This is a genomic window from Beijerinckiaceae bacterium, from assembly GCA_004564215.1.
Lineage (GTDB): Bacteria > Pseudomonadota > Alphaproteobacteria > Rhizobiales > Beijerinckiaceae > Methylocapsa.
In genome coordinates, this window is the sequence record CP024846.1 from 2,727,949 (window position 1) to 2,785,619 (window position 57,671).

43 protein-coding genes and 2 pseudogenes (2 of these 45 only partly in view) are annotated in these 57,671 nt (G+C 59.5%); 32 read left to right on the plus strand and 13 right to left on the minus strand.

Annotated features, from left to right (window positions below):
- A protein-coding gene (locus tag CU048_13020) for a hypothetical protein (GenBank protein QBR72036.1) crosses the window boundary here: on the plus strand, positions 1–606 show its end. It extends 1,431 nt beyond the left edge of the window; 606 of the gene's 2,037 nt are visible here — the last part of the coding sequence; its start codon lies beyond the left edge, outside the window; its stop codon occupies positions 604–606.
- 77 nt (positions 607–683) lie between these two features.
- Here CU048_13020 and CU048_13025 read toward each other — a convergent pair whose 3' ends face one another.
- The gene (locus CU048_13025; protein ID QBR72037.1) at positions 684–1,679 is read right to left on the minus strand and encodes a D-glycerate dehydrogenase; all 996 of its coding nucleotides are present in this window, start codon (positions 1,677–1,679) and stop codon (positions 684–686) included.
- Between the two features lie 314 nt (positions 1,680–1,993).
- On the opposite strand from CU048_13025, the gene CU048_13030 reads away from it, so the two are divergent.
- Complete coding sequence (locus tag CU048_13030) at positions 1,994–2,539, plus strand: hypothetical protein (GenBank protein ID QBR72038.1); 546 nt, start codon at positions 1,994–1,996, stop codon at positions 2,537–2,539.
- Between the two features lie 199 nt (positions 2,540–2,738).
- Here CU048_13030 and CU048_13035 read toward each other — a convergent pair whose 3' ends face one another.
- Positions 2,739–2,942, minus strand: coding sequence for a hypothetical protein (locus CU048_13035; protein ID QBR72923.1), 204 nt, complete (start codon positions 2,940–2,942; stop codon positions 2,739–2,741).
- Between the two features lie 380 nt (positions 2,943–3,322).
- On the opposite strand from CU048_13035, the gene CU048_13040 reads away from it, so the two are divergent.
- Both CU048_13040 and CU048_13045 read left to right on the plus strand, forming a co-directional pair.
- Positions 3,323–3,589 (plus strand): hypothetical protein, encoded by a 267-nt coding sequence (locus CU048_13040; protein QBR72039.1) that lies wholly within the window; start codon positions 3,323–3,325, stop codon positions 3,587–3,589.
- A gap of 203 nt (positions 3,590–3,792) precedes the next feature.
- Positions 3,793–4,776, plus strand: a complete 984-nt coding sequence (locus CU048_13045; protein ID QBR72924.1) for a 3-oxoacyl-ACP synthase — start codon at positions 3,793–3,795, stop codon at positions 4,774–4,776.
- Positions 4,777–4,975: 199 nt separating this feature from the next.
- Here CU048_13045 and CU048_13050 read toward each other — a convergent pair whose 3' ends face one another.
- A complete protein-coding gene (locus tag CU048_13050) occupies positions 4,976–5,848 on the minus strand; it encodes a serine protease (protein ID QBR72040.1) in 873 nt (290 codons plus the stop codon).
- 382 nt (positions 5,849–6,230) lie between these two features.
- Here CU048_13050 and CU048_13055 point away from each other — a divergent pair, with 382 nt between their 5' ends.
- The 10 genes and pseudogenes from CU048_13055 (at position 6,231) to CU048_13100 (ending at position 19,188) form a co-directional block, all read left to right on the plus strand.
- Positions 6,231–7,376, plus strand: coding sequence for a cell division protein ZapE (locus CU048_13055; GenBank protein QBR72925.1), 1,146 nt, complete (start codon positions 6,231–6,233; stop codon positions 7,374–7,376).
- 279 nt (positions 7,377–7,655) lie between these two features.
- Positions 7,656–8,621 (plus strand): malate dehydrogenase, encoded by a 966-nt coding sequence (gene mdh / locus CU048_13060; GenBank protein QBR72041.1) that lies wholly within the window; start codon positions 7,656–7,658, stop codon positions 8,619–8,621.
- A 245-nt stretch (positions 8,622–8,866) separates the two neighbouring features.
- A complete protein-coding gene (locus CU048_13065; GenBank protein ID QBR72042.1) occupies positions 8,867–10,063 on the plus strand; it encodes an ADP-forming succinate--CoA ligase subunit beta in 1,197 nt (398 codons plus the stop codon).
- A 4-nt stretch (positions 10,064–10,067) separates the two neighbouring features.
- Positions 10,068–10,952, plus strand: coding sequence for a succinate--CoA ligase subunit alpha (locus tag CU048_13070; GenBank protein QBR72043.1), 885 nt, complete (start codon positions 10,068–10,070; stop codon positions 10,950–10,952).
- A 296-nt stretch (positions 10,953–11,248) separates the two neighbouring features.
- Positions 11,249–14,257, plus strand: coding sequence for a 2-oxoglutarate dehydrogenase E1 component (gene sucA, locus CU048_13075; GenBank protein QBR72044.1), 3,009 nt, complete (start codon positions 11,249–11,251; stop codon positions 14,255–14,257).
- A gap of 69 nt (positions 14,258–14,326) precedes the next feature.
- A pseudogene (locus CU048_13080) lies at positions 14,327–15,570 on the plus strand (dihydrolipoyllysine-residue succinyltransferase).
- Positions 15,571–15,582: 12 nt separating this feature from the next.
- Positions 15,583–16,980 carry a dihydrolipoyl dehydrogenase gene (locus tag CU048_13085; GenBank protein ID QBR72045.1) on the plus strand — a complete coding sequence of 466 codons (1,398 nt, stop codon included), beginning with the start codon at positions 15,583–15,585 and terminating at the stop codon, positions 16,978–16,980.
- Positions 16,981–17,343: 363 nt separating this feature from the next.
- Positions 17,344–17,793 (plus strand): annotated as a pseudogene (locus tag CU048_13090) (hypothetical protein).
- 362 nt (positions 17,794–18,155) lie between these two features.
- Complete coding sequence (locus CU048_13095) at positions 18,156–18,452, plus strand: hypothetical protein (protein ID QBR72046.1); 297 nt, start codon at positions 18,156–18,158, stop codon at positions 18,450–18,452.
- 442 nt (positions 18,453–18,894) lie between these two features.
- Positions 18,895–19,188 carry a cytochrome C gene (locus CU048_13100; GenBank protein QBR72047.1) on the plus strand — a complete coding sequence of 98 codons (294 nt, stop codon included), beginning with the start codon at positions 18,895–18,897 and terminating at the stop codon, positions 19,186–19,188.
- A gap of 1,364 nt (positions 19,189–20,552) precedes the next feature.
- Here the strand turns inward: CU048_13100 and CU048_13105 are convergent.
- Together CU048_13105 and CU048_13110 are read right to left on the minus strand one after the other, a co-directional pair.
- The gene (locus CU048_13105; protein ID QBR72048.1) at positions 20,553–21,212 is read right to left on the minus strand and encodes an isoprenylcysteine carboxyl methyltransferase; all 660 of its coding nucleotides are present in this window, start codon (positions 21,210–21,212) and stop codon (positions 20,553–20,555) included.
- A gap of 60 nt (positions 21,213–21,272) precedes the next feature.
- Positions 21,273–21,500: a hypothetical protein gene (locus CU048_13110; GenBank protein ID QBR72049.1), complete on the minus strand. Its 228-nt coding sequence runs from the start codon at positions 21,498–21,500 to the stop codon at positions 21,273–21,275.
- Between the two features lie 574 nt (positions 21,501–22,074).
- Between CU048_13110 and CU048_13115 the strand changes: the two genes are divergently transcribed.
- The gene (locus CU048_13115; GenBank protein ID QBR72926.1) at positions 22,075–22,851 is read left to right on the plus strand and encodes a hypothetical protein; all 777 of its coding nucleotides are present in this window, start codon (positions 22,075–22,077) and stop codon (positions 22,849–22,851) included.
- A gap of 4 nt (positions 22,852–22,855) precedes the next feature.
- Here the strand turns inward: CU048_13115 and CU048_13120 are convergent, their stop codons facing one another.
- Complete coding sequence (locus tag CU048_13120; GenBank protein QBR72050.1) at positions 22,856–24,301, minus strand: XRE family transcriptional regulator; 1,446 nt, start codon at positions 24,299–24,301, stop codon at positions 22,856–22,858.
- 225 nt (positions 24,302–24,526) lie between these two features.
- Here CU048_13120 and CU048_13125 point away from each other — a divergent pair, with 225 nt between their 5' ends.
- The 4 genes from CU048_13125 to galU all read left to right on the plus strand — a co-directional run bounded on the left by CU048_13125 (position 24,527) and on the right by galU (position 28,002).
- Positions 24,527–26,158, plus strand: coding sequence for an isocitrate lyase (locus CU048_13125; GenBank protein ID QBR72051.1), 1,632 nt, complete (start codon positions 24,527–24,529; stop codon positions 26,156–26,158).
- Between the two features lie 166 nt (positions 26,159–26,324).
- Positions 26,325–26,552 (plus strand): hypothetical protein, encoded by a 228-nt coding sequence (locus CU048_13130; GenBank protein ID QBR72052.1) that lies wholly within the window; start codon positions 26,325–26,327, stop codon positions 26,550–26,552.
- Positions 26,549–26,827, plus strand: a complete 279-nt coding sequence (locus CU048_13135) for a type II toxin-antitoxin system RelE/ParE family toxin (GenBank protein QBR72053.1) — start codon at positions 26,549–26,551, stop codon at positions 26,825–26,827. The genes CU048_13130 and CU048_13135 overlap by 4 nt, the downstream gene beginning before the upstream one ends.
- Positions 26,828–27,114: 287 nt before the next feature.
- Positions 27,115–28,002, plus strand: a complete 888-nt coding sequence (galU, locus tag CU048_13140) for a UTP--glucose-1-phosphate uridylyltransferase (GenBank protein QBR72054.1) — start codon at positions 27,115–27,117, stop codon at positions 28,000–28,002.
- Positions 28,003–28,024: 22 nt separating this feature from the next.
- Here the strand turns inward: galU and CU048_13145 are convergent, their stop codons facing one another.
- The 3 genes from CU048_13145 to CU048_13155 form a co-directional block, all read right to left on the minus strand.
- A complete protein-coding gene (locus CU048_13145) occupies positions 28,025–29,140 on the minus strand; it encodes an alkene reductase (GenBank protein QBR72927.1) in 1,116 nt (371 codons plus the stop codon).
- A gap of 136 nt (positions 29,141–29,276) precedes the next feature.
- Positions 29,277–29,528: a hypothetical protein gene (locus CU048_13150; GenBank protein ID QBR72055.1), complete on the minus strand. Its 252-nt coding sequence runs from the start codon at positions 29,526–29,528 to the stop codon at positions 29,277–29,279.
- A 190-nt stretch (positions 29,529–29,718) separates the two neighbouring features.
- Positions 29,719–30,585 (minus strand): N-formylglutamate amidohydrolase, encoded by an 867-nt coding sequence (locus CU048_13155; GenBank protein ID QBR72928.1) that lies wholly within the window; start codon positions 30,583–30,585, stop codon positions 29,719–29,721.
- A 212-nt stretch (positions 30,586–30,797) separates the two neighbouring features.
- Here CU048_13155 and CU048_13160 point away from each other — a divergent pair, with 212 nt between their 5' ends.
- Positions 30,798–33,143, plus strand: a complete 2,346-nt coding sequence (locus CU048_13160) for an amino acid decarboxylase (protein QBR72056.1) — start codon at positions 30,798–30,800, stop codon at positions 33,141–33,143.
- A 28-nt stretch (positions 33,144–33,171) separates the two neighbouring features.
- On the opposite strand, the gene CU048_13165 is transcribed toward CU048_13160, so the two are convergent.
- From CU048_13165 to CU048_13175, 3 genes are all read right to left on the minus strand, one after another.
- Positions 33,172–33,360, minus strand: a complete 189-nt coding sequence (locus tag CU048_13165; protein QBR72057.1) for a hypothetical protein — start codon at positions 33,358–33,360, stop codon at positions 33,172–33,174.
- On the minus strand, positions 33,285–33,833 hold the full coding sequence (locus CU048_13170; GenBank protein QBR72058.1) for a GNAT family N-acetyltransferase: 549 nt from the start codon (positions 33,831–33,833) through the stop codon (positions 33,285–33,287). The genes CU048_13165 and CU048_13170 overlap by 76 nt, the downstream gene beginning before the upstream one ends.
- Before the next feature lie 112 nt (positions 33,834–33,945).
- Entirely contained in the window at positions 33,946–35,796 is a 1,851-nt protein-coding gene (locus tag CU048_13175; protein ID QBR72059.1) for a cell division protein FtsH, read from the minus strand.
- Positions 35,797–36,130: 334 nt separating this feature from the next.
- Between CU048_13175 and CU048_13180 the strand changes: the two genes are divergently transcribed.
- The 7 genes from CU048_13180 to CU048_13210 all read left to right on the plus strand — a co-directional run bounded on the left by CU048_13180 (position 36,131) and on the right by CU048_13210 (position 49,912).
- The gene (locus CU048_13180; GenBank protein QBR72060.1) at positions 36,131–38,638 is read left to right on the plus strand and encodes a glycogen phosphorylase; all 2,508 of its coding nucleotides are present in this window, start codon (positions 36,131–36,133) and stop codon (positions 38,636–38,638) included.
- 1 nt (position 38,639) lies between these two features.
- Positions 38,640–40,883 (plus strand): 1,4-alpha-glucan branching enzyme, encoded by a 2,244-nt coding sequence (locus CU048_13185; protein QBR72061.1) that lies wholly within the window; start codon positions 38,640–38,642, stop codon positions 40,881–40,883.
- Positions 40,884–40,947: 64 nt separating this feature from the next.
- The gene (gene glgC, locus CU048_13190) at positions 40,948–42,204 is read left to right on the plus strand and encodes a glucose-1-phosphate adenylyltransferase (protein ID QBR72062.1); all 1,257 of its coding nucleotides are present in this window, start codon (positions 40,948–40,950) and stop codon (positions 42,202–42,204) included.
- Positions 42,201–43,664 carry a glycogen synthase GlgA gene (locus CU048_13195; GenBank protein QBR72063.1) on the plus strand — a complete coding sequence of 488 codons (1,464 nt, stop codon included), beginning with the start codon at positions 42,201–42,203 and terminating at the stop codon, positions 43,662–43,664. Before glgC ends, CU048_13195 begins: the two co-directional genes overlap by 4 nt.
- A gap of 46 nt (positions 43,665–43,710) precedes the next feature.
- Positions 43,711–45,339 carry an alpha-D-glucose phosphate-specific phosphoglucomutase gene (locus CU048_13200; protein QBR72064.1) on the plus strand — a complete coding sequence of 543 codons (1,629 nt, stop codon included), beginning with the start codon at positions 43,711–43,713 and terminating at the stop codon, positions 45,337–45,339.
- 17 nt (positions 45,340–45,356) lie between these two features.
- Positions 45,357–49,652, plus strand: coding sequence for a 4-alpha-glucanotransferase (locus tag CU048_13205; protein QBR72065.1), 4,296 nt, complete (start codon positions 45,357–45,359; stop codon positions 49,650–49,652).
- Positions 49,653–49,720: 68 nt separating this feature from the next.
- Positions 49,721–49,912, plus strand: coding sequence for a CsbD family protein (locus tag CU048_13210; protein QBR72066.1), 192 nt, complete (start codon positions 49,721–49,723; stop codon positions 49,910–49,912).
- A 33-nt stretch (positions 49,913–49,945) separates the two neighbouring features.
- Here the strand turns inward: CU048_13210 and CU048_13215 are convergent, their stop codons facing one another.
- The gene (locus tag CU048_13215; protein QBR72067.1) at positions 49,946–50,152 is read right to left on the minus strand and encodes a hypothetical protein; all 207 of its coding nucleotides are present in this window, start codon (positions 50,150–50,152) and stop codon (positions 49,946–49,948) included.
- Between the two features lie 182 nt (positions 50,153–50,334).
- Here CU048_13215 and CU048_13220 point away from each other — a divergent pair, with 182 nt between their 5' ends.
- The 5 genes from CU048_13220 to CU048_13240 all read left to right on the plus strand — a co-directional run.
- Positions 50,335–51,492, plus strand: a complete 1,158-nt coding sequence (locus CU048_13220) for an efflux transporter periplasmic adaptor subunit (protein ID QBR72068.1) — start codon at positions 50,335–50,337, stop codon at positions 51,490–51,492.
- Positions 51,493–51,495: 3 nt separating this feature from the next.
- The gene (locus tag CU048_13225; GenBank protein QBR72069.1) at positions 51,496–54,615 is read left to right on the plus strand and encodes a multidrug efflux protein; all 3,120 of its coding nucleotides are present in this window, start codon (positions 51,496–51,498) and stop codon (positions 54,613–54,615) included.
- 61 nt (positions 54,616–54,676) lie between these two features.
- Positions 54,677–56,257, plus strand: coding sequence for a peptide chain release factor 3 (locus tag CU048_13230; protein QBR72070.1), 1,581 nt, complete (start codon positions 54,677–54,679; stop codon positions 56,255–56,257).
- A 170-nt stretch (positions 56,258–56,427) separates the two neighbouring features.
- Positions 56,428–56,856 carry a hypothetical protein gene (locus CU048_13235; protein ID QBR72929.1) on the plus strand — a complete coding sequence of 143 codons (429 nt, stop codon included), beginning with the start codon at positions 56,428–56,430 and terminating at the stop codon, positions 56,854–56,856.
- A gap of 167 nt (positions 56,857–57,023) precedes the next feature.
- Positions 57,024–57,671: the beginning of a S9 family peptidase gene (locus CU048_13240; GenBank protein QBR72071.1), read on the plus strand. 1,323 nt of this gene lie beyond the right edge of the window; 648 of the gene's 1,971 nt are visible here — the first part of the coding sequence; the start codon lies at positions 57,024–57,026; its stop codon lies beyond the right edge, outside the window.

Consider the following 57,671-nt stretch of genomic DNA (forward strand, 5'->3'; position numbering starts at 1 on the left):
GACGATCGCTGGGACATCATCAATTTTCTCGGCGCTTTCTCGGTCGGCTATCAGGCGCGCGTCATCGAACCCAAGATCAATCCCGGCCAGTACTGGCTCGCGCCCCCGGATTTCCAAGTGACCGACGAAAAGGGCGAAACCAAGCTTTTGAGCGAATACCGGCTCAAGTCCGCGCTCCTCCTGGTCCTGTTTTCTTGTACGCAGGATTTGGCGCAAGACACCGCGAGGCTCGAGCAGCTCTTATCGGCGCGGCAACGGCTGGCTGATCTCGGTGCCCGGATCGTTTTGATCGCACCGGGCGCCGCCTGTGACCCGTTGCGTAACCTCGCCACCGGCAAGATTCTGATCGCGGATCGCGACACGGCGGACGTCGCCGCCACTTATGGGCTGTTGACCCGCTCGTTTCACAACCGCCAGCAGGATGTGGTCCGGGTTCCAGAAACGCACGCGGAATTCCTGATCGATCGGTCGGGCTATATTCGTGCGCGCTGGCTTCCCGTTGAGGACCAAAGCTGGAGCGATTTGCGGGTTATCGAAAGTCAGCTTGAGCTGCTGGCGCGCGAACCGCCGGCGCCCCCGCCGCCTGGCCCTCACGACATCCACTGATCCGCCACCGGGCCTTCACGCCAACGGTCGCGCGCCGACCGTTGGGGACTGCCTACACGGATCGGCTGGCCCCATGATCACAGCATGGCCGGCAGGACTCGATCAGGCGGGCGATGACCGTCCATGAAGGTCTTGATGTTGATGATGACCTTCTCGCCCATATCGACCCGGCCCTCAGCGGTCGCCGATCCCATGTGCGGCAACAGTGTCACCTTGCCGGCGTTGGCGAGCTTGATGAGCTTTTGCGAAACGGCCGGTTCATGTTCGAAAACGTCAAGGCCCGCGCCGGCCACTTCGCCCGCCTCGATCATCCGCGTCAGTGTGTTTTCATCGATGATTTCACCGCGCGCCGTATTGATGACGATCGCATGCGGACGCAGATATTTGAGGCGCCGCGCCGAAAGCAAATGATAGGTCGCGGGCGTATGGGGGCAATTGATCGAGACGATGTCCATACGGGCAAGCATCTGATCGAGCGATTCCCAATAGGTTGCTTCGAGAGCTTCCGCGATCGAGGCGGCGACCGGGCGGCGATTGTGATAATGGATCTGCATGCCGAAGCTCCTGGCCCGGCGGGCGACCGCCTGACCGATACGTCCCATGCCGACGATACCCAGTCGCTTGCCGGTGATTCGCTGTCCCAGCATCCAGGTTGGCGCCCAGCCCGCCCACTCGCCTGAAGGGATAATCCTTGCGCCCTCGACGATCCTTCGCGCCACGGCGAGGATCAAGGCAATCGTCATGTCGGCGGTATCCTCGGTCAGGACACCCGGCGTATTGGTCACGGTAACTCCGCGTGCCAAAGCCGCCGTGACGTCGATATTGTCGACGCCATTGCCAAAATTGGCGATGAGCTTCAATTGCTCGCCCGCCTGTCCGATCAACTCGGCATCGATTCGGTCGGTGACGGTCGGCACGATGACGTCGGCGAGGCTCAATGCCTCGGAGAGGGCGCTGCGCGACATTGGCTTGTCGTCGATATTCAGCCGCGTTTCGAAAAGCTCGCACATGCGGGTTTCCACAACGTCTGGCAGTTTGCGGGTGACGACAACGAGCGGCTTTTTTCGGCCCATTCTTTTCCCTGTCCTTTGGCTTGCCGGGCACGATCCTCAAATGACCAGATCGCAGGAAGGCGTCGGACTTCGCCAAATCCGATCGCATTTCGGCAGATTATCGGTCCGCCACGGCGGGCTTTGCCAATTCGGTCTTCACTTGGCGTTAACGAGGCCCAGGACACAAGAGGGGCAGGCCCGTTCATCGCTTACGGCCTCTGTAGCAGATGGCCGGTCAAAGACAAGAATGCTGGCTGCGCGGACTGATCAAGGTCCGCCGCGGACCCGCAGCATGAGTGCGCCCACGTGGCAATGAGCAGAAGATGGTGGTAGGGATGCGCAAGATAGCGCCATCTTGGGGTAAAGCGTTGCGGTGTTTCGGGTTGCTCGCAGCCACGAGCTTTTTGGTCTTGGTCGTGGGGAACATCGCCAGCGCGGACCAAAACGGATCTGCGAGCGGCCTACCGATTCCGCGCTATGTCAGCCTGAAGTCGGACCGCGTCAATCTGCGCGAGGGTCCCTCGAAGGATCATCGCACCCTGTGGATTTACCAGCGCGCCGGATTGCCGGTCGAGATTACCGCCGAATTTGAAATCTGGCGCAAGGTCCGCGATTCGGAAGGTGCCGAAGGCTGGGTCCTGCATTCGCTGCTTTCGGGGCGCCGCACGGCCCTGGTCGCACCCTGGAAGAAGGGCGTTGATTCGACTCTCTACAGCAAAGCGAGTCCCAAATCCGCGCCGGTGGCTAATTTGCAGTCCAATGTGCTTGCCAGCGTGCGCGGCTGCGACGGCGCCTGGTGCCATATCTCGGGCGAAGGCTTCGACGGCTATATTCAGCAATCGAGTCTTTGGGGCGTCTACCCGAATGAAAAGATCGAGTGACAGCGTAGGCCCCATCAATAAGGCCGCATTTGCGTCCATCGGAATGTGACCATCCGGCCCGCTCGGGAGGCCGCGTCACCGTTTATCCAGGGGTCTCAGGGCGAGGGGGGATGCCTGGAGAACAAGTCTCCTCCAGGTTTGCTATGGGGTCCGACCAAGTCGATGGCAGGGACCACCGAAGTGTCACGTTCAAGCTTGCTCAGGCGTCCTTGCCGTGACCCGTCAGCCGAGTCCAGCCGTCCTGAACAGTAGCTGAAAGCGCTTTTACGCCCTGATTGACGACTTCCCAATTGACCACTGGACGATCAGTGGATCCTTCGGCTCCGCTTGTGTTCCGCATCGAATCATAAACATAGGCCGCGCCGATCGTGAGCAAAATTCCAACGATGATCCCGAAAAACATGCGCATTCAAGCCCCTTCTTGCCGATGACAATTTCCCCTATGCCCCTGCATACACTAGCTTTTATTTTCCTCTTGGGTCAAGCGCGCGCGCCCCGCCGATAGGTCCTTCGAGCCGCGAACTCACCGGTAAATTATCGGGTGATTCGTCCCGCGAACGGCGGCAGGGAACGGAACCGTGATTGAGGCGTTCCTTTTGGACCGCTGCGGGAACGCACCGGATGAAGGACTTGAAGCGCCGAGGGCAAAAGACCGAGCTTCACTCGTGCGAGATGAATACGACTGAACCAGGCAATCGTCAGATTGAATGGACACCTCGGTGTTTGTCTTGCGCCATTCTTGAGCGCCAATGACGTTGGGAAAAAGCGATGGGTGATGCAACTATGGAGCGCGAAATCCGAACTTCCGCCGAGCTTCAGGAAGTCTGTCTTCGCACGCTAAAGCAGTGTCCCGGGTTTGAACAGGTCAATGAGATTCTCATCCAGCCGCGCGAAAATGCAGAAGGCTGTGCGAACTGGACCTTGGCGGCAGTGCGGCCGCGCGTCGACAATAGCTCGCTGCGTGCTGCGCGCGAAACGATTGGATTATTGCAGCAGACCTATCAGCTCGACGCGGAAGAGGCTTCCGTACGCATGAAGCGTCGAATCTGAGTCCGCTTCCCACGGTCCGCCTTCCGGGGCGCTTAACACGTTGCCTGCCTTTATTGCAAAATATTAATCACATTTGATGGCTGCCTCGACCTTCTTGGTGAAAGTCGGGTTGAGGCGGCTGGCGAAGTGCGCAGATTGGGCTTATCCCATTGTAAGGGCCACGCACTATGTGGCCCGTTGCCGTGGCGAAAGGGGCCCGGGTTTTGATATATTCCCATGTTCTCGGGACGGGTGCCTACGCACCGAAGCGCATACTGACCAACCAAGATCTCGAACGATTGGTCGATACCACCGATGCCTGGATCAGTGCGCGCACGGGCATCAAGCAGCGCCGGATTGCCGCCGAAGGTGAAGTGACTTCCGATATGGCGGTGGTCGCCGCGCGGCACGCTTTGGCAATGGCTGAAACCAAGGCCGAAGACCTCGACATGATCATCGTCGCCACGGTCTCCGCCGACATGCCATTGCCGTCCTGCGCGGTGATTGTGCAAGCCAAGCTTGGCGCGACGCGGGCGTTCGCCTTCGATGTGGCCGCGGCTTGCGCGGGCTCGCTTTATGCCATGAGCATCGCCGATCAATTCATTCAGAGCGGCAAGGCAAAGCGGGTGCTGATTATCGGCGCCGAGCTATTGAGCCGTCTCGTCGATTGGACCGACCGAAATACCTGTGTGCTGTTCGGCGACGCGGCGGGTGCGATGGTGATCGGCCCGACACCGCATCCGGGGCGCGGACTTCTCTCGACGCATCTTCATTCCGACGGAACCGCGGCGGGGATCTTGTCGATCCCGGGCGGGGGCAGCAAATATCCGCAATCCGCCGAAGTGCTCGAATCCAACATGCACAAGATCACAATGAACGGGCGTGAGATTTATAAGTTCGCGGTCCGCGTCCTGCCTCCCGCGATTTTGGAAGCGCTCAGTGCGAACGGCCTGACCGTCGATGACGTCAGCCATATCGTGTCGCATCAGGCCAATGCCCGAATCGTGGAATCGGTTCTGGAAAGGCTCGGCATTCCCCTTGAGAAATGTTGGTTGAATCTCGATCGCTATGGCAATACGTCGAGCGCATCGCTGCCGATTTCGCTCGATGAAGCAAACCGTGCCGGCCGTCTCAAGCCCGGAGATCTGATTGCCATGATGGCGATCGGCGCCGGAATGACATGGGGCAGCGCCCTGATGCGCTGGTAAAGCGACGCTATCGCGGTAGCTAAAATCACTTCGCGCAGAAGACGAGCCTGGCACCGACCGGCGATTGTTGCCGAAGCTAGAGCATGTTCCGAAAAAGTTGACCGACTTTTTCGATCAGAACATGCTTCCACTCGTTGAACTTGAGCGTTTCCTTTCGATCAGATGATTCCATCTGATCGGGAAGCGCTCTAGCCGCCCATTATTGGGTGGCCGCAACCTTGCTGCCGGCGGCGGCGACGACGGCTTTCTTGAAGGCGCCTTCGATCGTCACAGCAAAATTATAATGGGTGCTGGAGAAGGGCGCCGAACGAAACGGCTTATTGCTGCGCCAGCCGACCAGAATGGCGCCGATCGTCGGCCTGTTCGACTCCGTCACGACCGCGCCGCCGGAGGCTCCGTCTCCCGTTTCGCAATCGAAGGAAAACTCTCGGGTGCCTTCTTCGCCAACCGATAATTGATCGTGGAGGCGGCATTTTTCCATCGAAAGCCTGCGTCCTTCGCCCCAGTCGATATGACCGCGCGCGACAAACTCGACGGGCATGTTGGGGGCTTCGGTGTCGGCGAGATTATAGGGCGTGACTCCATCGATCGGACGCGCCAGTCGGGCGACAGCCCAATCATGCACGGCGGCGATCGCGTAGGGGTTGGTGCTGCCGGCGGTGATCGATGCGGAGTCGATCGGCACCCGGACCTGCTTGCCCCGCGTTTCGATCGAAAAGAAACAAGTCTTGGCTCTCGGCGTGCCTCTTTCGTCGAAAAATACATGCGCGGCTGTCGTCACGAGATCATTGGCGAGGGTCAGCTGGCCGGCGCCATGGGCGTCGCCACACTCGATGAGGCCGGACGCTGCAAAGCGGGTGCGAAGTTCCGTGGCGTCAAGCTTTTGCTGGGCCGCAAAGTCCTCGACGCTGCGGCGGCTGTTTTTGCCGAACACGACCACAGGCACGATCTTGGGCGAGGTGGCTTGCGACAAGGCCGTTTTAAAGAGCGGAACAGCCGAGGCTTGAGCAGAAATCCCGACAAGGAAAACGCAAACGGCGGCTGCACATAGTCCACCCTTATGAAACTTCATGTCTTGTCCCCTCGATTCTGCGCTGCACCAGTTTAGGGTCGAGCACAGCATTAGATCAAGCTGAACCGGTATAGTATTTTGCCATTGCGAAAACAAAAAGGCAGCTTTCTGATCTGACAAGCTCTTGTTGGCAAGGTTGACCTTTGCCGCGAAATTCCGTTTGATCCTTAGGACAATACGGCGAAAGCGTGGTGCGAGGCTTACGCGAAACCGCTAAGCTGTTCGCGGCATCATGCCGCTACTTGCCGCATTGCGGCGACATTAAGATAGTGCAAGTGCCAAGTTTGGTTGTTGAGAGTTCCCTGCCGAGCCGCGGGCTATGAGCGCCGGCCTTGTTTTCGAGTTGCCGGTGTCGAATTCGCTGCTTGATGTTTATTCCGGAATGGTGAGCGAAGGTCACCTGGAGCGCGACGCCGATCAGGACCGCGTCTTACAGCTGCTGGAAAAGCTGCGGCTCGCCCTCGCCGACTTCAATCCGCCGCGCAGCTCCGGGGGCGCTCTTGGCTGGCTCAGAAGCTCCAACCGCAACGAACCTTCCACGCGGGGCTTGTACATTTGGGGCAGTGCCGGGCGTGGCAAAACCACGCTGATGGATCTTTTCTACGACGCCGTCCAAATCGAGCAAAAATCGCGGGTCCATTTTCATGCTTTCATGGCCAATGTTCACGCCTTCATATTTGCGTGGCGCCAGGCTCGGCAAAAAGGCTCCGTGAAAGGAGACGACCCGATCGCGGCGGCGGCCGATGCAATCGTCCAGAAAACATGGCTTCTTTGTTTCGACGAGTTCAACGTCACAGATATCGTCGACGCCATGATTTTGGGCCGTCTTTTCGAGGCGCTGTTCGCGCGGGGTATCGTTGTTGTGGCGACGTCGAACGTAAAGCCAGACGAGCTTTATCAGGATGGGCTCAATCGGGTTTTGTTTTTGCCATTCATCGATCTGATCAAAGCCCGGATGGAGATTATCCATCTCGACGCTCGGGGCGACTTTCGGCTCGAAAAGCTGCGCAAGAACGCGGTCTATTTTGTTCCCGCCGATGCGCGCGCGGCGACCGCGATGACGAGAGCCTTCGAGGCCCTGACGGGGGCGGAGCACGGAGCGCCGGCGACTCTCAAAGTGCTCGGCCGCCCGGTCCTGGTGCCCGAGGCGCGGACCAATGTGGCACGGTTCTCATTCGCGGATCTGTGCCAGGTGCCGCTGGGCGCGGCGGATTTTCTTGCGATCGCCCATGAATTCCATACAGTGCTCCTCGACAAAATCCCGATCATTGAGGCGGCGCGACGTGACGAAGCCAAGCGCTTCATTACACTGATTGATACGTTTTATGACCGTCATGTGAAACTCATCGCTTCCGCGCAGGCGGAACCGGCCGAACTTTATGCGGGTACCGAGGGACATGTGGCATTCGAATTCAAGCGGACCGCATCGCGTCTGATGGAAATGCGCTCGGTGGACTATCTAGCCCTTCCCCATGGCCCCGTCTCGTCTCGCGGATCGGGAGATGCGAGCGGCCTTGTCGAAACTTAAAACTGCATTGATGCACCGCGTCAGCCTAAATCGGTTGCATAATGGGCTGTCATCACGGAATTTACGGCTTGGCGCGCGCCGGCGATGAACGTAGGTTCACGGCTAAAGATCCAGCTGTTAGTATGAATTGGACGGCTCGAAATCGCAGGGCCCAATCCTTGCTTCGACCGTTCCAGCTCCTGCCTCCCCGCTTCGACAGGATTGATAATCTTCTGGTTTCTTCAGGCATTCTTCATTTAGAGCTTTCGCGGTCATGCGAGAGAGAAGGACGGACAAGAAATGGCGCGCAGTAAGATCGCATTGATCGGAGCCGGACAGATCGGCGGAACCCTGGCTCACCTCGCGGCGCTCAAGGAACTTGGCGATATAGTGCTGTTTGATATTGCGGAAGGGACGCCCCAAGGAAAGGCGCTCGATCTTGCTCAATCCGGTCCGGTCAATGGTTTCAACGCGGCTTTGCGCGGTGCCAACACCTATGAGGCCATCGCCGGCGCCGACGTCGTCATCGTGACGGCCGGCGTGCCGCGCAAACCGGGGATGAGCCGCGACGATCTGCTCGGCATCAATCTCAAGGTGATGGAAGCGGTCGGCGATGGGATCAAGCAATATGCGCCGAATGCGTTTGTGATCTGCATTACCAATCCGCTCGATGCGATGGTCTGGGCCCTTCAAAAGGCCTCCAGCCTTTCAGCCTCCAAAATCGTCGGCATGGCCGGCGTCCTCGATTCGGCAAGGTTCCGGCATTTTCTTTCGGAAGAATTCAAAATCTCTGTTGAAGACATCACGGCGTTCGTACTGGGTGGGCATGGCGACGATATGGTGCCCTCGTTGCGTTACTCGACTGTTGCGGGGATTCCCTTGCCGGACCTTGTCAAAATGGGTTGGACGACACAGGAGCGGCTCGACGCGATCGTTGACCGGACCCGCAAGGGTGGCGGTGAGATCGTCGCGCTTCTCAAGACCGGGTCGGCATTTTATGCCCCCGCGGCGTCGGCAATTGCGATGGCCGACTCCTATCTGAAGGACAAGCGACGGGTGTTTCCTTGCGCGGCAAAGCTCAATGGCGAATATGGTGTCGATGGGCTTTATATCGGGGTGCCGGTCGTCATCGGTGCCAATGGGGTCGAGAAAATCGTCGAGGTCACACTCGATCCAACTGAAAAGCTTATGTTTGAAAAATCGGTGGGCTCTGTGCGAGGCTTGGTCGATGCCTGCAAGACGATCAACCCCGCCCTCGCGAATTGATTTTCAAGGAGCAATGATCCCGGAACTGTCTTGGCTCGGTGCCTTCCCTATTGGCCGCAGACGGCGAAATGAGGCGGCAAGCCAATGGCCAACCGGGGCTGGCAAATTCATGCGGCGCGCCGTTCGAAACGAGGGGATTTGGCGAGAGGCCGAATTCCCCTCTTTGCCTTCGCGCATTTTCTGGCAGTGAACCGGGCCGAACTGGCGTGGAACCTGCTTGGGGTCGCAGCTAAGAAGAGATCCTGATGAATATTCATGAGTACCAGGCTAAGGCAGTCCTCAAGGAATTCGGCGTGCCCGTCTCGCGCGGGATCGCGGTGCTGCGCGTCGCTGACGCGAAGGCCGCGGCTCAGGAACTTGGCGGCCCAGCATGGGTGGTGAAGTCGCAGATCCATGCAGGCGGGCGTGGCAAAGGCAAGTTCAAGGAGCCGGAGGCGGGCAGCAAGGGCGGGGTGAGACTCGCCAAATCCCTGGCAGAAGTCGAAACCTTCGTTGCCGAAATGTTCGGCAGAACGCTGGTCACCGTACAAACGGGTCCGGCGGGCAAGCAGGTCAACCGGATCTATCTTGAGGACGCCGCCCAGATCGTCAAGGAGTTCTATGTCTCCCTGCTGGTCGATCGGGCGACGAGCCGGGTGGCTTTCGTTGTTTCGACCGAAGGCGGCATGGAAATCGAGGAAGTCGCACATCATAAGCCGGACAGGATCACCAGTTTTTCCGTCGATCCGGCAACCGGCATCATGCCTCACCATGGCCGGACCGTCGCCAAGGCGCTGGGTCTTTCGGACGAGCTTGCCAAACAGGCGGAAAAGCTGACCGCGCAGCTCTATACGGCCTTCGTCGCCAAGGACATGGCGATGCTCGAGATTAACCCGCTCATCGTCTCGACGGAGGGGCAGCTCAAATGTCTTGACGCCAAAATCTCGTTTGATTCCAATGCGCTATACCGTCATCCAGATATCGTCGCACTACGTGATGAAACCGAAGAAAATGCCAAGGAGATCGAGGCGTCGAAGCATGATCTGAACTATATCGCCCTGTCGGGGACCATCGGCTGTATGGTCAATGGCGCCGGACTCGCCATGGCCACGATGGACATCATCAAGCTTTACGGCGCGGAGCCGGCGAATTTCCTGGATGTCGGCGGCGGGGCCAGCAAGGACAAGGTCACCGAAGCTTTCAAAATCATCAGTTCCGACAAGCAGGTGAAAGGCATTTTGGTGAACATCTTCGGCGGCATCATGAAATGCGACGTGATCGCGGAGGGGGTCATTGCCGCTGTGAAAGAGGTTGGCCTCGAAGTGCCGCTGGTCGTCCGCCTCGAAGGAACGAATGTCGATCTCGGCAAGAAAATCATCGCCCAATCCGGGCTCAATGTTATCTCCGCGGATGACCTCGACGCCGCCGCCCAGAAAATCGTCGCGGCCACCCGAAAGGCGTGAATCTATGTCGATCCTGATCAACAAGGACACCAAGGTCATTTGTCAGGGCTTTACCGGCAAGAATGGCACTTTCCATTCCGAGCAGGCGATCGCCTATGGCACCTGGATGGTCGGCGGTACATCGCCGGGGAAGGGTGGCGCCACCCATCTTGGCCTGCCGGTCTATGATACGGTTGCCGAGGCGCGCGAAGCGACCGGCGCCGACGCCAGTGTCGTTTACGTTCCGCCTCCGGGCGCCGCCGACGCGATCTGTGAATCGATCGACGCCGAAGTGCCGCTGATCGTTTGCATCACCGAGGGCGTGCCGGTTGCGGACATGATCAAGGTCAAACGGGCTCTGTCAGGGTCGAAGTCCCGGCTTATCGGGCCCAATTGCCCGGGGGTCATGACCGCCGGCGAATGCAAGATAGGCATCATGCCCGGCAATATCTTCAAGGCGGGCTCGGTTGGGATTGTATCGCGTTCGGGAACCTTGACCTACGAGGCTGTGTTTCAGACGACCCGCGAGGGTCTTGGTCAGACGACCGCGGTCGGCATCGGCGGGGATCCGGTCAAGGGAACCGAATTCATCGATATGCTGGAAATGTTTCTCGCCGATGATGCGACCCAGTCGATCGTCATGATTGGGGAGATCGGCGGTTCGGCCGAGGAAGACGCGGCGCAATTCATCGCCGACGAGGCCAAGCGTGGCCGGAAGAAGCCGATTGTCGGCTTTATAGCCGGGCGCACCGCGCCGCCCGGCCGGCGCATGGGCCACGCCGGCGCAATCATCGCCGGGGGCAAAGGCGGCGCCGAAGACAAGATCGCGGCGATGGAGGCGGCCGGGATCCGCGTCTCGGAGTCGCCAGCCAGGCTTGGCAAGACCCTCGCGGAGGTGCTCCGGGGATGAAACGGACTTGAGAAAAGCGGTCGGCGTCCGCATGTAAAGGTCAGGGTCCGACGAACGGCTTCATGCGCAAGCGCGGCTATTGAGGCGAATCAATGCGTCGCGGTTCTCTTACGGGAACAACGCGGACTTCGAAATTGAGAAGAAATAAACCAGTTTCAAATGAATTGAGCAGATAGCCCCGGTTAATTGACCGACTGCCTCCGTAAATTGCCGAGGTGACGAACGTCCGGTCCAGCCCCATGTGCTGATCCATGGCCGCCAGGGGGTTTTTGAACTTGGGCTCGAAGGAGACACGAATGGCGCGCCAGGATACGAATGGAAATGCAAACGGGTCCGGCGGTTCGGCGAGCGGCCGGTCGGCGCCGAACACGGCTTTGGCGCTGACCTCGTTCCTTTATGGCGGCAATGCCGCTTATGTCGAACAGCTTCAGGATCTCTATCGGCGTGATCCAGCTTCGCTGGACCCCTCTTGGCGCGAATTCTTCGCCAAGATGGGCGATGACGAGAGAGCCATCGAAAAAACCGTGCAAGGACCGCTTTGGAAACAGGTGGGTCAAGCGCTTGGTCCCCGGGACGAATTGGTTTCCGCGCTTGACGGCAATTGGGCGGAGACGCAAGCCTTGGTCGGCGCCAAGCTCAAGGCGAGGGCCGGAACGGAGGGCCTCGTCTCGGCGGACGAGATACTTCGTGCCACGCGCGATTCGGTGCGGGCCTTGATGATGATCCGCGCCTATCGCATGCGCGGGCATCTTCATGCCAATCTCGATCCGCTCGGACTTGAGCCGCCGAAGGATCACGAGGAACTGCATCCCGCGGCTTATGGGTTCACCGAAGCCGACTACACCCGCAAGATTTTGATCGATGGCGTTCTCGGGCTTGAGTTTGCAACCATTCCAGAGATGCTGAAAATTCTGCGCCGAACCTATTGCGACAATATCGGCTTCGAGTTCATGCATATTTCCGATCCGGCCGAAAAGGGCTGGATGCAGCAGCGGATCGAAGGCCCCGGCAAGGAAATCAGCTTCACCAAGGAGGGCAAGCGCGCCATCCTCAACAAGCTTGCGGAAGCCGAGGGATTCGAGAAATTTCTCGATATCAAATACACCGGCACCAAACGCTTCGGACTCGACGGGGCCGAAGCCATGGTCCCGGCGCTTGAGCAGATCATCAAACGGGGCGGCGCCTTGGGGGTCCAGGACATCGTGCTCGGAATGGCCCATCGTGGCCGCCTCAACGTGCTGTCCCAAGTGATGGGCAAGCCGCATCGGGCGATCTTCAACGAATTCAAGGGCGGCTCGTTTACGCCCGATGACGTTGAGGGTTCCGGCGACGTCAAATATCATCTTGGCGCTTCGGCCGACCGCGATTTCGACAACAACAAGGTTCATCTTTCGCTGACCGCGAATCCCTCGCATCTCGAGATCGTCGATCCTGTGGTGCTCGGCAAGGTCCGCGCCAAGCAGGACCAATTGCACGATGTGGTCGAGCGCACCAAGGTTCTGCCTTTGCTGATTCATGGAGACGCCGCTTTCGCGGGGCAGGGCGTGATCGCCGAATGTTTTGGCTTGTCCGGCCTCAAGGGCTACCGGACCGGCGGATCGATCCATTTCATCATCAATAATCAGATCGGCTTCACCACGTCGCCGCGCCATTCGCGCTCGTCGCCCTATCCGTCGGACACCGCCAAAATGATCGAGGCGCCGATCATTCACGTCAACGGCGACGATCCGGAAGCGGTTGTCTATGCCGCGAAGATCGCGATCGAATTCCGGCAAAAATTTCATAAGCCGGTGGTGATCGACATGTTCTGTTATCGCCGCTTCGGCCACAACGAAGGCGATGAGCCGGCATTCACCCAGCCGCTCATGTACAAGAAAATCCGCGCGCATAAGACAACGCTGCAAATCTATGCCGAAAAACTTATTGCGGAAGAAGTTCTGACCGAGGGCGAGGTTTTGCGCCTGCAGGCCAATTGGCATCATCATTTGGAAACGGCGTTCCAGGCGAGCGTGTCCTTCAAGCCCAACAAGGCCGATTGGCTTGATGGCCGCTGGGCGGGTCTCAAACCCGCGCAGCCCGGCGTCGAAGACGCCCGCCGCGGCCGCACCGGCGTCGAGCGCGCGCGGCTGATCGAGATCGGCAATCGCCTCACCACGGTTCCGCCAGGGTTCGAACCTCATCGCACCATCCGCCGTTTGCTCGACAATCGGCGCAAGATGATCGAAACGGGTGGGGGCATCGACTGGGCGATGGCGGAGGGGCTTGCCTTCGCGGCTCTGGTCGACGAGGGCTATCCGGTCCGACTTTCCGGCCAGGACAGCGAGCGCGGAACCTTTTCGCAGCGCCACGCGGTGCTGATCGATCAGGAGACCGAAGAACGCTACGTCCCCTTGAACAACATCCGCGACGAGCAGGCGCATTTCGAAGTCATCAATTCGATGCTGTCCGAGGAGGCCGTGCTTGGTTTCGAATATGGGTATTCGCTGTCCGAGCCCAACGCCCTGACGGTTTGGGAAGCCCAATTCGGCGATTTCGCCAACGGCGCACAGGTGCTGTTCGACCAGTTCATTTCGTCTGGCGAACGCAAATGGCTGCGCATGTCAGGTCTCGTCTGCCTGCTGCCGCATGGCTATGAGGGCCAGGGGCCCGAACATTCCTCCGCCCGGCTCGAGCGCTATCTGCAATTATGCGCCGAGGATAATATGCAGGTCGCCAACTGCACGACGCCGGCCAATTATTTCCATATTTTGCGGCGCCAGTTGAAACGCGACATTCGCAAGCCACTCATTCTGATGACGCCCAAATCACTGTTGCGGCACAAGCGCGCCGTCTCGAAGCTCGATCAGTTTGTGAACGGCTCGTCCTTCCATCGTATTTTGACGGACGATGCGGATGGCGTCGGGGATGGCGCCACCAGCCTCGTCGAGGACGCCAAGATTCGCCGCGTGGTTCTATGCTCGGGGAAAGTCTATTACGATCTCTACGAGGAACGCGAGAAGCGGGGCGTCAACGACATCTATCTCATCCGCGTGGAACAGCTCTATCCTTTCCCGCTCAAGGCGCTCGTCAACGCTTTATCGCGCTTCAAGCAAGCCGAGGTCGTCTGGTGCCAGGAAGAACCGAAGAACATGGGCGGGTGGAACTTCGTCGATCCCTATATCGAATGGGTGCTTGGCCAGGCTGGCGGCAAGGCGAAGCGCCCACTCTATGTCGGAAGGCCGGCGGCGGCTTCCACCGCAACCGGCCTGATGTCGAAGCATTTGGCCCAACTCAAAACCTTCATGGACGAAGTGTTTACCGTATGAATGGCGTGACCTTCGGCGCAACGAAATTAACCTCTTGTAAAAAAGCCGCAGGGCTTTGGGCGGGACAAAATGGCATCTGAAATCCGCGTGCCAACCTTGGGCGAATCGGTCACCGAAGCGACCGTTGGGCGATGGTTCAAGAACGCGGGCGACGAGGTTTATGCGGATGAACCCATCGTCGAACTGGAAACCGACAAAGTCACGCTCGAAGTCAATGCCCCGGCCTCCGGCGTGCTGAACGAGATCACCGCCAAGGATGGCGAGACGGTGAGCGTCGGCGCGCTCCTCGGACGCATCGGCGACGGCGAGGGCAAATCCGCCGCGCCCGCCAAGGCCGAAGCGAAGCCAACGCCGCCCCCTCCGCGCCGGCGGCGCCCGTCGCTGCCGCTGCGGCAAAACCCGCCCCAACACAGCCTGCGATGCCCGCGTCACCCGCGGCGGCCAAAATTGCCGCCGATCACGGGGTCGATACCCTGGTCATGGAGGGCTCCGGCAAGCGCGGTCAGGTCCTCAAGGGCGATGTTCTCGATTATATCGCGAAGCCGCCTGCGCCGGCTCCGGCCGCGCCTCTAGCCCCGCCGTTGGCCCGCGTGCCGGCTCCAGCCTCGGACGCCGATCGCGAGGAACGCGTTCCCATGACGCGGCTGCGCCAGACCATCGCGCGCCGCCTCAAGGATGCGCAAAATACGGCCGCCATGCTGACGACCTTCAACGAGGTCGACATGACCGAGGTGATGGCCTTGCGCGGCCGCTACAAGGATGCCTTCGAGAAGAAGCATGGCGTGAAACTCGGCTTCATGGGTTTCTTCGTCAAGGCGTGCGTGGCCGCCTTGAAGGAAATTCCCTCCGTCAATGCCGAGATCGACGGGGCCGATATAATTTACAAGAATTATTATCACCTCGGCGTCGCCGTCGGCACCGACAAGGGCCTGGTCGTGCCTGTCGTGCGCGATTGCGACAAGATGAGTCTCGCCGATGTCGAAAAGTCGATCACCGATGTAGGCAAGCGTGCCCGCGCCGGCCAGCTCAAAATCGAAGAGATGCAGGGCGGAACTTTCACCATCACCAACGGCGGGGTCTATGGCTCGCTGATGTCGACGCCGATTTTGAACGCGCCGCAGTCGGGCATCCTGGGCATGCACAAAATCCAGGAGCGGCCGGTGGCCATCGACGGCAAAATAGAGATCCGGCCGATGATGTATCTCGCGCTCACCTATGACCACCGCATTGTCGACGGCAAGGAGGCGGTGACCTTCCTCGTTCGCATCAAGGAGGCGCTGGACGATCCGGCGCGGCTCGTGCTTGACCTCTAATTTCGAGACCACATGTCCTACGATCTGATCGTCATTGGAACCGGCCCTGGGGGCTATGTTTGCGCGATCCGCGCCGCGCAGCTCGGCCTCAAAGTCGGAGTCGTTGAAAAGCGCGAGACGCATGGCGGGACGTGTCTCAACATCGGCTGCATTCCCTCGAAGGCGCTGCTCCATGCGTCGGATAAATTCGCCGAAGTGGAGCATGATCTCGCCGCCTTCGGCGTTATCACGGGCAAGCCGCAGCTCGATCTGCCGGCGATGATGAAGCACAAGGACGAGACGGTCGCTGCCAATGTCAACGGCGTCGGCTTCCTGTTCAAGAAGCACAAGATCGACTCCTTTATCGGCCACGGGGTCATCGTGGCTCCAGGTGAGATTGTCGTGAAGGCGGCGGACGGGTCAGCCCAAAAGCTTGAGACCAGGAACATCGTTATCGCCACCGGCTCCGATGTAGCGCAGCTTCCGGGCGTCGAGATCGACGAAAAAGCCATTGTGTCGTCGACTGGTGCGCTTTCGCTTGAACAAGTGCCGGCAAAACTTCTCGTTGTCGGCGCCGGTGTGATCGGTCTCGAACTCGGCTCGGTCTGGAGCCGTCTCGGCGCCGAAGTGACCGTCGTCGAATATTTGGACCGCATTTTGCCGGGCATGGATGGCGAAGTCGCCAAGCAATTTCAGCGCATGCTGGAGAAACAGGGCTTTCGCTTCCATCTCGGCCATAAGGTCGTGAAGGTCGATAAACAGAAGGCGGGCTTGGAAGTCAGCATCGAGCCGTCGAAGGGGGGCGAGGCCGCCGTCATGCCGGCCGATGTCGTGCTGGTGGCGATCGGCCGGCGCCCCGTGACCGAAGGCCTGGGCTTGGAAGCGCTTGGCGTCGCGCTGGATCGTGGGCGGGTCGTGATCGACGATCGTTTCGCGACCAATGTCGCCGGGATTTATGCGATCGGCGATGTCGTGCGCGGCCCCATGCTGGCCCACAAGGCCGAAGACGAAGGGATTGCGGTGGCCGAAATCATCGCCGGCCAGCATGGCCATGTGAATTACGAGGCCATCCCCTCGGTCGTCTACACCATGCCGGAAGTGGCGAGTGTCGGCGCGACGGAGGAAGAACTCAAAGCCAAGGGCATTGCCTATAAGGTCGGCAAATTTCCATTCACCGCCAATGGGCGGGCGCGGGCGATGCGGAAGATGGAAGGCTTTGTGAAAATCCTTGCCGATGCAACGTCGGACCGGGTGCTCGGCGTGCACATCATTGGCGCGGGGGCGGGCGAACTCATCGCCGAAGCGACCCTGCTGATGGAGTTCGGTGGCTCGGCGGAGGACTTGGCCCGCACCTGCCACGCTCATCCGACCATGTCGGAAGCAGTCAAGGAAGCTGCGCTCGCGGTGGATAAAAGAGCGATCCATATTTGAGATCGGTGAGACATCGGTCCACACGATTGTCCGATTTCGCGGGCGGTTCGTACCAAAATGTTTCACGTGAAACATTTTGGTACGATTGATAAATACGATAATCATGCGTTCGCACGGCGTGGCGATCGTCCTTTGGATGGGTCTTTGGTCACGGATAACACCGGAGCCAGCTGCCGACGATCTCTAAAATGGCGCGATACACCATGGATAGGAAATCACGATTTGCGATTAGGCGGTATGATAGCTTGGACGCCATGAAGGCCGACGAATACGCCTATTGGCAGCAACGGCCCGGCCATGAACGGCTTGCCGCTGTCTCCGAGATAACCAGCGAGGCCTACGGCCTGAAAGATTTGCGCCTCGATGTACCAAGACTTCAAAGAACTCTTGTCCATCTTAAACGATAACAAGGTCAAATATCTTGTCGTGGGCGGCTATGCCGTTTCCTTTCATGCCCAACCTCGGGCGACCAAGGATTTGGACATCCTGATCAAGCCCGACGCCGAAAATGCGGCGGCGGTTTATGCGGCGTTGACTAAGTTTGGTGCTCCGCTCGAAGGACTGGGGCCGGACGATTTTATCGAACGAGGCAAATTTTTCCGTTTAGGAACGCCACCGGTCATGGTGGATATTCTGCCGGAAATCAGCGGCGTCGATTTTGACGGTGCATGGCAACGGCGGGTTGAGGTGACGGTTGACGCCGAGACCGGCCTACAGGCGCTATTTATTTCCGAAGCCGATTTGATTTCCGCGAAACTCGCGGCCGGGCGACCCCAAGATCTTGCCGACGTGGACGCGCTTCAGAGGGCCAAGGGAAGCACCAGGGGCGGCAGCGAACAGAAGCGCGGGAAGGCGGCAAAAAAAACCACTCCAAAGCGCTGACTTTCGCCCGCGGGTCGGCGGAGGATCTTGCCCGCACCTGCCACGCCCATCCGACCATGTCGGAAGCGGTGAAGGAAGCCGCGATGGTGGTGGACAAAAGGGCGATCCATATTTGAGGCGCCGCCTTGATCGGTGAGGCGTCACGCGCTTTGTCTGATTTCGCGGGCGGTTCGTACCAAAATGTTTCACGTGAAACATTTTGGTATGATTGACGCGGTATTATGACTCAAACATACGAAGCAACAGCCAAAATCTGGGCGGATTACTCGTCATTTGAAGGAGACTTAAGAGCCATGATCGGGAGGTTGCTCTGGCAAGGCTTCAAAGGTCTCTGCTATGCGGCGCTGGTCGCAATTGCTGGGTCCCTCGCAATCTGCGTCATCCTCTTGCTCAGCGGCCTATGTTCGCGGATCGATGAGGGAGCGGCTGAATGTAAGACGCCTGCCCTGAACGGTATCGCTTATACGTTCGGGATGATCCCTGTGCTTAGCAGTTTCACCGTGGTGCCGTTTGTCCTGGCGATTTGCGGGCTCGTCTTTCTCGTCGGCCACTTGATTCGCCGACGGCACGGGTCGGAAAATCGTGGCTAGCGCTGCTAGCTGATTTAAAACAATGCTGACTTTTACTTAAGCCAAACGGCCAGATTTGGGGTGCTCGAAATGGAGCTCAAATTGAAGGGACAGTTGAGCGCGCTCTGGTAAGATTTTGCCGCTAAAAAAATACTGTTCCATGCTGTTGAGCTCCGGTCTAAGAGCCTGTTTCAAAAACCTCCCCCTCATCCTGAGGAGCCCACAAAGTGGGCGTCTCGAAGGATGCGCCGCGCAGGCCCTGAGGCGCCTTCGTCCTTCGAGACGCTTGCTTCGTAAGCTCCTCAGGATGAGGGCTTAGGTTCCGGCCGAAGGGCGCGATCCCAAAAACTCACACATCCTTAAACGTAAACGGCGATATAGTGCACTTTCAGCGATGGGACGACATCAAATCACTTGAGGGGAGAGCGTGCCGATAAAACATTCCGGTCATCCTTGGCGCCGCATGACGCTCGCGATCTTCTTCGCCGCCATCTCCCTTGCCGCCCCCGCATCTGCGCAACAAATTGATCCGGAGTTGATCTCTGGCTGTGTGCCTTGCCATGGCGCCGATGGGATCGCGAGATTTGCCGAAGTACCGATCCTTGCCGGCCAGAATGAGCTCTATCTCCTAAATCAATTGCGCGCGTTTCACAGCGGCAAGCGGGCACATAAAGAGATGCGCTATATGACCCGCAACATCACGGAAAAGGAAATGGAGGCCATCGCGGCCTATTTCTCAAGCCTGCCGCCGAGGTAATGCGCGGCCATGCCGGTGCTTGCGGATCTTGCGCTTTTCCGGGAGCAGAAATGTGATATTATTTATCACTTGGCGGAGACACTTTGTACGATCTCTTGACGGAGGCGCGAGGTGAGACCCTTTATTTTTAGCGGAGCAATAATTTTCATAATCGGTATATTTGATATCGCACCCGCAATAGGCGTAGAAGCGTGGGAATGTCAGAGTGTCTGCCAAAGAAGCGGAGATCTGAAAAGTCCAGAGATTGACCTTTTGCGTTCTTGTGTGACTGAAGACAAATGTCCAAGAGATTATGGGCAAGTACCGCTTGCTCCGGAGACTACCCCTCCAAGCGACAAATCTGATTTGCAGCAATAATAATGGATATTTTTAGTCCATTTCAATTTGTTGCTATTAGCTTAGGGAAGATTCTATTTCTATATGTTATTTTATGTATCATATTTTGTGCGGCGCTAAAATTTGTCTTTGAGTCCAAATTAACGTCTTTTTCCGATATCTTTATTTACTATGTGGGATTCGGGCTGCCTGTATGCTTGATTGGCTATGTCACTGGCTATCTGAGCGGCCTAAGCAGGGCGTCCGTGCTTGGGACGGTATTACCCTCAGTCTTGGCCCTACTTGGCGGCGTAAATATTTATGTATTTGGAAGCGAAAGTAAATATAAGTTGGTGGTTGGATATTGTGTTTCCGTATTGCTGATTGCTCTTTTTATCGGAGTTGAAGTGGGTGCTGGCAATAGAGAATTCTATCGAGAGTCCCGTCTCAGACGGGTTTCACAAGAAGAATTTCGTATTAGGGCATTTAGAAATGCCCTCGGTCTTCCGCCAGACATTGCGCCTTGGATGTGGGATGGTTCGGGTGACAATAAATAGGCTGGGTTTTGAGGGTGAGCTTTCAAGATATTTGTGTTGCCCCGCTGTCGAGGTGACGTTGCTCGGGGGCGTAAATGGGGGGGGGCGGAATTGCCCAGCTCGAAGCCGGTCTCGATTGCGTTTGCCTCTTACGAGGTAAGCCGGAAATCCATCGGCGTTCCGATGGATCCCGGTTTTGACTTATTAGTAGCGGTTCCACCTGCAGCCGCCGTAGGGCCCGCGATGTCGGCGGTAGCCGCAGCCGCCACGCGTTTGCATGATCTGCGCGTTGCCTGCCTTTGCGACCGTATCGCCCGAAGCGACGGGCATTGCAACGGCCATTTCCGGGAGAGTCAGACAGCCTATCAGCGAAGCTAGGATAGCTATTTTGCGCACGAGCGCCTCCTTCCAAGCGGCGCCGAGTCGGCGCCGGCGCCAAACTGATCTAGCGGCGCCAGAATTGCAAACTCAAAGCGGACCCGGTAGGCCGCATAGCATGGTGCGGGTTCGGTCCTAATAGAGTCCGGGAATCAACCGTGAGGTCCGTGCACAATAGGCCTCGTACGTGGTGCCGAACTCTGTGTGCAGCAAGCGCTCTTCCGCCCGAATGCGCGCGACGATCGGCGGAATGAGAAGCGCTACGAGCAGCACGCCCACGCCCGAACGAAAGGCAAGGCCCCATCCCAGCGCGTTGACGAGCAATCCTAAATAGCTGGGGTGGCGGATGAAACCATAGATGCCGCTGGTGACCAGCATGTGACCGGGCTGGATGGCGACCAGTCCGCTGAATCGATTGCCGAGCACAAGGACCGGCCAGAGCCGCAGCACACCGCCGACCGCGAAGAGAATGACGCCGAGCCAGCGAAGGCTGTCGCCGTCGAGGGTCCAGAATTCGTTCCGGTCCGACCAGGCCGGCAGAAAAGCATCGAGCAGGCCGATCAACGCAAGGACTGGGATGACCCATCGGTTGCCGCGATCCTCGCGAACCCCGGAACTTAAATTGCCGCCGGCGAAAAAAGCCAGGCCGGACAGCGCGAAGAGCACGACGGAAAGCGCAATCAGCGGCGGATGAGAGAAGAACGCGGAAGGCCCGCCCCAGCCAAGCACGGCTAGTCCAAGATTAACAAGCGTGCCGAGAAAAATGAACGTCAATCGGAGGATGGGTTTCAACAGCTGCTCCTGTTTGGGTCTGCCTCTGAGGGGAGAGTCCGCAACTCGAAGAGGCCTGGGCCTTCAAGTTGCTTGCTTTGAACCTAGATTGTTTTGCCGCCATTCGCGCGGGGTTCGCCCCGACCAGCGCCGGAACGCGCGGGTAAAATGTGCGGGATCGGAATAGCCGAGCTCATAAGCCGTCTCTATGGCGCTCGCCCCGGAGCGCAAGAGGTCCTTTGCACGAAAGTCGCGCGGCGAGCGCGTCGTCGCCAATTTCGCGTGCCGCGCATTCGACGAGGTTGAGCTGATCCTTGAGAAGGATAAGCCGTTCCGGCTCCTCGATCAGCCGCAACGGCAGTTCCGCACGCCGGAACACCCGCGCGAGGGAACCGCCGGAGCGCTCCACGATCTCCGCGACGGGCCCCATGGATCGCGCTTTGGTCAGTCCATAGCTGTGCAAGCTTCTTCTCCCTTCTCCAGGGTGAAGTCTGTGGCGCCAAATGGCAAGTTTTGTTCTCCCCCTGCATTTAGGCTTCGGCTACGGCGCTTCGCAGACGCCGATGAAGGAGGAGCAAAGATGAATGATAGGAGCGATGCGGTCGCCAACTGGAAGGAGGCGATCGTTGCGTCGGGCGGAGCCCTTTTGCGTCACGCCATTGTGGAGGTTCCGGCCGACAGTGCGGGATGGATCGACAGCGGGGTCGATCTAAAAGCCGGCGAGACGGTTACCTTGCTTTCGGCCGGGAACGTCCGGGTGTCCGAAGATCCGGACATCCATTTCTCCGGCCATATGTTCTTGTGGCGGCGCATCGGCACGAATGGGCCGATCGCGAAATCCGCGGCGCCGACATCAACCTTCGAGGCCAGCTCGTCCGGCCGGCTGATGTTCGTTGCGCAATATCCAGGCGCTTGGCTCGATGAGACGGGGAGCTTTGCTCCCGATTGGCCTCGCTCCGCCGCCTCCGGCGTGCTCAGCGTGGCGGTCCTGGTTTGGAAGGAGGCCGCGTCCGAAGGCCTTGCAATCTTCGCGGCAAGGGACAAGAGCGGGCTCGGTTCAGAGGAACACAACCGCTTTCTCGCTCCAGTGCTGCCCCCGCGCGGCTGGACCCATCTGTGGCGAACCGGCGAGACGGAGATTTATCGTGAGCAATTCGAGGCGACGGATGGCCGGCACATTGTCTGCCGTTGCTCGGCCGATGCCGGCATTCTCAAATACCCGGTCGACATCGCACTCGACGAGACAACCCATCTGGCCTGGCGATGGCGCATGCTTCAACTGCCGTCGCGGGTCGGCGAAGATAGCGGGCCAACCCATGACTATCTCTCCATCGCCGTCGAATTCGAGAACGGACTCGATCTGACCTATATGTGGAGCGCCGCTTTGCCGGTCGGCACGGCGTTTCGCTGCCCGTTGCCTTGGTGGGACAAGCGGGAGACCCATCAGGTGGTGCGCTCGGGGCTGGCCGAACTCGGCCAATGGCGGCACGAGGATCAAAAAATTCTGGCCGACTACAAAACGGCGATTGGCGGCGTGCCGCCGGCGCGGATCGTCGGGGTTTGGCTGATCGCCGTCGCCGCCCTTCAGCGCGGACGAGGCGAATGCGACTATCAAGGGATCGAGCTGAGATCGGCAGGCGAAAGCGTGATGATCGGACCGTGAGGGTTCACACGTCTTTGAAGGTAAACGGCGAGACCCCGCGCATCGTTTCATCGACCAGCAGTCCGCGCAGCACGGGGGGCGCCGCGCGCTGCGGGCATGCGGGACGATCGCAGAGCCGGCAATTGATGCCGATCGGCGTGGCGTCGAGGGCGTTGAAATCGAGCCGTTTGGCGTACACCAAACGCCGCGCGTATTTGATCTCGCAGCCGAGCCCGATGGCAAAGCGCGGTTCGATCGCGCCCCATGGGGTGAGCGAGCGGCGCACCGTGCGGGCGATCGAAAACCATTGCGAACCGTCGGGCAGTTCAATGACCTGCGTCAAAATCCGGCCCGGCTCGGCGAAGGTGGCGTGAACCTTCCACAAAGGGCAGGTGCCGCCGGAATGGGCGAACGGAAAACGGCTGGAAGAAAACCGTTTCGAAACGTTTCCGGCCATATCCACCCGCACCAGAAAGAACGGAACACCGCGCGCGGTTTGGCGGGCGAGCGTGGTCAGGCGATGCGCCACCTGCTCGAAACTGGCTCCGAAACGCGCCGCGAGAATCTCGACATCATAGCCGGCGAGCTCGGCCGCTTCATGGAACCGGCCGTAAGGCATCATGACGGCGCCCGCGAAATAATTGGCAAGCGTGATGCGCAGCAGCCGGCGGCTCAAATCATCGTTGGGTTCGAGCCGTACGGAAATTTCGCTCAAAAGGTCGCCGAAGCGGCTGAAGGCCAGCTGATAGGCCGCCTGAAACGTCCGGCCGGGCTGCTCGACGACTTCCGAGATCATCAATTGGCGGCGGTGATGATCATACCAGCGCAGCCGGTCGCCCATGACCTCGACGGGCAGCGCCCGGACCCGGATACCATGGCGCGCGCGCAGATGATCGCAGAGCGCAAAGAAAAGATCGTTGTTGGCAAGGGCGAGTTCGGCCGCAAGGGTTTCGGCCGCCTCCTCGAGTTCCGGGAAATGATTGCGCGCCTCGTGCAGAAGGATGCGGATCCGGTCGATCGGACTTTCCCTGAGGACCGGTTCGGCGCGATCCCGGTCGGCCCCGGCGATGACGCCGGCTTCGCTCGCCTCCCGCGCCGCCGAATAGGCCCGGTAGAGGCGCGCCATGGCGGCCAGCAGGGCCGGAGAATTCTCGGCCGCGTCTCGCACTTCCGAGCGCGGCACGGCCGCCTCGCGAAACAAGGGATCGGCCAGAATTTGCTCCATTTCGCCGATGGAGTGTTCGCCTTCGCCTTCCATGAAGTCACGGGGATCGATGCCGTAGACATCGGTCAGCCGGATCAGCACCTGGACCGTGATCGGCCGCTGATTGCGTTCCATGAGGTTGAGATAGCTCGGCGAAACATCCAGCTCGGCGGCCATCCCGGCCTGGGTCAGCTGCCGTTCGCGGCGAAGCCGCTTAAGGCGCGGGCCGGCGAAAATCTTCCTTTGAACTATGGCTGCGGCATTCATGGGTGTTAATATTTACATCCATACAACATTACAATGTATGAATGTTACATACTAACTTGAATTTCCAGTCAAGCCCTTGCGCATAGACGAGATTTCTTCGATATGGCAGCTATACCTACGAATTTTCCGCCAGATTGGCGCATTTTGTCAATCTCTGTGAATGCTGTGATCGGAGAGCCTAATGAGCAAGACGATCCCCTGTGAAGGCGAGACAAGGCGCGCGCGATGACCTACCAGAGCCAAATCCCCCAGGTGGGGAAGACCAACGAATACCAAAACCATATTGCTGAGATGAAGCAGCTCGTCAAAAGCAAGGACGGCACTTGGACCGGCATCAACCCTGAGTCCGTGGCCCGGATGCGCCTGCAGAACCGCTTCCGGACGGGTCTCGATATCGCCAGATATACCGCCGGCCTTATGCGCAAGGACATGGCGGCCTATGACGCCGATCCGGCCCTTTACACCCAGTCGCTGGGCTGTTGGCATGGGTTTATCGGCCAGCAGAAGATGATCTCCATCAAGAAGCATTTTGGCACGACCGACCGCCGGTATCTCTATCTGTCCGGCTGGATGGTTGCCGCGCTCCGTTCCGATTTCGGTCCCTTGCCGGATCAGTCCATGCACGAGAAGACATCCGTGCCGGCGCTGATCGAAGAGCTTTACACCTTCCTCCGCCAAGCGGATGCCCGTGAACTTGGGGGCATTTTCCGCGAGATCGACGCCGCGCGGAAGGCCGGCGACAGCGCCAAGGAAAAGACGCTGCTGGCGACCGTCGACAATTATCAGACCCATGTGGTGCCGATCATCGCCGACATCGACGCCGGCTTCGGCAATGCGGAAGCGACCTATCTGCTCGCCAAGAAGATGATCGAGGCGGGCGCCTGTGCGCTGCAGATCGAAAACCAGGTGTCTGACGAAAAGCAGTGCGGCCACCAGGATGGCAAGGTGACCGTGCCGCACGAAGTCTTCCTCGCCAAGGTGCGCGCCTGTCGCTATGCATTCCTTGAGCTTGGCGTCGAGGACGGCATTATCGTCACCCGCACCGACTCGCTCGGTGCCGGCCTCACCCAGCAGATCGCGGTCAGCCACGCGCCGGGCGACCTCGGCGATCAGTACAATTCCTTCCTCGACTGCGAGGAAGTCGCGCCCGGTGACGCCCGCAACGGCGACGTCATCCTCAACCGCAACGGCAAGCTGTTGCGGCCGAAGCGCCTCGCCAGCAATCTTTATCAGTTCCGTTCGGGCACCGGAGAAGATCGTTGCGTGCTCGACTGCATCACCTCGCTGCAGAACGGCGCCGACCTCCTCTGGATCGAGACTGAAAAGCCCCACGTGAACCAGATCGCTGGCATGGTGGACCGCATTCGCGCGGTCGTTCCCAACGCCAAGCTGGTGTACAATAATTCACCGTCCTTCAACTGGACGCTGAATTTCCGCCAGCAGGTCTATGACGCCTGGGAAGTCGCCGGCAAGGATGTCGCTGACTATGATCGCGCGGCCCTGATGAGCGTGGACTATGACGGCACGGCTTTGGCCGCTGAGGCCGACGAGCGCATTCGTACCTTCCAGGCGGATGCGTCGAAGCGGTCTGGCATTTTCCACCACCTCATTACGCTTCCGACCTATCACACGGCGGCGTTGTCGACCGACAATCTCGCGAAGGAATATTTTGGCGCGCAGGGCATGCTTGGGTATGTCCGCAACGTCCAGCGTCAGGAAATTCGCCAGGGCATCGCCTGCGTGAAGCACCAGAACATGGCGGGCTCCGACATGGGCGACGATCACAAGGAATATTTCGCTGGCGAGGCGGCGCTCAAGGCCGGCGGCTCTCACAACACGATGAACCAGTTCGGCTAAGCTACCCGAACTTGATTGAGACAGAACACGTGGCGGCCCGGAGCGTGATGCTTCGGGCCGTCCTGCTTATTAAGCGAGCGTTTTCAAGCAAAGTGGATACCGGTTCGCGTCAAAAAGAAGTACATGGCATTTGCCGACCTTGGCGCGGCCCTGCTATAATATTTTTATGGTAAGCAAAGTCCTCAAGGAAGTCATAGAACGCGTTGAGACTTGGCCTGAAAGCCGGCAGGAGGATGCCGCGCGTGTCCTGCTGGAGATGGAAGCACAGGATGCAAGCCCCTATCGGCTCACCGACGAACAGCTAGCCGAGGTGCAACGCCGGCTTGCCGATCCGAATCCGGAATTCGCCACTCTCCAAGAGGTGCGTCAGCGCTTTGTGCGCCGCCCTGCATGAAGGTAATCGTCCGCGACGAGGTCTATGGTGACCTCGATCGCATCCATGCATGGATCGCGAAAGATCGTCCGGCCATAGCGGATTCCGTAATCGATCGGATATTAGACAGCGCCGAGTATCTTGGGTGGTTTCCTAATATGGGCCACCGCGGGAGGGTGCCCGGCACCCATGAATGGATCGTGAAAGGGCTCCCCTTCATCATCGTCTATGAAGTCTACGGCGAGCGAAACGAATTGATCATCACCGCTATATTCCACGGAGCACAGGATCGCTGAGGATTGTCGCGTGCTTGTAGTGCGGGCCCTTCAAGGCAACCTCTTCGAGGCACTTCAGTGACCTTGACCACCGGTCCTCGGATTAGCCGCGAAAGTGCTGCCTCCGCGTCCTCCTCGCGCATTGCGACGTTTGGCCTCCCTCCGCTACCCCCTTGACATAAAAAGCAATAAAAACCGGGCGCCCCTGTGCTATATCGCTGCGACGTCTCCGCGTCCTTGCCATAGCTCCATCAAACTTGGCGGCTATGAATTGATCATGGTGCGGCAAACCTCTTTCGGGGCAATGAATGAACAAACACATTCGCAAGGCTGTTTTTCCCGTCGCCGGTTTGGGAACAAGATTTCTCCCGGCCACCAAATCCATTCCGAAAGAGATGTTGACCGTCGTCGACCGGCCGGTGCTGCAGCATGTCGTCGATGAAGCCCGCGAGGCCGGCATCGAGCATTTTATCTTCGTGACCGGGCGCAACAAGGCGGTGATCGAGGATCATTTCGACATCGCCTATGAGCTTGAAGAAACCTTGCAGAAGCGTGGAAAGCTCAAGGAATTGCAAGCCTTGATGGCGGAGCTGCCGGCCGCCGGCGCGACGAGCTTCACGCGTCAGCAGGTTCCGCTCGGCCTCGGTCATGCGGTCTGGTGCGCCCGCGAGATTGTGGGCGATGAGCCCTTCGCGGTTTTGCTCCCGGATATGGTGACCATGCCTGGCGCGAAAGGTGGCCGCTGCCTCGCGCAATGCATCGCGGCCTATGAAAAGCATGGCGGCAATGTGATCGCCGTCGAGGAAGTGCCGCCGGAAGAGACCCATCAATATGGCATTGTCTCGATCGGCAAGGATTTCGGTCCCACTTTCGAAATTACCGGCATGGTCGAAAAGCCTCCCCAGGGGATGGCGCCCTCCAACCTGATTATTTCCGGCCGCTATATTCTCGGCCCGGAAATTTTTTCCATTCTCGAAAAGGGCGAAAAAGGCGCGGGCGGCGAAATTCAATTGACCGATGGCATGAAGGGGCTTGCCGCGACCCAGGCGTTTCATGGCGTACGTTTCGACGGCAAGACCTATGACTGCGGTTCAAAACTCGGTTTTCTCGCCGCGAACATAGCGTTCGCGCTTGCCAATCCGGAGCTGGCACCTTTGCTTAAGACTGAACTGAAGAAGCTTTTGGGCGCCCCCTGACGGGTTCGCCCAACGCTTTTTGCTATTGTGATTTTGCGGTCCGGGCCGCCTCTTCAAGCGTCGGATAATCCGTGTAGCCTTCGCTCGCGCCGCCGTAAAAACTTTCCTGTTTCGGGACGTTCAACGGCGCATTCTTGCGCAGCCGTTCGACGAGGTCGGGGTTGGCGAGAAAGAGCTTGCCGAAGGCGATCAAGTCGGCCCGGTTTTGCTGCAAGGTTTCGATGGCCAGCTCGCGCGTGTACTCATTATTCGCGATGTAGGCGCCGGCAAAAGCCTTGCGCAAAGCCTGAAAATCGAAATCCACAATGTCGCGCGGACCGCCGGTCGCCCCCTCGATGACGTGGATATAGGCGATCTCGCGCGCGCTCAGCTCTTTGACCAAATAGCCGAAAATTTCCGCCGGATTGCTGTCGGTGGCATCATTCGCCGGGCTCACCGGCGACAGCCTGATGCCGACGCGGCGTTTGTCCCAAACGCTCAAGATGGCGTCGGTGACTTCGAGGGCGAAACGGGCGCGGTTCTCGATCGATTGGCCATAGTGGTCCGAGCGCTTGTTTGTCCCATCCTTGAGGAATTGGTCGATCAAATAGCCGTTTGCACCGTGAATCTCGATGCCGTCAAATCCGGCGCGCTTGGCATTCTCGGCCGCCTTCCGATAGTCGGCAACGATGCCGGCGATTTCATCTATCGTCAGTGCGCGCGGTTCCGACGTATCGACAAACCCGGTTTCAATGAAGGTTTTGGTTTTCGCCGCGATCGCCGAGGGCGCCACCGGCTTTGCGCCGCCGGGCTGAAGCGAGATATGCGAAACGCGCCCGACATGCCAAAGCTGGATGAAGATCAAGCCGCCGGCGCCATGAACGGCGTCGGTGACGTTTCTCCAGCCGGCCACCTGCGCCTCGGTGTAGATTCCCGGGGTCCAGATATAGCCTTGCCCCTGTTGCGAAATCTGCGTCGCTTCCGAGATGATGAGACCCGCGGTGGCGCGCTGGCGATAGTAGCGCGCGTTGAGGTCGTTGGGCGCGTCGGTGCCTTTGGTCGCGCGATTGCGGGTCAAGGGCGCCATGACGAGCCGGTTGTTCAACTGCAGATCGCCCAGCTGAAAGGGCGAAAAAAGTATGCTGGCGTCAAGCGTCATCGTTGCTGATCCCCATTTCAACATTCGGTCGGCGCTCGGGCGCCGGTCAAAGCAAACATGGGGAAGCGAGGCGGTTTGTGCAGGTGCGAACAAATCAATTTGAACCGAGTTCCGCTCCGGCATCCGCGTTGCGGGCTCAGGTCATGTTCAAGGCTGACATGTAGAGTTCGAGAATGGCTTCGAGTTCCTTTCGTTCGGAATGGTCCTGCTTTCTGATCCGGATGATCTGGCGCACAGCCTTCACATCGAACCCGCGCCCCTTCATTTCCGCATAGACTTCCCGGATATCGTCGGAAATTCCCTTTTTTTCTTCCTCCAGTCGCTCCACCCTTTCGACGAATTGCGTCAGTTCCTGCGCCGCGACACCTGTTTTGACGATATCGTCCATTATCCACCATTTTCCTCTGTTAGAAGGCTGCGGGCGACCCGAAGGCAAAAATTGCCGGGCGCTTCCGGCCCCATGCTCATGAGCTTTGGGAATCCGCAATGGGGTTTTCGCGGCTCATCGTCAAGCTGAATGGCGCACAATCCCCGCTATCCTGTCCGATTCGGCGGGGTCTCGTCACGGGGCTTGAAATTTAGACATGCCGTCCGGTCCGGCTCGGATAGAACGCCTTGCAATGGAGATCTGGCCGGTCGAGAACAGGGCTGAGAAGGCGTGCAAACCGCTCTGCGAAGGCGACCGCTTTCTCCTTGGTGTCCACCAGGTCCTGCCGCGCTTCGACGAGAAGGCCGGCCAGCCCGCGGCGCGTGACCTCTTCGTCGAGCGTGTCGCCGACCAGCGCGCCGTCATAGGGTTCGTTGTCGCCGACGTAAAATCCGTCATTGGCCAAGGCCGCGATCAACGGCGCCGCGAACCGCGGATCGCTGTCCCACAAAATGCCGACTTCCCAAGGTCTCGGTTTGGTCTTCCAGCACGGTGTGAAGGTATGAATCGAAACGACGGCCGGCGGCGGTCCCACGCTGAGCATGGTTTCGATCTTGGCGGCGATGGTGGCGCGGTAGGGCTTCCAATAATGGGTATGGCGATGCTCGATCTCATCGGCGCCGATATTTGCGTTTCCCGGCACGAGATGACCATCCGAAATACGCATCACGAGGGTCGGATCGTCGACGCCGCGATTGGGATCGATCAGCAGGCGGGAAAACCGCGACAGCAGCGCGGGCGCCCCAAAAATACCGGCGAGCTGGCGGGCAATCCAGGCCGCGCCGATGTCGTAGCCGATATGGCGGTTGAGCTGCTCAAGCGACAAACCGAGCGTGCCGTAGGCTTTTGGAAGGGAATTGGTCGCGTGATCGCAAAGAAAGAGGACGCCGGCGTCCAGGCGTCCCTCGATCCGCTCGACCGGGTCATCCGCCGCGCTGGGGGATTCAGAAGCCGGCCCAGCAAGATGCACGATAGGGTTTCTCCTGATTTCACGGGATTTAGCAGGACAGGATAACATCGCCTGCGCGAAAAGGTACATTGAAAATACCGCGTGGCTGACGTTCCGCGATCTTGAGCGGAGCCTGACCGCGACGCCCCTATTGGCGCCTCTGTCATCGCTTTGACACGGAGGTCATACCTCTTGGCTCTCATCGGGCCCATGAAGCGGCGCACCGCAACGATTCTGCGGAGGCGTATTCAGAAGCTCGGCAATGGTGAGGTCGGTCTCCTATGGATTTCTTCAGGCGTTTCACTTTTCTCGTCTGCGCGCCCGCCTTCGACAACAATGATCTCGAGGGGCTGAGGCTGCAACAGATCCTCTCCGCCATCGAGCAGCTCGGCATTCAGGTTGTGCGGGCGCGGCGGATCGAGGACGCGGAAATCGCGGTTCAGACCGACGCAGCGATCGGTTGCATGGTGGTGGACTGGGGGAAGAAGGGTGTCGATGGCAAGACCACGGCGCTGATCAATTTGATGCGCCGGCGCGGCTTGGAAATGCCGATCGTCATGCTCGTTCGCCGCAAGCAGTTCGAGGACATTCCGGTCGAGGTCCTCGACTATATCGACGGCTATGTCTTTCTCGCGGAGGAGACGCCGGAGTTCATTGCAAAAAATCTCGTGAGCCGCCTCAAGCAATATGCGGCGACGCTGAAGACGCCGTTCTTCGGTGCGCTTGTCGATTATGCCGAAGAGGGCAATCAATTATGGACCTGTCCGGGCCACAATGGCGGCATTTTTTATGGGCGCAGCCCCATCGGCCGGATCTTTGTGGAACATTTCGGCGAGGCGATTTTTCGCGACGATCTCGACAATTCCGTTCTGGAACTGGGCGATTTGCTCGTCCACGAAGGTCCGGCCCTGCGCGCGCAGAAGGAAGCAGCCGCAATTTTTGGCGCCGAAAAGACCTATTTCGTCCTGAACGGAACGTCGTCGTCAAACAAGATCGTGCTCTCGGCCTTGGTTGCGGAAGACGATCTCGTGCTGTTCGATCGCAACAATCACAAGGCGGCGCATCATGGCGCCCTGTTTCTCGGCGGCGGGATTCCGATCTTTCTCGAAACCTTGCGGAACCAATATGGGCTGATCGGGCCGATCCAGCCGGACGCTCTCGATGAACAGCGCATCCGCGAAAAGATCCGTCTCAATCCTCTGGTGAAGGACCCGGAAGCGTGGCGGCGCGAGCGGCCGTTTCGCGTGGCGGTCATCGAGCAATGCACTTACGACGGGACGATCTACAACGCGCAAATGATCGTCGAGCGGATCGGGCATCTTTGCGACTATGTTTTGTTCGATGAGGCATGGGCCGGGTTCATGAAGTTCCATCCGATCTTCGCTGATCGCTTCGCGATGGGTTTGCGCGACCTCGGCCCGGGGCAGCCGGGGATTATCGCCACCCAATCGACGCATAAGCAGCTCGCGGGTTTCTCCCAGGCCTCGCAGATCCACGTGAAGGACAGCCACATTCACGGCCAGGCCCGGCGTGTCGAGCATCGGCGCTTCAATGAGTTTTTTCTTCTGCATGCGTCGACCTCGCCTTTCTATCCGCTGTTCGCTTCGCTCGACGTCGGGGCGCAGATGATGAAGGGTCGTTCGGGTGAGGTGCTGTGGGACGACACCCTAAAACTTGGGATCGAGCTGAGAAAAAAATTGCGCGCGGTCCGCCAGGAGTTCGAGGCGGAACAGGATCCCGCGCGGCGCTGGTTCTTCGATGCCTTTGTACCGGACCGCGTCCCTGCGCCCGCCAATGGCACCCTCTCCGCCGCCGTCGCCTGGGAGAGCGTTGCGACGGACGAACTGGCCATGCATGCGCATTATTGGGAGTTGAGCCCGGGCGCGGCCTGGCACGGGTTTGATCATCTCGTGCCGGATTTCGCGATGGTCGATCCCATGAAACTTACCCTTCTGACGCCAGGCTTCAACCGGCGGGGCGGTTATGACTCGCACGGAATTCCTGCGCCCATCGTGGCGCAATATCTCCGCGAGAACCGGATCGTTCCGGAGAAGAACGATCTCAATTCGCTGCTGTTCCTGCTGACGCCCGGCGTAGAGTCGAGCAAGGCCTGGACCTTGCTCAGTGCGCTCGTCGCCTTCAAACGTCTGCATGACGAGAATGCGCGGCTGGAAGACACGATCCCGGAATTTGTCGCCTGCAGGCCCGCCCGCTATGCGGGGGCACGGCTGCGCGATCTCTGCGGCCAGATGCATGCGTTTTATCACGCGAGCGCGACAAGCAAGCTCCAGAAAGCGCAATTCCTCGCCGAGCATTTACCGCAGATGGCGATGGCTCCGTATGAAGCGGTACGCCAGATGGTGCGCAATAAGGTCGATTATCTGCCGATCAGCCAGATTTCGGGCCGCATCGCGGCGACCCTTTTTGTCGTTTATCCTCCGGGGATTGCGACCGTCGTTCCGGGCGAAAGGCTTGATGAGCGCGCCGCGCCGATGCTCGATTATCTCAAAATGTTCGAGCGCGCGGCCAATCTCTTCCCCGGCTTCGAGGCCGAGATCCAGGGCGTCTATCGTGAATTGGAGCCGGACGGATCGGTCCGCTTCTACACCTATGTGGTCCGCGAATGAGGTGGCCGGCAAGGTTTGGTGTGATCGACTAGAGCCTGTTCCGAAAAAGTTGACCGACTTTTTCGATCAGAACATGCTCCCACTCGTTGAACTTGAGCGATTCCTTTTCGATCAGATGATTCCATCTGATCGGGAAGCGCTCTAGGAACAGAGGGGGCCGGGGCCCGCCGCATTTCCAAGCCCGAGGGGGCGTTGCATCATGACCGTGTCGGTCCATTGGCCGAACTTGAATCCGACCGAGCGCAATAGGCCGGCGCGTTCAAAACCAAATGATTCATGGAGATGCAGCGACGGAGCGTTGGCGCTGTCGATATAGGAAATCATTTGGCGATAGCCGGCATTCGCGCAGGCGTCGATCAAAGCGGGAAGCAGCTGCCGCCCGACGCCCGCGTGCAAATGATCCTTGTGCACGTAGATCGAATGTTTGACGGTGTAGCGATAGACTGGGCGCTTTCGAAACGGCACCGCGTAAGCATAACCGATGATTTGGCCTGCATGGTCGGCGACAAGATGCGGCAGATGGCGCTTCAGCATCGACTTGCGCCGCCGCTTGATATCGTCTTGAGCCGGCGGCTCGGTCGGGTAATCGCCGAGGCCATGCTGAACATGATAGGCGTAGATTTCGATCATCGCCGCGACATCCTCTTCCGTCGAGGGCCGCACGGTGATGTGGAAGGGTTGATCGAGCATTTGCTGGTTTCCGGGCAGGCAAGCCGCCGCTAGGACAGATTTCTAAGTTCATAGGCGGTCCGGCTCATCGGCGGATCCAACATTAGCGCATGAAGTTTTTATGACGGCGCCATCAGACTTTGACAGCCGGGGGTGGAACCGGGGTTTTGGGCGATTCGATCCTCTGGATAGGAGGAAATTCTTCTGCGGTAATCGCTTCCTTCGACAGTAAAAGTTCGGCCCCTGCGTCGAGATCCCCGCGCCGCTTGGTCAAAATGGCGCGTGCCTCGTCGAAGGCATCGGCGACAATATCGCGGACACTGAGATCGATCTCGCGCAGAGTCGCTTCCGAGGCTGGGGGCTTATCGACCGGCTGCCGGGCGAGAAACGCGCGCGGCGCCGGCCTATAGGTGCGCTGTCCGACCGATTGCGCCATGCCGTAGAGCGTCACCATTTCGGTTGCGATTTCCGTGGCGCGCTGGAGATCATCGGCCGCGCCGGTTGAGACGTCTTCGTCGAAGAGGAGGACTTCGGCGGCGCGCCCACCCATGAGCACGGATATGCGATGCCGCAATTCGCTTTCGGCCAAAACAAAGCGATCCTCGGTCGGGTGCTGGATCGTATAGCCGAGCGCGCCGACCCCGCGCGGGATGATGGAGACTTTCAACACCGGATCGACGCCGGGCAGGCTTGCCGCCACCAACGCATGGCCCATCTCGTGATACGCGACTCGGCGCCGCTCGGGCGGCGTCAAAATCCGGCTTTTCTTTTCAAGTCCGGCGACGATGCGTTCGATCGCGGCGGTCACATCCTCGAAAGTCACTTTGGCGCTGTCGCGGCGGGTCGCGACCACGGCCGCCTCATTGACGAGATTGGCGAGATCGGCGCCGGTGAAGCCCGTCGTCATGGCGGCGATACGATCCAGATCGATCGCCGGATCTACGACGATCTTGCGGACGTGCACCATCAAGATTTCGAGCCGTCCCTTGCGGTCGGGACGGTCCACGAGCACCTGTCGGTCGAACCGGCCGGCGCGGAGGAGGGCGGGGTCGAGGATTTCCGGCCGGTTCGTCGCGGCGAGCAAGATGACCCCGGTCGAAGGGTCGAAACCGTCGAGCTCGGCGAGGAGCTGATTGAGAGTCTGTTCCTTCTCGTCGAGGCCCCCGACATTGACCGAAGCGCGTGAGCGGCCGAGGGCATCGAGTTCATCGATGAAAATGATGCAAGGCGCCGCCTTGCGCGCCTGTTCGAAGAGATCACGAACGCGGGCGGCACCGACTCCGACAAACATTTCGACGAATTCAGAGCCCGATATCGAGAAGAAGGAAACACCGGCTTCGCCGGCCACTGCGCGTGCCAGCAATGTTTTTCCGGTTCCCGGTGGACCGACCAGGAGAATCCCTTTGGGAACGTGGGCGCCGAGACGGCCGAATGATTTGGGATTCTTGAGAAAGGAAACCACTTCCTGCAATTCGAATTTGGCTTCGTCGACACCTGCGACGTCCTTAAACGTCACCCTTGTGTCAGTCTCGACATAGACTTTCGCCCGCGACTTGCCGACCGTCATGAGCCCGCCAAGCCCTTGCTTGTTGGCGAAACTGCGAAAAAGGAAAAACCAAACCAGATAGAAAAAGATGGCGGGGAGGACCCAAGACAGGACGGTGCCTATGAAGCCTGTTGATGGCGCGCCGGAAACTTTGATGCCCTCGGCGCTGAGCTTGGCCGCGATTGCTGGATCAACCCGCACGGTCACGAATTTGCTTTTGCCGCTTGGCGCCGGCGTCTTGAGGGTGCCTTCGATCATATCCGAGTGGACGACGACGGAGGAGACATTCTTGTCTGCAACGAGCTGTTCGAACTCGCTATAGGAAATCGCCTCGGTTTGCTCGTAACTGGTCCAGATCTGCTGCAAAAGGAGAACGCCTGTGACGGCTGCGATGACATACCAGATCGTCCATGTCTGTTTCCGTTTATTGGACTCCATGGCCAATTCTTTCCTAAACTTGCAGGGGCGAGGAAAAGCAGGGCTTCCGCCTCGTTTCAATTGGTCGGATAAAGTCCAGGGGTCAAGCTGCGCGGGGCGGATTGCCTGGCAGCGGGCGGAAACTGATCTTGCGACGTCTCGGTGGCCTCCCTATAGTGGCGCTGCGAGCCGGCTGCGGACACCGAAGTAGAATCCCACGCCGATGTTTGTCGAAGCGCTTCGTGAGCGCCGGTCAGGAAACGCCGGGAACGGATCCATCGAGTAGGACTCGGGGGAATGCCCGGCGCGGCAAGGCGCGGCGGCGGCCCTGGGTGAACGAAGGAGGTCCGCCGCGATGGAAGTCGAAATCGTACCCCCGGCCGTCGAAAATGGCGCGCCCGCTGGTCCTCTCCGTGCGGAGAGCCGAACCGACGTCGCGGCGATCCGAAACGCAATTCTCGACAAACTTACCTATGCGATGGGCAAGAATTCGGCCGCCGCCGGTCCGCGCGACTGGTTCGTGGCGACCGCTCTGACCGTTCGCGACCGGGTTGTCGAACGCTGGATCGTCTCCACCCAGGAAACCCAACGGACCCGCCGCAAGCGGGTTTACTACTTGAGCCTCGAATTTCTGATCGGCCGTCTCTTGATCGATGCGCTGACCAATATGGAGATGATCGAACCGACCCGCGCGGCGCTGGCCGAACTTGGCGTCGATCTCGAAGAGCTGCGCGAAGTCGAGCCGGATGCCGCGCTCGGCAATGGGGGACTTGGCCGGCTTGCCGCCTGTTTCATGGAAAGCATGGCGACCCTTTCGATTGCCGCCTATGGGTACGGCATTCGGTATGACCACGGCTTGTTCCGCCAGCGGATCAAGAATGGGCGTCAGCTCGAATATCCCGAAGATTGGCTGTCGTTCGGCAACCCATGGGAGTTCGCGCGGCCGGAAGTCGATTACGATATCGGCTTTGGCGGCCGGATCGAAGCCGAACATCAGGCCGACGGAGCGGTGAAGCATATTTGGCATCCTGGCGAAACCGTCGAGGCCGTCGCCTATGATACGCCGATCCCCGGCTGGCGCGGGGCACATATCAACACGCTGCGGCTTTGGTCTGCGCGGGCGCCGGACCCGCTCCGGCTCGACATGTTCAACAGCGGCGATCACATCGGCGCATTGATGGACCGGGTGCGCGCCGAGTCGATTTCCAAAGTCCTTTATCCGAGCGATGCCACCCCCGCGGGCGAGGAACTGAGGCTCCGCCAGGAATATTTCTTCGCCTCCGCTTCGCTGCAGGATCTGGTCCGCCGCCACCTCGATCAGCATGGCACCATCGACTCGCTCGCCGATAAGGTCGCGATCCAACTCAACGATACCCATCCCGCCATCGCGATCGCCGAGCTGATGCGCATTCTGGTGGACCTCCATGACGTTCCCTGGCGGGACGCCTGGGCGGTCACCCAAGCGACCTTCAGCTACACCAATCATACCTTGCTGCCGGAGGCGCTGGAGACATGGCCGGTGCCGCTGATGGAGCGGCTTTTGCCCCGCCACATGCAGATCATCTATCTGATCAACGCCATTCATCTGGCCCAGATGAGCAAGCTGCCGGACGCGAATGGCGAGAGGTTTTCGGCGCTTTCGCTGATCGATGAGGCACATGGGCGTCGGGTTCGGATGGGTCATCTTGCCTTCTTGGGCTCGCACAAAATCAATGGCGTGTCGAAGCTCCATTCCGACTTGATGAAGGAGACGGTGTTCCGCGAACTCGACGCCGTGCTCCCGGGGCGCATCACCAACAAGACCAATGGGATCACCTTCCGCCGCTGGCTGAAGGAGGCCAACCCCGGTTTGACCGGGCTGCTGACCGAGGCGATCGGCGACCGGATCTTTGACGATGCCATGGTCTTGGAAAAACTGGCTGTCTTCGCCGACGATTCGTCGTTCCAGGAGCGTTACGCCGCGCAACGGCGGGCGAACAAAGTGGCGCTCTCGAAGCTGGTGCGGCAGCGGCTCGGCGTCGTGCTGGATCCCGATGCGCTGTTCGATGTGCAGATTAAACGCATCCATGAATATAAGCGCCAGATCCTCAATATTCTGGAGGCGATTGCGGTCTATGACGCAATCCGCGCCCAGCCGACCCGCGACTGGATTCCCAGGGTCAAGATTTTCGCCGGCAAGGCGGCGGCGAGTTACACGACGGCAAAGCTGATCATTCAGCTCGCCAATGATGTGGCGGAGATCGTCAACACCGACCCCACGGTGCGCGGGCTTCTTAAAATCGTGTTCTTGCCCAACTATAATGTCAGCCTCGCCGAGCGCATCATTCCGGCGGCTGATGTGTCCGAGCAGATTTCGACCGCGGGCATGGAAGCGTCCGGCACCGGCAACATGAAATTGGCCTTGAACGGAGCGCTGACCATTGGCACCCTCGATGGCGCCAATGTCGAGATCCGCGAAAAAGTCGGAGCGGAAAATATCTTCATTTTTGGGCTTACCGCCGACGAAGTTGAAGCGCATCGGCGGCAGAGCATCGATGGGCGCCCGGCCATCGAGCGCTCGGCCAAGCTCGCCGAAGTGCTCGATGCGATTGCCTCCGGGGTGTTCTCGCCCGATGAGCCTGACCGCTACCGTGGCCTTGTCGACGCCTTGACGCATAATGATTATTTTCTGGTGACCACCGACTTCGAGAGTTATTTCGATACGCAGCGCGCCGTGTTCAAACGCTGGCGCGACAAGCCGGCCTGGTGGCGCTCGGCTGTGCTCAACACGGCGCATATGGGCTGGTTTTCCTCGGATCGCACGATCAAAGAATATGCCGAAGAAATTTGGGACGTTCCGGTGAGGCCACCCGGAAAGGGATGAAATGGGTTGGTTCGGGCGAAGCCGGAGAGGGGATGATCAATCCGCCGCGAACCTGAAATGGCGGATCGGCGATGATGTCGTCCAGGCGATTTTGGCGGCGCGTCATCCGGATCCCTTCGCCGTGCTCGGGCCGCACGAGACCGAGGATGGAGTGGCAATCCGGGCCTTGGTGCCAAATGCCGACAGTCTGACCGTTGTACCCGCGGACGGGGAGGGGGCGGAGATCCCGCTTGCGGCGCGCGGCGACGGTTTTTTCGAGGGCATCGCCAAACATCGGACCAGCCGGTTTCCCTATCGGCTGCGAGCGTCGAATGTGGGCGGGACGTGGGACGTCATCGACCCCTATGCGTTTCCGCCCGTGTTGGGCGCGACCGACGATTACCTTCTCGTCGAAGGCACCCATCGCAAACTTTACGAGCGGCTGGGCGCGCATCTCATGCGCTTTGAAGGGATCGACGGCGTGCACTTCGCGGTGTGGGCGCCGCACGCCTTGCGGGTATCGGTCGTCGGCGATTTCAACGCCTGGGACGGCCGCAGGCATCAAATGCGCAAGCGGATCGATTCCGGCATATGGGAGATTTTTGCTCCGGGGGTGGGCGAGCGCGCCGTCTACAAATATGAAATCGTGGCGGACGACGGGCGTCTCCTTCCGTTGAAAGCCGATCCGTTTGGTTTTGCCGGTGAACTGCGTCCTTCGACGGCCTCGATCGTCGCCCGCACCGATCGTTTCACCTGGACCGACGCGGCTTTCTTGGAAAAACGCCGGGGCCGCGATCCCCGCCGGTCGCCCATGACCATCTATGAAGTTCATCTGGGTTCCTGGAGACGCGGTGCGGAGGGACGCTTCCTTACCTATGACGAACTCGCCCTGTTATTGATCCCTTACGTGGCCGATCTTGGTTTCACTCATATTGAACTGCTGCCGATCTGCGAGCATCCGCTCGATGCGTCTTGGGGTTACCAGCCGATCGGGCTTTTCGCACCGACGAGTCGCTTCGGCACCCCCGAGGCGTTTGCGCGGTTTGTCGATATGGCTCATGCGGCGGGGCTTGGCGTCATCCTCGACTGGGTGCCCGCGCATTTCCCGACCGACATCCACGGGCTGGCGCAATTCGATGGCCAAGCGCTCTACGAACATGCCGACCCGCGACTTGGGTTTCATCCGGATTGGAACACCGCGATCTATGATTTCGGCCGCCGGGAAGTGACCGCCTTCCTGGCCGCAAATGCCTTATTCTGGCTTGAACGCTATCATCTCGATGGACTTCGCGTCGATGCCGTCGCGTCGATGCTCTATCTCGATTATTCGCGAAAGCCGGGCGAATGGGTACCAAACAGCGATGGCAGCAATGATAATCGCGCCGCCGTGGCTTTCCTGAAACAAGTGAACGAACTCGTTTACGCCGACGGTCCCCGAACGATCACAATTGCCGAGGAATCAACCGCATGGCCCGGCGTCTCGGCGCCGACGTCCGCCGGTGGCCTCGGCTTTGGTTTCAAGTGGAACATGGGCTTCATGCATGACACGCTGGATTATATGGCGCTCGATCCGGTACATCGGCGATGGCACCACGACCGGCTGACATTTGGACTGCTGTATGCGTTCGCGGAAAATTTTGTGCTGCCCCTCAGCCATGATGAGGTCGTGCATGGCAAGGGCTCCCTTCTCGACAAAATGGCCGGAGATGAATGGCAGAAATTTGCAAATCTCCGTGCCTATTATGCATTCATGTGGGCGCATCCCGGCAAGAAGCTGTTGTTCATGGGACAGGAGTTCGCGCAGCGGCGCGAATGGAGCGAAAATCGCGGGCTTGACTTTGATCTTCTTGAATTTTCCCCGCACAAAGGGGTTCAGCTGCTGATCAAGGATCTCAATCGGCTCCATAAGGAGCGGGGTGCTTTGCATGCGCGCGATTGCGAACCTGAGGGATTTCGTTGGATCGTCGTCGACGACCGCGATCAGTCCGTGATTGCTTTTGCCCGCTTCGGAGCGGAAGGCGATCTCCCGGTGGTGATGGTCACGAATTTCACGCCCATCCCGCGGCATGGCTATCGGGTCGGCCTGCCTCGGTCCGGACGGTGGCGAGAAATTCTCAATACGGACGCAGAGATCTACGGCGGCTCCGGCCTTGGCAATCTAGGCGGTGTCACGGCTTCGGAAATGGCTTCGCATGATCTTCCAGCCTCGGCGGAAATGACCCTGCCGCCGCTCGCCACGCTTTATTTTCAATTCGCTGATCAATGACAATTTGGGGGCCGCGAATTTCCGCCAAGATTCTGGCGCACGGGAACCCGGGAGAGAAACGCGGATGAGATTGAGCGCGCCAATTGGGCGTCAGGCGATGGCCTTTATACTCGCGGGTGGACGCGGCAGCCGTCTCCTCGAATTGACCGATCGCAGGGCCAAGCCTGCGGTCTATTTCGGCGGCAAATCGCGGATCATAGATTTCGCGCTTTCGAATGCCTTGAATTCCGGCATCCGCCGGATCGGGGTTGCGACCCAATATAAAGCGCACAGCCTGATCGGCCATTTGCATCGCGGCTGGAATTTCTTTCGAACCGGCAGCAATGAAAGCTTCGACATTTTGCCGGCAAGCCAGAGAGTTTCGGAAAACCAATGGTATGCCGGGACCGCCGACGCCATCTATCAAAACATCGATATCGTCCGCGACCGTGAGCCGAAATATATGGTGGTGCTGGCGGGCGATCATATTTACAAAATGGACTACGAGCTGATGCTGCAGCAGCACGTCGACTCCGGGGCCGACGTGACCGTCGGCTGCCTGGAAGTGCCGCGCAAGGATGCGAGCGACTTCGGTGTCATGCAAGTCGATGCGGCCGGGCGAATCATTTCCTTTGTCGAAAAGCCGGGCGATCCGCCCTCAATACCGGGTGACCCGCACAATGCGCTTGCCTCGATGGGCATTTATGTCTTCGAGACAAAGTTCTTGTTCGATCAACTGGAACGGGACGCTGCCGCGCCCAAATCGAGCAGGGATTTTGGACGGGACATCATTCCCCATATCGTGATCGAGGGGAAAGCCGTCGCCCACCGGTTTTCTAATTCCTGTGTGCGTTCCTCGAATGAATTGGGCGCTTATTGGCGCGACGTCGGAACCGTTGATGCCTATTGGGCCGCCAATATTGATTTGACGGCCGTCGTTCCGGATCTCGACTTGTTCGACCGGGAATGGCCGATCTGGACCGACAATGCTGTGACGCCGCCGGCGAAATTTGTTCACGACGAAGATGACCGCCGCGGCCTGGCGGTTTCTTCCCTCGTTTCGGGCGGCTGCATCGTCTCCGGCGCGGCGATCCGGCGTTCGGTTCTGTTCACCGGTGTCCGGGTCAATTCCTATTGCGCGATCGAGAATGCCGTCATCCTGCCCTATGTCGACGTCGGCCGCTCCGCGCGGCTTTTCAACGTGGTGATTGATCGCGGCGTCAAGATCCCGGAGGGTCTTGTTGTCGGTGAGGATGAGGCCGCCGATGCCGCGCGATTCCGGCGCACGGAAAATGGAATTGTCTTGATCACCCAGGCGATGATCGACAGGCTCGCGGCATGAAGGACGACGTCACGGTCCTGGCGGTGGCGTCGGAAATCTATCCTCTGGTCAAAACGGGCGGCCTTGCCGACGTTGCCGGCGCGCTTCCGGGCGCGCTCGCCGCAGAGGGCGTTGCGGTGACGACTCTGGTGCCCGGCTATCCGAATGTGATGAGCCAGATCAAGGCCGCCGAGCTCGTCCTGGAGTCACCGGATCTTTTCGGCGCGGCGGCGAGGGTGCTGCGCGCAAATTCCGCCGGCCTCGATCTCTTCGTGCTCGATGCGCCGCATCTCTTCGACCGGGCAGGCGGACCTTATGTCGGACCGGACGGGCAAGAGTGGCCCGATAATCCCTTCCGCTTTGGCGCGCTCGGCCAGATTGCTGCGCGCCTTGCACATGGCGAATTTCCGCCCTTTGCGCCCGATATTGTTCACGCGCATGACTGGCAGGCGGGGCTGACGGCTGCCTATCTCGCGTATGACGGAAGGCCTCGGCCAGGAACCGTGATCACGGTCCACAATCTGGCCTTTCAAGGGCAATATCCGGCCGAACTTTTGAAAGCGCTGGACCTGCCGACCCGCGCCTTCACGATCGATGGCGTGGAATATTACGGGATGATCGGATTTCTCAAGGCGGCGCTCAGCCTTTCCGATCGGATTACGACGGTGTCTCCAACCTACGCCGCCGAGATTCTGACTCCCGCGCATGGGATGGGGCTCGACGGCCTCTTGCGCTCGCGCTCGGATGTCATGATCGGGATACGCAACGGTATTGATGAGGCCATCTGGAATCCAGCGGAGGACAAGCGGATTGCCGCCGTCTACTCGGTCCAGTCTCGTGCCAAGCGGCGCCTGAATAAGACCGCATTGCAAAAGCATTTCGGTCTCGCCGCCGATCCGGATCGGCTTCTCTTCGGTATCGTCAGCCGTCTCACCTGGCAAAAAGGGATCGATCTTATTCTTGCAAACCTTGGCGTTTTTGAGCGCCTCGGTGCCCAGCTCGCCGTGCTCGGCTCCGGCGAGTCTGCGTTCGAGGCTGACTTTCTGGCTGCGGCCAAGGGAAGAGCTGGGCGGGTTGGCGCGCTGATCGGTTATGATGAGGACGTCGCCCACGGGATCCAAGCCGGCGCCGACGCGCTGCTCATTCCCTCGCGCTTTGAGCCTTGTGGCCTCACTCAGCTTTGCGGCCTGCGTTACGGCGCCGTCCCGATAGCGTCCCGTGTCGGCGGCTTGGCTGACACGATCATTGACGCCAATGAAATGGCGATCGAGGCCAAGCAGGGCACGGGGCTCCTTTTTTCGCCGGTGACCGAGGAGGCCTTGGGTGCCACACTGGAACGCGCCAGCAAGATCTGGTCCGAGCCGAAGGTCTGGGATCGGCTTCGGGTAAATGGCATGAGAACCGACGTGTCCTGGCGGCGTCCCGCCGCCACTTATGCCAAACTCTTTCGTGAACTTTGCGCGAGCCGGACCCAAACATGAGACTTAAAAACTCTGACCCGATCCCTTTCTTGAAGTGGAATTGCGCATGATCGAAACCTGCCCCACCACGCCGTTTGACGACCAGAAGCCTGGAACCTCGGGCCTGCGAAAGAAGGTCAAGGTCTTTCAGAAGCCGCATTATCTGGAAAATTTTGTGCAATCGATCATCGATTGTCTCGACGGGTTTGCAGGCTCGACGCTCGTCGTGGGCGGCGATGGTCGGTTCTTCAATCGCGAAGCGATTCAGATCGTCTTGAAGATGGCAGCCGCGAATGGCTGCGGCAGGATCCTGCTCGGGCAAAGCGGGATCCTGTCTACCCCCGCGGCTTCAAATCTCATTCGAAAATACGCTGCTTTCGGCGGCATCATTCTTAGCGCCAGCCATAATGCGGGTGGGCCGGATGGCGATTTCGGAATCAAATATAATGCGGGAAACGGTGGCCCGGCGCCTGAAAAGCTCACCGAGGCGATGTTCGCGCGCTCCAAGATCATCACGCAATATAAGATCGTTGTGGCGCCAGACGTCGATATCGATGCGCTTGGAAAGGTGACTCTCGGCAACACCGAAATCGAGGTGATCGATCCCGTCGCCGATTACGTCCTGCTGATGCAGCAGCTGTTCGATTTTGCGCGGATCAAAACTCTATTCAAAGCAGGTTTTCGCCTGCGTTTCGATGCGATGTCGGCGGTGACAGGACCTTATGCAAAACGGATCTTCGTCGATTTGTTAGGGGCTCCCGCGGACTCGGTGTTGAATGGGACGCCTCTCCCGGCCTTCGGCGGCCACCATCCCGATCCCAATCTCGTCAATGCGAGACATTTGTTCGACCTCGCGATGTCGCCCGAGGGTCCCGATCTTTGCGCGGCTTCGGACGGCGACGGCGATCGCAATCTCATCATCGGCCGGGGTAGATTTGTCACGCCCTCGGACAGCCTCGCAATCCTGGCTGCGAATGCACATCTCGCCCCTGGCTATGCCGGCGGCGTCGTTGGCATTGCCCGCTCGATGCCGACAAGCCGGGCGGCGGACCGGGTTGCCGAGAAGCTCGGCGTGCCGTTTTTCGAGACGCCCACGGGATGGAAGTTCTTCGGCAATCTTCTCGACGCCGGAATGGCGACGATCTGTGGCGAGGAGAGCGCCGGCACCGGCTCGAATCACGTCCGTGAGAAGGACGGGCTTTGGGCGATCCTGCTTTGGCTCAATATTCTGGCCGTGCGGGGAGAGAGCGTGGCGGCCATCGTTGCCAAGCACTGGGCGGAGCATGGGCGGAATTATTACGCCAGACACGATTATGAAGAGGTCGATGCGAAGGGAGCCGAAGCGCTGATTGCGGCCCTTCGCGAGCAATTGGCAACATTGCCTGGAACGCTTTATCACGGTGCCGAACTCGTCGAGGCCGATGACTTTGCCTATCACGATCCGGTCGACGGCTCCGACTCGAAGCATCAAGGGATTCGTCTGCATTTTGCCGACGGCAGCCGGATCGTTTATCGGCTTTCCGGCACCGGCACCCTTGGCGCGACGCTCAGGGTCTATATCGAACGGTTCGAACCCGATCCGGCCCGGCAAAACGAGGACACCGAAATAGCGCTCTCCGATCTGATCGCCGCCTCGCGCGAGATTGCCCGTATCGCTCATTACACGGGCCGCCTCGAGCCGAGCGTGATCACCTGAGCGGCGGCAGCGGACCGATGGCGTCGCCCCGCATCACGGCCGGTCGACCTGAACCGCTCGGGGCTGTCTGCGATGGCTCCGGCGTCAATGTCGCGGTCTTTTCCTCCAGCGCGGAGGCGATTTTTGTTTCGCTGTTCGATCCGAGCGATCGGGAGACCGCGCGCCTCTTGCTTCCCGGACGGACCGGCGACGTATTCCATGGGCACATCGAGGGCGTTGGCGCGGGCGCCCGCTATGGCCTGCGCGCTCAAGGCCCGTGGAACCCTGCGTCGGGGCATCGGTTCAATCCGGCGAAATTGCTGGTCGATCCCTTTGCGACGCGACTCGATCGCGCGTTAAATCTTGACTCGTCCATGTTCGACGCCCGCATTCACGGCGCCATGACCGATGATACCGACAGCGCGCCCTTTGTCTCCAAGGCGATTGTAGAATCTCCTTTGCCCTTTGCGCCACCCCGCCAGCCGAGCGTCGAATGGCGTGATCTCATCATTTATGAAATGCATGTTCGCGGCTTCACCAAATTGCGCGAGGAGATTCCCGAAGCAATCCGGGGAACTTTTGCCGGACTCGCGCATCCGGCCTCGATCGACTATCTGACGCGGCTTGAAATCACCGCAGTCGAGCTTCTGCCGATCGCCGCCTGGATCGACGAGCGGCATCTTCCTCGGTTGGGCCTGACGAATTATTGGGGCTACAATCCGATTGCCATGCTCGCTCCCGATCCGCGCCTTGCGCCGGGGGGGTGGGCCGAGATACGCCAGGCGGTGGATGCGCTGCACGCGGCCGGCATCGCCGTCATCCTCGACATTGTGTTGAACCATACCGGCGAAAGCGACGAACTGGGCCCGACCTTATCGCAGCGCGGACTCGACAATGTCGGCTTCTATCGGCTCCGCAGAGACAATCGCGCCCTTTATGTCAATGATGCCGGCTGCGGCAATGTGCCAGCGCTGGAGCGCCCGCAAGTGATGCGCTTGGCGCTCGACGCTTTGCGCACCGCGGCCATTCGCGCTGGCATCGACGGCTTCCGCCATGATCTTGCCTCGGTGCTGGGCCGTCAGGAAGGCGGGTTTGATCCCGGCCATCCGTTGCTTGCATCCATCGGGCAGGATCCCTGGCTGAAGGATCTCATTCATATTGCCGAACCTTGGGACATTGGCCCCGGGGGTTATCAGCTTGGAGCCTTTCCGGCCGGCTTTGGCGAATGGAACGACAAGTCGCGTGATACTTTCCGGCGTTTCTGGCGCGGCGATGCCGGCATGATGGGCCCGCTCGCGACACGGCTTGCCGGATCGGCGGATATATTTGCGCCGCGCCATCGGCCGCTGTCCAGGTCGATCAATTTTGTGACCTCGCATGACGGCTTTTCGCTGGCCGATCTCGTTGCCTTCACAAACAAGCGCAACGACGCCAATGGCGAAGGCAATCGCGACGGCACGAATGACAATCTTTCCTGGAACTGCGGCATTGAGGGTCCGACCCTCGACGCCGGAGTGGCCGAGCGGCGCGCCGGCGACGTCCGGGCTCTCCTCGTCACGCTCCTTGCCGCGCGCGGGACGCCGATGCTGAGCATGGGCGATGAACTCGGCCGCTCGCAAGAAGGTAACAACAACGCCTACGCTCAGGACAATGAACTCGCCTGGATCGATTGGGCCGGCGCCGAATCTTCCCGCATCGATTTCGTTGCCAAACTTGTCCATCTGCGCCGGTCGGTCGGCGCGCTCAAGGCCGAGGCGACGTTGACAGGTGCGCCCGTCGATGACACCGGCTGTCCCGATGTGGAATGGCTGACCGCCGAAGGCCGGCCCTTTGCGACGCGGGATTGGGAGGATCAAGGCACGCGGACGATTGTCGCCGTGTTTTACGACCCGGGCGAAGCGGACGCCGCTGGCGGGCTCGGTCCGAGCCGAGCCGCCGTGCTCTTGAATGCGAGCGACGGCGCTGTCGAGGTCAGCGTGCCTGGATCGCGCGAGAATCGCGGCTGGAGCGTTGCGATCGATTCCGCCCGGCCGAACCAGGCGCCCTATGAAGTCGACACCGAATGTTTTCGTCTTTCCCCGCGGTCTGCGTCGATCCTCGTCGAGCAGGAGGCCAGCAAAGAAAAACGCGGAACGCGCGGCGTTGCCGACCATGTCCTCGACGGCCTCGCGACGGCTGCCGGCATTGCGTCGCAATGGTTCGATGTCCACGGCAAGCTTCACCAAGTTCCGGTGGATACGAAGCTTTCATTGCTCGCCGCGCTTGGCTTGCCCGCGACCTCCACGGCGGACGTTCGCGCAGGCCTCGCTTTACTTGCACAGGACCGCGAACTCCGACCGGTTCCGGTTGCAACGACGTTCCGCCAAAATGGAGCCAGGACGATTCGGCTGGGCGGGCAACTTGCCCGAGATCGACCCGTCGTGCTGACGATCGCCGATGAGGACCGTGCCGCGCGGCGAATCGAGATTGCCGCGGGCGACGGGTGGCGGAGCGAAACGATTGCCGCCGATGGGCGCAGGGCGACGATCCGTGAGGTGGCGCTGCCGAGCCTACCGCTTGGAAGATATAGAATATGGGCGGAGGAGGCTCCGGAAGCTCCTGGCCATCTCGCGGTTGTGCCCGATGCTGCCTATCTGCCCGCAACGCTCGCCGCGGGCACCAAATCTTTCGGGATCGCGGCGCAGCTTTATGCCTTAAGGCGGCAAGCAAGCATTGGCCCGGGCGACCAGCCCGCCGGCGACCAGGGATTGGGCGATTTCACAACGCTGCGACTCCTCGCCGAAGAGGCTGCGGCCGCAGGGGCTGTCACTGTCGGGCTCAATCCCCTGCACGCCTTGTTCGCGAGCGATCCGGATCGTGCGAGCCCCTATCATCCATCGGACCGGCGCTTTCTCGATCCGCTCGCCATCGACGCGTTCGATCTGCCACCAGCCCTGAGGACGGAAAAACTAGCCGCGGCAATTGCGGAGGCCGGACCGCAAGCAGCGCAGCTTTCGGCACGGCCATTGGTCGACTATCGCGCCGCCGCAGCGCTCAAAGGCCGCATATTTAGAGTTCTGCACGAGGCGTTCCGCGACCTATCGCATCATCATCCGCAGGATCCGCTCGTCGCTGAGTACACCGCGTTCGTCGATGCCGGGAGCGAGACGCTGCGCAATTTCGCAATCTTCGCGGCGATCGAGGCGAGCGTCGGTGGCACGCTCGAAAAATTCCCGGACTCTCTCAAGACGCCACGCAGTCATGGCGTGGCGGCCTTCGCGGCCGTTCATGAAGAAGCTGTCTCGCGCGCGATCTTTCTTCAATGGCTGGCCGACCGCCAATTTGCAACCGCCGCGGACAGAGCCCGAGAGTGCGGGCTTAAACTCGGGTTTTTTCGCGATCTTGCGGTTGGCTGCGCACCGGACGGAGCGGAGGCATGGGCGGAAGCGGAACGTTTGATGCAAGGGGTCTCGATTGGCGCGCCGCCGGATTCGCTTGGACCCAATGGGCAAGTGTGGGCTCTCCCGCCTTACGATCCGCGGGCGCTTGCGCGCGATGGCTTCGAGTCATTCGGCCGCCTGATTGCCGCGAACATGACCTATGCGGGCGTCTTGAGAATTGACCATATTCTCGGGCTCAAACGACTTTTCCTCGTGCCGCAGGGGGCGACGGCTGCCGATGGGGCCTATCTTGCCTATCCGTTCGACGATCTTGTCGGACACCTCATGCTGGAAAGCCAGCGGGCGCAAACGGCGGTGGTTGGGGAGGCCCTTGGCACAGTGCCGGAAGGTCTCCGCGAAGAACTCAGCGCAGTTCAAGTTCTTTCCTACTGCGTGATGCGTTTCGAGCGAGAGGGGGAGAAATTTTTTCCGCCTCACCATTATCCTCGTTTAGCCGCCGCCTGCGTCGCAACGCATGATTTGCCGACGCTGGCCGGCTGGTGGCAGGGAGCGGATTTGGCGGAGGCGGCGCACCTTGGCCTGCTGCCCGATGCGAGCGCGGCTTCCGTCGTACGCGACGCCGAGAAGAGGGCGCTGATGCAAGCCGTGGCCGCTCCAACCTCCAGGGATGCGGCGCTCCTCGAAGCTCAGCTCACCGCCACAACTTCCGCCGCTGTGCATGGTTTCGTGGCTCGCTCGAACGCCCTGCTTGCTTTAGTTCAGGCTGACGATCTCGTCATGGAAACGGTTGCCGTCAACATGCCCGGAACCGACCATGAGCGGCCGAATTGGCGCCGCAAGTTGAGCGCGCCTGTCGAGACATTGTTCACGCTTCCCGCGGCGCAGGCGATATTGAGCGAGGTCCGTGCCAATCGAGACGTGCCGGCGGCAACCGGAGGCGAAGACTCGCCTTAGGTATTACGCGGAACCATGCTGCCACTTTGCAGTTCAACGCCGGCGTGTAACCCCGCAAGGAGTCCGACATGGACAAAGAACACATCAAGGGCGCAGCCCAGAAGGCCAAGGGAAGCATTAAGGATGCGGCCGGGGCGCTGACCGGCAACAAAAAGATGCAGGCGGAAGGAAAGGCCGACAAAATGGCCGGCTCCGCGCGTCAATCAGCCGGCGATCTCAAAGACGCTGGCCGCAAGGCGGTCAACAGCATCAAGCGTTGATGCCTCCACGAATCCGAAATGGACCCACGGCCATTAGAAGCCGTCGAGTCCTGCCTTCGAAATCGCTGCCTTTCCGGCAGCTTTTTTTTGCCTGAACACGTAGAGTTGAAAGGCCCTGGCGGCGCCTTCGCCGTAGTTTCGCCGGCTTGTCCGGTTTGGAGTGAAGCACAGCCTGTTGATGAGCTGGCCAATTAGGATTATGCACGTGGCCCAGGTGCCTTTGGCCGGGCTTGCCGTCACGAGAATGATGAAAATTGTCCAAAGCTAAAGCGACTTAAGAAGCTTTCTAAAAGCAGGCATCGATTCTTATATACTCTTTGGGAGTTTGCGGCTGTAAGAGCCGCGCGCGAATTCGTGGATTCCGATACCTAGACCGCTACAGTCGAAGTCCAGTTAGTTTCATAACCACATCGGTCCATCACGTGAAGCGAATCGTCATTTTCATTGTCGTACTTGCGTTCCTGGCAACCCTTGGTGTCGGCCTTGGCTATTTTCAATTCGTCATCAAGCCGGGAATGATCAAGTCGTTCATAAGTCAAGCTGCGCCTCCGGCTCCTTCGGTGTCGGTGGATACGGCACGAATCGAAACCTGGGCGCCGCATCTGCCGGCAATCGGCACGTTCAGAGCCTATCAAGGCGTCGACATTGCGCCTCAGATTGGCGGTGTGATCGTATCGGTGCGTGTTGAGTCGGGGCAGGAGGTCGAAAAGGGAGCTCCCCTGTTCGATATCGATAATTCGGTCGAGCAAGCCGATCTTAGGAACAATCTTGCGGTCCTGAAGAACACTAATCTTGTGCTGGAACGCCAGCGTCAGCTGATTCAGGGCGGGAATACCGCCAAGGCCAATTTCGATTCTGCCGAGGCCGCGCGGGATTCGGCCGAAGCGGCGGTCGAACGGGTCCGCGCCATCATCGCGCAGAAAATGCTGACCGCCCCCTTTGCCGGCAAAATCGGCATTCGCAAGCTCGATCTCGGCCAATATGTATCGCCTGGAACCCCCCTTATTACCTTGCAGCAGTTGGACCCCATTTTCGTCGACTTTCCCATTCCGGAAAAATCGCTGGATATGCTGAAACCCGGTCAGACGGTTGACGTCGTAGTCGATGCCTATCCGGGCAAGACGTTTGAAGGCACGATCAAGACGATTGATGCGCGAATCGCGCAGGAAAGCCGCAATGTCTGGGTGCGGGCTCAGCTCGACAACAAAAAAAGACAATTATTGCCGGGCATGTTTGCCAATGTCAGCGTCGTCGCGGGAACGCCCACTCAGGTGGTGACTCTGCCGCGGACTGCGGTGAGTTACTCGCTCTACGGCGATAGTGTTTTCGTCGTGAAGCCGATGGCACCGGAGGGTGGCGGCGCCCAGGCGGCTCCCGCCAACCACGACGTGCGCATGAAAACCGAGCGCCGCTCGGTGCGCGTCGGTGAAACAAGAGATGACCGCGTCGCCATCCTTGAGGGCGTCGCCTCCGGCGAAATTGTCGTGACCGAGGGCCAGCTCAAACTTGAATCGGGAGCGCCCGTGCGCGTTGACCCGTCCGCGCATATCGAACCGCCCGCGGTGCGGCCGAAGGAATAAAGCATGTCCTTTACAGATATCTTTATCCGGCGGCCGGTCCTTGCCAGCGTCGTGAGCCTTTTGTTGCTCCTGGTGGGACTCCAATGCGGGTTCAAGCTGCAGGTCCGCCAATTTCCGGAGCTGGCTTCGACCACCATCACCATCACGACGGCCTATCCAGGCGCCAATGCGGATGTGATCAAGGGGTTCATTACAACGCCCATCGCGCAGGCGGTGGCGAGTGCCGAGGGCATCGACACGCTGGTATCGAACTCGCAGCAAAACGCCTCGACGATCACGCTCAATCTTCTTCTCAACGCCAACGCCGACCGCGCGGTCGCGGATGTTTTATCGAAAATAAATCAGGTCAAATATGTTCTCCCGCGCGAAGCGTTCGATCCGGTGGTCGTCAAACAGACCGGCGAATCGACGGCCGTTCTTTATATGTCGTTCAACTCGAAGACCCTGAACCCCTCGCAAATTACCGACTATTTGAACCGGGTGGTGCAGCCAAAGCTGCAGACGATCGACGGCGTCGCCAACGCCCAGATCCTTGGAGGTCAGACCTTTGCGATGCGGGTTTGGCTCAACCCCAATCGAATGGCCGCGCGGGGCGTGACCCCCTCGGATGTTTCGCTCGCGTTGGCTGCTAATAATTTCACCAGCGCCCCCGGACAGATCAAGGGCGACTTCGTCCAGACAACCATCAACGCCGAGACGTCGCTCAATTCCGCCCGGGCCTTCGGACAATTGGTCATCGCAGCGCGCAACGATGCGTTGATACGGCTGGGCGATATTGCCGACATCGAGCTCGGCCCACAGTCGGTCGATTCCTCATCGACATTCGACGGACTGAAGGCCGTCTTTGTCGGCATCTATCCCACGCCCACGGCCAACCCGCTCGATGTCATCGACGAGGTTCGCAAGGCCTTTCCCGAAATTCAATCGCAGCTTCCCGCTGGCCTCGATGCCTCGATTGCCTATGATGCAACGAAATTCATTCGGGCTTCCATCTACGAGGTCGAGAAAACCCTTCTCGAGGCCGCGCTGATTGTTGTCGTGGTGATCTTTTTGTTCCTCGGCAATTTGCGCTCGACGATCATCCCGATCGTGACGATCCCGCTGTCGCTCGTCGGGGTGATGATCGTTCTTTATGTGCTGGGCTATTCGATAAATCTATTGACCCTGCTCGCGCTCGTCCTGGCGATCGGGCTTGTGGTGGACGACGCTATCGTGGTGGTCGAAAATATCTACCGGCACATGGAAGAGGGAATGAAGCCGGTCGAGGCGGCTTTGCAGGGTGCACGCGAGATCACCGGGCCGGTGATCTCGATGACGATCACGCTTGCTGCCGTCTATGCACCAATCGGCTTTGTTTCCGGTCTGACTGGCGCCTTGTTTCGGGAATTTGCTTTCACCCTTGCGGGCTCGGTCATCGTTTCGGGCATCGTCGCCCTCACCTTGTCGCCGATGATGTGTTCCCTCCTCCTGAAGCCGCCGCAGCCGGGAGGGCGCGGCTTTGCCGCTTTCCTCGACCGGATGTTTGAACGGCTGCGGCTGCGTTATCAACGGCGGCTTCACAAGACGCTGAATTTTCGCGCCCTGACTGTGCTAATCCTCGTCGGGATTTTGGCGATCACGGCCTTGTTGTTCATCACCACGCCCAAGGAGCTGGCGCCGCAGGAGGATCAAGGAGCGATTTTCGCTTTGATCAAGACTCCGCAATACGCCAACCTCGATTATATGGAGAGGGCAACGGCGCAAGTCGGAAAAGCCGCCGACGGCATTCCCGAAAAGGATCACGTGTTTCTCATCAATGGCGAAGGAAGCGTGCATCAAGGCTTTGGCGGTCTTATCCTGCAGCCGTGGGGTGAGCGCAAGCGCAGTCAAAAGGAGATCATGGAATCTCTCCAGCCAAAGTTCGCCGATGTGACCGGAGCTCAGGTCCTCGCCTTTGGGCCTCCACCGCTGCCGGGTTCGACCGGGGGTCCTCCGCTGCAATTCGTGATTCGGACGATTGCGGACTACCAGCAGCTCGTGAATGTCATGGCGGAGGTCGAAAAAGCCGCGCGCGAAAGTGGGCTGTTTATCTTCACCGATAGCGATCTCAAATTCGATCTGCCGCAGATCGATTTCAAGATCGACGCCGATAAAGCCAATCGGCTCGGTATCAGCATGATGGATATAGGCACCTCGCTCGCGACGTTGCTCGGTGGCAATTATGTGAACCGATTCAGCCTGCACGGCCGCAGTTATCAGGTCATTCCACAGGCGCCGCGCGAGTTCAGGCTGACGCCCGATTGGCTCACTCGCTATCAGGTGCGCACCAGTTCCGGTTCGCTGGTTTCGCTTTCGACGGTTGCGAGCGTGTCGACAAGCGTGCAGCCGAATGGATTGCCGACTTTTCAGCAATTGAACTCGGCCACCTTGCAAGGCGTGCCATATCCTGGACGCACGCTCGGCGAAGCCATCGATTTTTTGCAGCAGAAAGCCAAGGAACTTCTGCCGCAGGGCTATAGCGTCGATTTCCAGGGTGAAAGCCGGCAGTTTGTTCACGAAGGCAATACGCTGCTTATCACATTCATCTTTGCGCTCATCGTGATATTTCTGGTGCTCGCGGCACAATTCGAAAGCTTTCGTGACCCTTTAATTATTCTGATCGCTCTTCCGACATCGATGTTCGGCGCGCTTTTGCCCCTGAACCTCCTTGGGGTCGTCGGCATGGCCAGCATGAACATCTATTCGCAGATCGGCCTCGTCACCCTGATCGGCCTCATTTCGAAGCATGGAATCCTGATGGTCGAATTTGCCAACAGGCTGCAGGAACACGAAGGGTTTGCTCGCCGTGAAGCCATCGAACATGCGGCCTCGGTGCGGTTGCGTCCGATCCTCATGACCACGGCGGCGATGGTGGTCGGCATGATCCCCTTGATTTTTGCCGAGGGTGCCGGCGCGCAAAGCCGCTTCGCGATCGGGATTGTGATCGCCGGGGGCATGAGTATCGGCACGATTTTCACGCTCTTCGTAACGCCAGCGGTCTACACGCTGATCGCGCGCAATCACAACAAGGAGAAGCGCCCGGCGCAGCTGGAAGATGTGCTTGCGGAGCGGCGCTCTCCCGAGTCGCGTTCGGCCGCCGAATGAAAAAGACGGGGCTGCGCGTAGTGCATTTTATTTTCCCGATGGCTCACGGCGAAGCATCGGCATGAGCACGCTCGATCCGGTCGCCCGGCGGCGAACCTTCGCCATCATCTCGCATCCCGACGCGGGGAAGACCACGCTCACTGAGAAGCTATTGCTTTTCGGCGGCGCGATTACGCTTGCCGGCGAGGTCCGCGCCAAAGCGAACCGGCGCCAGACCCGCTCCGATTGGATGGGGATCGAACGCGAGCGCGGGATCTCCGTCGTCACCTCGGTGATGACGTTCGAATATGGCGATTGCGTCTATAATCTTCTGGATACGCCGGGGCACGAGGACTTCTCCGAAGACACTTATCGCACGCTGACGGCGGTCGACTCCGCCATCATGGTGATCGACGCGGCAAAAGGCATCGAAGCGCGGACGCGCAAGCTGTTCGAAGTGTGTCGCCTGCGCGATATTCCGATCCTGACCTTCATCAACAAGCTCGACCGCGAGACGCGGGACCCTTTTGAACTTCTGGACGAAATCGAGCAAACGCTCGCGCTGGATGTCGCGCCCATCACCTGGCCGCTGGGGCGGGGCCGCGGCTTTGTCGGCACCTATGATTTGCAGCGCAACGTGGTGCGTCGGCTCGATCGCGATAGCGAGCCGGTATCGGTCAGCGGCCCTGGCGATCCCTTCCTTGCGAGCCTCCTCGGAGAGACCGATCTTGCGTCCATCCGCGAGGAGATCGAACTCGCCCGCGAGGGACTAAAGCGATTCGACCGCCAGTCGTTTTTGCAAGGCCATCTCACCCCCGTTTTTTTCGGCAGCGCCTTGCGAAATTTCGGTGTCGGGGATCTCATCGAGGCGCTCAGGGATTTTGCACCGCCGCCGCATGGGCTGGAGGCGTCATCGCGTAGCGTCGATGCACGGGAACCGAAGATGACAGGCTTCGTGTTCAAGATTCAGGCAAACATGGACCCCAATCATCGCGACCGGATCGCTTTCATGCGGGTATGCTCAGGCAAATTGACGCGCGGCATGAAGGCTAGGCTCGTGCGCACCGGCAAAAATATCGCGCTCAATTCGCCGCAATTTTTCTTCGCCCAGGATCGGCAGCTTGCCGAGGAAGCCTATGCCGGCGATGTCGTCGGCATCCCCAACCACGGGACGTTGCGGATCGGCGACACATTGACCGAGGGGGAGGAACTTGTGTTTCGGGGCGTGCCAAGTTTCGCGCCGGAAATTCTTCGGCGGGTCAAAATCGGCGATGCCATGAAAGCAAAGAAATTGCGCGAAGCTCTCGGCCAAATGGCAGAGGAGGGCGTGGTCCAGCTGTTCCTGCCGAATGACGGCTCCGGCGCAATCGCCGGAGTAGTGGGCGCCCTGCAGCTCGATGTCCTGGCCGAGCGGCTTGAGGCCGAATATGGCCTGGGGGTCAGTTTTGAGACGAGCCGGTTTGAATCGGCCCGCTGGATCGCCGCGAAGATTCCGGCCGAGTGCGACAAATTCATTCACGCGCATCCATCGTCCATGGCTCGCGATTTGGACGGTTCGCCGGTTTTTTTGGCGGCCTCGGCGTTCGACCTCAGATATGAGCAGGAGCGATGGCCGGAAATTATTTTTTCGGACATCAAGGATTATCAAAAGGCGGCTGCCTGAGCTCCCAGCAATATTGTTGATAAAAATTATAGAGAAACCATCGAACAGAAAAAAGAACCTTCACAGTTATGTAGAAAGCAGGCCGTGAGCGCTCTATATCTTCTATGGCCGCGCGGGCGTTAAATCTCGGGACATTTGGGGTCGCCGGCGCGCTTAAGAAGGAGAACATCATGGATCGTCGTGAATTCATCGCAGCCGCCGGAACCGTCGCAGCGGTCGCCTCGGCTTCACAGGCCTTTGCCCAGGCCGAAGAGTCCAACATGCATCCGCCTAAGTTTAAAGCTCTTGAGGAATCATCCTCGAAGTGCGTCGCAACGGGCAACGATTGTCTGCGGCACTGCCTGGGCATGTATGCGATGAAGGACACGAGCATGGCCGGCTGCGCCGAATCGGTCGTTCAGCTCATCGCCGCGTGTAACGCGCTGCAAACTTTGGCGGCGGTCAATTCCGAGCACACTGGCCATTTTGCCAAGGTCGTGGAAATGATTTGCACCGACTGCCAAAAGGAATGCGACAAGTTCCCGAAAATTGCGGAATGCAAAGCCTGTGGCGAAGCGTGCAAGGCATGCGCGGAAGAATGCCGCAAGGTTTCCGCCTAGGCCATGGTTTTGGGCCGGCGGCTTCTTCTGTCCGGCCCTCAACGCCCCACTGAAAAATCGCGGGCTTGGCTTGCGCGTTTCCACAGCGCAGAATGAGCCGTGCAACAGATTCTTCATTCTCACGCCCATCGCTGTCGGCGCGCCGAGCGCCGGCATTCGGGTCACCGATGACCGAGGTGACCGCCCCCTACGGGGCCTGGGCCTCGCCGGTCAGCGTCGAACTTATGACCAAGTCCGTCGTCGGGCTCGGCGCCCTGAGCGTCGATGCGGACGATCTTTACTGGCTCGAATCCCGGCCGAATGAAAAAGGGCGTTTCGTACTGTGCCGGCGGCGGGCCGACGGCCAGATCGACGAGCTCACTCCCTCGCCCTTCGATGTCGGCAGCCGGGTCCATGAATATGGCGGCGGCGCCTATGTGGCGGGGCAGGGCCACATCGTCTTCTCCGACCGCTCCGAGGGCACCGTCTGGTATATTGAACCCGGTGCCACACCCCGCAAGATCGCAACGCCGGACGGGTGCCGCTACGCCGATTTCGAACTCGACCTGACACGCAAGCGCGTGCTTGCGGTACGGGAGGACCATCGTCAAAGACCGCCGACCGATCCAAAAGCGGCGATCGTCGCGCTGCCGCTCGATCTCGAGGGAAGCGAGAGGGTGTTGGTCGAAGGCCCGGATTTTCTCAGCTCGCCACGCCTTTCTCCCGACTCTGAGCGGCTCGCCTGGATCGCCTGGACGCATCCCGACATGCCTTGGGACCGGACCCAGCTTTTTGTTGGCGATTTCTCCCAGGAGGGTCTGGTTCAGGCCCCGCGG

Bases quoted from the DNA above. Each gene is read 5' to 3' on its own strand.
- CU048_13195 (QBR72063.1), top strand. From the start codon at position 42,201: ATGAAGGACGACGTCACGGTCCTGGCGGTGGCGTCGGAAATCTATCCT.
- CU048_13230 (QBR72070.1), top strand. From the start codon at position 54,677: ATGAGCACGCTCGATCCGGTCGCCCGGCGGCGAACCTTCGCCATCATC.
- CU048_13235 (QBR72929.1), top strand. From the start codon at position 56,428: ATGGATCGTCGTGAATTCATCGCAGCCGCCGGAACCGTCGCAGCGGTC.
- CU048_13205 (QBR72065.1), top strand. From the start codon at position 45,357: ATGGCGTCGCCCCGCATCACGGCCGGTCGACCTGAACCGCTCGGGGCT.
- CU048_13185 (QBR72061.1), top strand. From the start codon at position 38,640: ATGGGTTGGTTCGGGCGAAGCCGGAGAGGGGATGATCAATCCGCCGCG.
- CU048_13145 (QBR72927.1), bottom strand. From the start codon at position 29,140: ATGACGCTTGACGCCAGCATACTTTTTTCGCCCTTTCAGCTGGGCGAT.
- CU048_13180 (QBR72060.1), top strand. From the start codon at position 36,131: ATGGAAGTCGAAATCGTACCCCCGGCCGTCGAAAATGGCGCGCCCGCT.
- CU048_13160 (QBR72056.1), top strand. From the start codon at position 30,798: ATGGATTTCTTCAGGCGTTTCACTTTTCTCGTCTGCGCGCCCGCCTTC.
- CU048_13130 (QBR72052.1), top strand. From the start codon at position 26,325: ATGGTAAGCAAAGTCCTCAAGGAAGTCATAGAACGCGTTGAGACTTGG.
- CU048_13135 (QBR72053.1), top strand. From the start codon at position 26,549: ATGAAGGTAATCGTCCGCGACGAGGTCTATGGTGACCTCGATCGCATC.
- CU048_13050 (QBR72040.1), bottom strand. From the start codon at position 5,848: ATGAAGTTTCATAAGGGTGGACTATGTGCAGCCGCCGTTTGCGTTTTC.
- CU048_13150 (QBR72055.1), bottom strand. From the start codon at position 29,528: ATGGACGATATCGTCAAAACAGGTGTCGCGGCGCAGGAACTGACGCAA.
- CU048_13040 (QBR72039.1), top strand. From the start codon at position 3,323: ATGGAGCGCGAAATCCGAACTTCCGCCGAGCTTCAGGAAGTCTGTCTT.
- sucA (QBR72044.1), top strand. From the start codon at position 11,249: ATGGCGCGCCAGGATACGAATGGAAATGCAAACGGGTCCGGCGGTTCG.
- CU048_13095 (QBR72046.1), top strand. From the start codon at position 18,156: ATGATCGGGAGGTTGCTCTGGCAAGGCTTCAAAGGTCTCTGCTATGCG.
- CU048_13120 (QBR72050.1), bottom strand. From the start codon at position 24,301: ATGAATGCCGCAGCCATAGTTCAAAGGAAGATTTTCGCCGGCCCGCGC.
- glgC (QBR72062.1), top strand. From the start codon at position 40,948: ATGAGATTGAGCGCGCCAATTGGGCGTCAGGCGATGGCCTTTATACTC.
- CU048_13155 (QBR72928.1), bottom strand. From the start codon at position 30,585: ATGTTATCCTGTCCTGCTAAATCCCGTGAAATCAGGAGAAACCCTATC.
- CU048_13025 (QBR72037.1), bottom strand. From the start codon at position 1,679: ATGGGCCGAAAAAAGCCGCTCGTTGTCGTCACCCGCAAACTGCCAGAC.
- CU048_13125 (QBR72051.1), top strand. From the start codon at position 24,527: ATGACCTACCAGAGCCAAATCCCCCAGGTGGGGAAGACCAACGAATAC.
- CU048_13070 (QBR72043.1), top strand. From the start codon at position 10,068: ATGTCGATCCTGATCAACAAGGACACCAAGGTCATTTGTCAGGGCTTT.
- CU048_13035 (QBR72923.1), bottom strand. From the start codon at position 2,942: ATGTTTTTCGGGATCATCGTTGGAATTTTGCTCACGATCGGCGCGGCC.
- CU048_13115 (QBR72926.1), top strand. From the start codon at position 22,075: ATGTTCGTTGCGCAATATCCAGGCGCTTGGCTCGATGAGACGGGGAGC.
- CU048_13065 (QBR72042.1), top strand. From the start codon at position 8,867: ATGAATATTCATGAGTACCAGGCTAAGGCAGTCCTCAAGGAATTCGGC.
- CU048_13200 (QBR72064.1), top strand. From the start codon at position 43,711: ATGATCGAAACCTGCCCCACCACGCCGTTTGACGACCAGAAGCCTGGA.
- CU048_13085 (QBR72045.1), top strand. From the start codon at position 15,583: ATGTCCTACGATCTGATCGTCATTGGAACCGGCCCTGGGGGCTATGTT.
- CU048_13225 (QBR72069.1), top strand. From the start codon at position 51,496: ATGTCCTTTACAGATATCTTTATCCGGCGGCCGGTCCTTGCCAGCGTC.
- mdh (QBR72041.1), top strand. From the start codon at position 7,656: ATGGCGCGCAGTAAGATCGCATTGATCGGAGCCGGACAGATCGGCGGA.
- CU048_13210 (QBR72066.1), top strand. From the start codon at position 49,721: ATGGACAAAGAACACATCAAGGGCGCAGCCCAGAAGGCCAAGGGAAGC.
- CU048_13170 (QBR72058.1), bottom strand. From the start codon at position 33,833: ATGCTCGATCAACCCTTCCACATCACCGTGCGGCCCTCGACGGAAGAG.
- CU048_13030 (QBR72038.1), top strand. From the start codon at position 1,994: ATGCGCAAGATAGCGCCATCTTGGGGTAAAGCGTTGCGGTGTTTCGGG.
- CU048_13055 (QBR72925.1), top strand. From the start codon at position 6,231: ATGGTGAGCGAAGGTCACCTGGAGCGCGACGCCGATCAGGACCGCGTC.
- CU048_13165 (QBR72057.1), bottom strand. From the start codon at position 33,360: ATGGACCGACACGGTCATGATGCAACGCCCCCTCGGGCTTGGAAATGC.
- galU (QBR72054.1), top strand. From the start codon at position 27,115: ATGAACAAACACATTCGCAAGGCTGTTTTTCCCGTCGCCGGTTTGGGA.
- CU048_13175 (QBR72059.1), bottom strand. From the start codon at position 35,796: ATGGAGTCCAATAAACGGAAACAGACATGGACGATCTGGTATGTCATC.
- CU048_13100 (QBR72047.1), top strand. From the start codon at position 18,895: ATGACGCTCGCGATCTTCTTCGCCGCCATCTCCCTTGCCGCCCCCGCA.